The sequence below is a fragment of the Sphingobacterium paludis genome (genome assembly GCF_004364125.1).
Taxonomy (GTDB): domain Bacteria; phylum Bacteroidota; class Bacteroidia; order Sphingobacteriales; family Sphingobacteriaceae; genus Sphingobacterium; species Sphingobacterium paludis.
Map to the genome: position 1 here is coordinate 461370 of NZ_SNZV01000001.1, position 57671 is coordinate 519040.

Here is a 57671-nt window from a genome sequence, read left to right on the forward strand (position 1 = left end):
ATTGCTGTTCTAGCCTAGCAAGCAGTTCTTTCACCTCTTCGCAAAGTTCGAGTGCATGTTCAACTGTAAGTAAGCCAGCCTGGAAAAAATAGACGATCTGCTGTAATGTGCTGTTGATGGTCGTGTCGTTCCAAATTTCATGTTTGGTAGTGTTCTCGTAGAATGCGCACAGGTTTCTACTGTTTTCCACGACGGGTGCCGCTATCTTAAAAGCACTAAATGCTGAGGCCTCTTGCTCGTTTGTGAGCAGGTTTAGCCAGACAAATGACTTAAACTTGGACAGTAATCCAGGATGGATGGTATAAAATAACGGAATATCCTTTGCCGAGTAGTAGATCTGTGTGCTGGTTGCTGCTTCGTGTTCGCTTAGGGAACCGTAAGCGCTTGCTAAATAACGCGATAAACCCGCAAAACCGTTGATCTCTTTCGTCTTTTTGACCAGTACATGGTCTTCCCCTTGAAATAAATTGTCAAGCGATAGTCCGTAATATTTCGAAAGTAATACGGCCTCGTCAATGGAGAATTTACTTTTCATGGAGATTCTGCGGTGTGCAGCATCATAACTGATGGCAAGTACATCGGCCAAATCAGCGATGAGTGAACTCGATAATCTTTTCTTTTTGTAAAGCGCTGCAATAAGTTTTTCTTGAAACATGGTCAATCAACTGGATTTTTTGTGAATATCGCAAATTTCCAATTCAATTTTATTGTTTTACACAAATTTCTACTCGAAAACTGCGATAGATTTGACTTGAATTAATTATTGCATGTATGAAAAAGATCACCATTATTAGTTTGCTTTGCCTTTGCGTACTGTATGTACACGCGCAGCGAACAAAAATTTTTAGTTTGTCGCCAATGACCAGAGAGACTGCAAAGGTAAACGGTGTAGTCGTTGGTTTGGGGCATTTAGACTATGATAGCCTCCAACGACAAATCAATGGCGTCAACATTGATTTGTTTATTCTTTCACCACTTGTGGTTTTATATGGAGATCCTACTCGGTTGGAAGAAGAGCCTACGCGATTGATCTCGAATGGGGTTAACTTGGGCTTAGGTGGGTTTTTACACCGCGGCACCGTGCATAGGGGGTTAAGTGTTGCGATGTACAGCGTTGCGAAGAAATTGGATGGTGTGAGCGTGCAGGCAACATATACCAGTGTCCAGAAGCTAAACGGTCTGCATCTTTCGGTTATCGGCAATTTTTCAGAAGAGCTTCATGGTGTTGGTGTGGGGATATACAATAGTAACCACCGCACGCAAGGTATACAATTGGGCATTTTCAACAAATCGAAGCGTACTGTGGGGTTGCAAATAGGTCTAATAAACGTGTCTAAAAGCGTTAGTGGGCTCCAATTAGGGATTTGGAATGAAAATGCACGTCGATCGCTTCCATTCATTAATTTTTAACGGTGATGATGAGGATATTGATCAGCATGCTTGCATTATATGCTGCACAGCCACTGTTTTCCCAAGAACAGCAGCAGGACACCATTGCTACAAATGCATATACCGAGCGGTTTGAAAGTGTGGCTGTGGAGGGGGGCGTGACGATCCCGCTGGGATCTCTGCACAACGTGATGAACACCGCCCCCAATGTTGCCTTTTGGATACGTCAAAAACGATCGGAGTCGACGGTTTTCAATTACGGCGCGTCTGTGAATTTCCCGGCACAACGCCGATTCCCTTATGCTGGAACGGATGAGACAGCACGAACGCGATCTTTCTCTGGCTTCGTGGGTATACAAGCAGATAAAATTCTTTCCATCAGTAGCCGATCGTTGATCGATGTAGAATGGGGAACGTCCGGTGGTTATGCGTTTTATTTCTATGATGATCTGCGTGCGCGGCGGGAGTATGCATCAAATCCGAAACGTGCGAAGGATAAAGATGAAGCGCCTACTTTTGTGAAGCCGCTGAGCAGTTTTTTCATCGGGCAATCGCTTAAGTTGCGCATAGGCGAATTTGGTCTGCATGCGCGCTACAATTTTACACCATACTCGCTGTTCAATGATATTGTCGACAGGAGTTTTGGTGCACATAGCGTTACAGTAGGTTTGTTTTACAGGCAATAGATGTTTGGCAACATTAGAAAAAAATTTACGGATCGGCGCATAGGTTAGGAGGAAAAGCGAGCTCCGTTTGTGTTGACAAGCAGCGCAATTGCACATCGGAGCCATTAAATAGGCTTATAAAAGAAAATCCTGAAGCGGGGAACCTCAGGATTTTACCAAACCAATTATTAACCTAAATTATGAAATTATGAATATTTAAAAAACGTTGTCTATTCAACTATATTATGTAATGCTATGCATTTTAACATATCTTTAACATTTTTATTCCAAATCTCATGCGTCACTGACAGATCGTCGAAATTTGCAATTTGGCAGGTTGTTGATTTATAGTGAGTTAACATCATCGGCCTAATGTCCTATAAAAAAAATCCTGAAGCGGGGAGCTTCAGGATTTTTTTACTAACTAACCAATTATTAACCTAAATTATGAATTAGAACTATAACGCGCTTAATGTTTATATTGTTGTTGTATGTCGAGTTGTTTAACAAATTTTAACAAGTGCCCTCGGTTATAGGACAGCTTTAGCTAAAGATCTGAATTGAACCTTTTCTAAAGTGGTTCCTGGTATGTTGCAACATGCTGAAATAGCATTGGCTAATCATAAAATGGGGTGGATATAGCGTGTCATTATTTTTAGATGCTGGAGCGCCCGCCTACCTATATGGCAACCTAACAAATTAGGGATTTCCAGATTGGAAATCCCTAAGAAATATTCGATATGCTTTGAAAGGAGGTAGCTACTTATTTCTCCCTTGCCATAACTTCATCAATTGTTTTGGCAACGATGTTCATAATCACAACAGAGTTAGACACGTCCTGTCTGTTGTACCAAGGACCAATTCTTGGCTCACAATCAGGAGCGGCAGTCAGTAAAAACGGGTCTCTGGTAGAATTAGGTCCAGACTGGGGGTTGTACCTTTGCATTCCGCCATCTCCAAAATAGTAGAAGTTGCGGTCTTTCGCTTTCCAAACCATAGCGGCCGCTGTGTTACTTCCATGGGTTGCTAAGACATCCACCCTTGTGGTCGATAAGTTACCAATGGCTTGTCCAAATAAACCATCATCACCAAATGTAGTGCCCCGGGCGTCACCAAATGGCCCGTTCAACGTAGGGCTCTGATTAAACGTTGCTCCAAAAGAATTAAATGAATATACACTTGCTTGTGATCCGGTATATCTTGACCATACTGCTCTATCATTTAGGAATGATGACGTTTCTGTAAACCAGATTACGGTTCCGCCCCGGTCTACATACGTAGCTAATAGATTAACAGCTTCGCTAGAGGTTTCTGTTTTGTTACCGGCAAAAATCATTTTGTAGTTACCCGTTAAAATGTCGTCAAAGGAATTAGCGGTTGTTGTTCGCCAGGTGATATTCCAATTCAGGTTAGTGGTGGGGTAGGTGCCATTTGGACCAAAGTTTTTGCTACTATTCAATGCTTGCCAGATACCGGAAATATCTTGATTGCCTACACCAGAGCTTACTTCGCCGACGAAGAGAATCTTAAACTTCTCACTTGAAATATCTTGTACCGGTTGGATATTGACCTTCGTAATAATCCGCTCTCCAGCTGTCGGACTGACATTATCCCAGCTGTAGCGCACAGGCGAGCTTAAGGATTTAGTCACATTGGAATTGGTGCGTATAAGGAGATTATTTATGGTGATAAAGAAGTTGCTGATCGGAGCGAACTGCGCCGTGTAATAGTCAGCCAGCATGGTGGTATCTCTCGAAGCAGATCGGAAGCGTATTGCCGAGTTCATCTCGATCGCCGTAGCCTCATCGACAAACTCCCCGGTTCTGAGGTCTATGTTGTTGCTGTAGAAATAACGGCCACTTCCGAGGCTTGCGTTTATACCCATAATCCTTGCCGGATAGTTTTTCGCCGTGATCTGTACCGAGACATTGGCCAGTTTGTGCTGTAACCGTACATTGACCGGCACGGTATAGAGTTGTTGGTCTCCACTGACACCGGGTATAACCCCTGTTGTGCCCTTAGCGTACAACAAATCGCGGGAACCAGAGGTCACGATCTCGTGTGTGTCGCCAGGATCAGTCTCGTCGTTAAACGAGAACACAGCCCAATCGTAATCTTTTCCTTTGTCCACGTTAACGTATAACGGTGTGCCCACAGTTCCCAATGTGGTGGATACGAATGTAGCTGGAGAAGATGTTCTGTCATACAGGACGACGCGGTATTTGATATTTTTTCCCAGCAAAGAGCTAGAGGGGGCGTTTGGCGAGCTTGACATACGTGCGGCCTCCTTATTACCTAGTACGGCTCTATTTTGCGAAGCTGCGGAAGATTCTCTGATAATGGATGTGGTTACCCGAAATGCTCCATCTTCAATAAAATAATGTTGCCGGTTTTCTTCATGCCCATACCGTGCGACGCCTGTACCATTTGATGCCTTCAATTTTGCTAGATTGCTGCCCGGCTGCCCGGTTTGTTCTGCAATGGTGAAAACAAGCCGTGAATCGGCGTTCTGTTGTTCAAAGGGTTTGCCCGCATCCTTATTACAAGCCGCTAGTAACAGCAATAGTAAAAATGTAACTAAATAAAGTAATTTTGATGGTAAAGTAAACATGTTGATAATATTTAATTTTATTGATAGTTATTTTCTGCCTGACATGACTCGGTCAATTGTTTGGGCAACAACATTCATGAGCAAAACAGAATTTGATACATCTTGTTGCTTCCCCCAAGGACCTATGGTCGGTACATAATCAGGCCTACTGGTGAGCAAAAAAGGTGCGACACCTGCCGCAATTTCAGCAGCGTTTTGAGCATATTTTTGCATGCCATTGGTCGCAAAATAGAAGAAATTATAGTCTCTTGCTTTCCATACCACAGCGCTGCTCGTGGCGGGTCTCACCGGTATGCCTTCAGCTAATACGTCAACAGGTTTAGTGAAGTCACTCATACCGAGTCCGCCAGCAGCGTAATTTCCGAAAGTCTTCCCGCGCGCATCACCAAAGACTCCATTTAGTACGTCGTGCTGGCTTAGTTTTGATCCATCGGTAGTGAACACAGGGAGCGTTGTGCCTTGGCCTGCAAAATGCTCCCAAACAATTTTGTCAAATGCATGCAGCGGCGTTGCTGTGAACCAAATTAACGTCCCTCCCTGCTGTACGTAGTCGATCAACTTCTGTGCGTCTTCGCGCCTTGCAGGAGCACCTCCAACGGCAACGAAGATCATCTTATAGCTCGATAAGTCGCTGCTGTAGGCAGTCACAGGATTCGGGGTATAGTTTATGCTCCAGTTCAAGTTGGTTGTAGGGTAGGTGCCAGTTGGCCCAAAGTTTTTGTCGCTATGTAGTGCATGCCACGAACCAGAGTAATTTGAGTAGGGATCTAGGCTATGATGTGCGGATCCGACCGAAAGAATTCTGAACCTGTCACCGGAAATATCTTGCACGGGCTGGATATTAATCTTTGCGATAGTCCGCTGTCCGGCAACTGGACTGATATTGTTCCAGCGATATTGTACGGGAGAGCTTAATGTGCGAATGTCATTGGAAGGCGTGCGTAACGAGAGCGTGTTCAACTGGATAAAGAAATTGCTGATCGGGGAGGATGATGACGTGTAATAGTCTGCAACCCTATCTGTTTCTCCTGACACCGAGCTGAACGCCATGGTCGAGCTCATCGCAATGTGCGTATGTTGATCAACAAAGTTACCGGTCTTAATATCCAGTTTGTTCCTGAAGAAATAGCTGTTCCTTCCTAGGATACCGCTTATTCCGGTAATCCTTGCCGGATAGTTTTTCGCCGTGACCTGTACCGAAACATTGGCCAGTTTGTGCTGTAACTGCACATGGATCGGCACGGTATATAATTTTCTATCTCCACTGACGCCGGGTATAACGCCGGTTGTGCCCTTTGCATGCAATAAATCACGGGATCCTGTGTTTACCACATCTTGCATGTCGCCAGGGTCATTTTCATCGTTGAAGGAGAAAACGGCCCAGTCGTAATTCTTTCCTTTCTCTACGTTGATATACAAGGGGCTGCCTGCTGTCCCCAATGTTGTGGATACAAATGTTGATGGCGTAGTAGACCGGTCGTACAAGACCACACGGTATTTGATATTTCTTGCCAACAGGGAGCGAGAGGATGCTTTTTGTGGACCTGACATCCGTGCGTCAAGCTTATTTGTTTCCAATGGATCGTTCGCGCTTAATGTCGAGGGTTCGTTAACAATGGATGTTGTTACGCGGAACGCACCATCGTCAATAAAGTGAAATTCCTTATATTCTTCCTGACTTTCGGGCTGCACCTGCATGGCGCTGCTGGAGCTCGAAGCCTTAAGTTTCATCATGTTGCTGCCCGGCTCGCCCGTTTGTTCCGCAATGGTGAACATCAGCTGTGTGTCGCTGTTTGCTTTATCCAGCGTTCCATCGCCCTGTTTCCTACAGGAACTGACGCCAAGCAATAGTAAACATGCCCATACATGTAGTAACGTTGATTTTTGAGTAAACATATTCGTATAGATTAAAGAAATGATAAGTGTCTCAAAGTACTTTTGTTGGTCAATCAGCAGGAGGGACTCTAAGCGAAATCGCTTACTGACGATGTAGAGCATGAGGAACAATATGGGTTTCGTTTTACTTTCCCGTTGGTACTGCGATCATGTTCCTGTTACTACTTGCGATGCCTGCGTGTAAACAGGTGTTCGGAAAAAGGGGACTTCGCATTTAAAGTCCCCCCCCCCAAACAAACAACGAATCAATTTTTTAAATGGGTTCCTAGCTATTATTGTCTCCCCATAACCTTGTCAATAGTTTTAGCGATGATGTTCATGAAAACAACTGAATTGGAAACATTTTCCTGTTTGTACCAAGGTCCTATTCTTGGTACGTAATCAGGGGCTGCTGTTAATAAAAATGGATGATCACCAAACCCCGGCCCCGCAACTGGAATATATCGTTGAAAGCCGCCGTCCGCGAAATAATAAAAATCTTTATCTTTCGCCTTCCATGCAAGGATATTATTGGGATTTGTACCGTGAACCGCTAAAACTTCTGCATTGCTGGAGACATTGCTAATACCAGCTCCTAGTAATGCGTCCTCTCCGTAAGTCGTTCCTCTAGCGTCTCCAAAAGGGCCATTCAGAAGTGGGTTTTGGTTAAATGTTCCACCATAGCCACTATATGGAGTGCCAGATGCTTGGCTGCCCGTAAACCTTTCCCAAACTAATCGATCATTTGGATGAGTTGGAATTTGCGTAAACCATATGATTGTTCCCCCGCGATCGACGTAGGTGTTTATTAGGTCTGCGATCTGTGGACGATGGATTACAACGGCATAGGAAACAAAAACCATTTTATAGTTACCTGTCAAGATATCGTCAAAGGCGGTCAACGATGGAGTTCGATATGTGACGTCCCAGTTCAGGTTAGTCGTAGGATAGGTGCCTTGTGGACCAAAGTTTTTGCCACTATGCAAGGCTAGCCAGATACCGGAATTACGTTGGTTGTAAAAACCATATGTGGCTTCTCCAATCGACAGAATTTTAAACCTGTCACCCGAAATATCCTGTACGGGCTGAATATTAATCTTTGCGATAGTCCGCTGTCCGGCAACTGGACTGATATTGTTCCAGCGATATTGTACGGGAGAGCTCAATGTCCGAATGTCATTGGAAGGCGTGCGTAACGAAAGCGTATTCAACTGGATAAAAAAATCGCTTATCGCGGTGAGTGATGATGTGTAATAGTCTGCAACCCTATCTGTATCTCCCGAAGCAGTTTTGAACGCCATGGCTGAGCCCATCGCAATCTGCGTATGTTGATCAGCAAAGTTACCGCTCTTAATATCCAGTTTGTTCCTGAAGAAATAGTTGTTCCTTCCCAAGACGCCGCTGATGCCCGTAATCCTTGCTGGATAGTTCTTCGCGGTGACCTGTACCGAAACATTGGCCAATTTGTGCTGTAACCGCACATGGATCGGTACGGTATACAGTTGTTTATCTCCACTGACGCCGGGTATAGTGCCGGTTGTACCCCTTGCATGCAATAAATCACGGGATCCTGTGTTTACCACATCTTGCATGTCGCCAGGGTCATTTTCATCGTTGAAAGAGAAAACGGCCCAGTCGTAATTCTTTCCTTTCTCCACGTTGATATACAAGGGACTGCCTGCTGTTCCCAATGTTGTGGATACAAATGTTGACGGCGACGTAGACCGGTCGTACAACACCACGCGGTATTTGATATTTCTCGCCAACAGGGAGCGAGAGGATGCTTTTTGTGGGCCTGACATCCGTGCGTCAAGCTTATTTGTTTCCAGTGGCTCGTTTGGGCTTAATGCCGCGGGTTCTCTAACAATGGATGTTGTTACGCGGAACGCACCACCGTCAATAAAGTGATATTCCTTATTTTCTTCCTGACTTAGCTCCTGAATATCCTTGGCGCTGTTGGAGCTTGAGTTGGAACCTTTAAGTTTTATCATGGTGTTGCTGGGTTCGCCCGTTTGTTCCGCAATGGTAAACATCAGCTGGGTATCGCTGTTTACTTTCTCCAGCGTTGCATCGCCGCCTTTCCTACAAGAAGTAATGGCGAATGATAGTAAACATGTAAATAAAAGTATTGATTTCGAATTTCTAATAAACATACTGTTAATAGTTCTTGATATATTAAAGAAATAGCTGTTGTTCAGATTCTGTGACTTGCCAATCTTGAACCTCTGGTGTAAATTCATCTTGACCGCTACCTATTTGTATTCGCGCTCCTGAAGTTGCAGCGATTCCGCCCTCCATTTCAATCACATCTACCTGTACGAGGGGTGGGGTGTATTTTAATTTGGTCTTAACGGGAAGATGATTCTCCACCATGTTCATTTCTTTCTCTTGATGATTGACTGTGTTAATTTTTGATTGCATTATTCTTATAGTTTAAACGTTTATTATTAATCTATAAATGAGCTTCTGTCAAGCTCCATCTAGTCCGAGGAATATTGTAAGGTTTTTTATTTACCAACGCTATTCCTTTATTTCTGATGCAAAAATTCAATTTTTATCTGATTAAAAGATGGATTTTATTTTCTTTAAAAATAAATGTAGCGTGTTGTTTACAATGTTAGTTTTTCATTTTAGGAACGTATGGACTGTTTTATCTCTCTAAACGGCGTATTTTGTTTCAATAAAATAGGTGTTTATAATTTTTAGGATAATTATTAGTAAATAAGCGGTTTGACTGCTGTTTTTCGTATGTTTTAAGTGTATAAATGCTAAACTAATTTTTGAAGAATAGAAGAGGTATACTTGTATTAGTCAGCGGTGCAACAGTCGAAATTGACAAGTGAAAATTAAAAAGTCAAACTTGACAAGTGAAAAGTCAAAAGTCAAAAGTCAAAATTCAAAAGTTGGAAGTCAAAATTGACAAGTGAAAAGTCAAAAGTCAAAATTCAAAAGTTGGAAGTCAAAATTGACAAGTGAAAAGTCAAAATTCGAAATTGACAAGTGAAAATTCAGAAGTCAAAATTGACAAGTGAAAAGTCAAAAGTTAGAAGCTCCAACAAGCTTTCCGCCGCATGCTGCGGCAGGGCTAATACTTTTGTAAGAGTTTGTTTTTTACTCGGTTTGTCCAACCCACACCCCATCCGCCGCATGCCGCGGCAAGGCATTACTTTTGTAGGCCAAAAGTAACAAAAGCCCGTCGCTTGAAACCTTTGCAGGGAAGGCTTGTGCGGGGGCAAATGTCTACATATTGCAAAGCTTTCGATGCGACATTTTGCTTAATACTGGTTAGTGCAATTGAAATTATCTTCGATGAGCTCGCTACGCTCGGTTAAAAAGTTAAAAATTTAAAAGTAAAAAACCCTACACAGTACCATTTCTACCTACTACGTCTTATCCACTAAAATCTATACTATCTCATTACGCCATACCCATTACTCACTACGCACTACCCAATACCAAAAAAGTACTACAAACTCCACGCTAAAATTTATCCAGCATACCCAGCAACCCCGTTAGTCCGCCGGTGTGCAGGATCAAGATTTTGGTATGTGCTGGAATCTCATTTTTCTTGAGCAAGTCGTGGACGGCAAACAGCAGTTTGCCCGTGTAGGTGGGCTCCAGCAATATGCCGGTTTGCTGCGTAAATTCGTTGATGAACTGGATAAGTGCAGGCGTGGTTTTTGCATAGCCGCCGGCATGATAGGTGCTGTGTAATTGTAGGTTATCATCAGCTCGTTTGGTTAATTTGTTGATTTCTTCGCGTAGAAATTCCCCGCCCTTCAACACGGGTACGGCATGTAAGGTGGTTTGTAATCCTCGTTGGTGAATCCCTTCCAAGAGGCCGGCCGCGGTTGTTCCGGTTCCACAAGCGCAAAAGATATGATCATAGTGATCTGCTAGCTCGTCGATGATTTCGCTACAGCCAATGAGGGCCTGTTTGCCGTATCCGCCTTCGTCAATGAAATAGGCGTGCTGATCGTTTCCAAAACGCTCGTGGAAAAGGTCTTCCTTGTTTTTATAGCGCTGGCGATCGACAAATTCCAGCTGCATGCCGAAGATTTGGCAAAGCTTCAAGACTGGGTTGTCTATCCTCTCGCCACGAACGAAAGCATACGTTTGAAACCCGAACTTTGCGCCTGCACAGGCGGTGGCGAGCAAGTGGTTAGACCAAGCGCCACCAAAGGTAACCAGAAGGGTTCGCTGCTCCTGTTTCGCTTGGTTAAGTGTGTATTTCAATTTTCGCCACTTGTTGCCTGATATGTAGGGGTGTATCAGGTCATCTCGCTTCATGAAAACGCGTACCTGCTTTTCGGCATATAGCGGGAGGGAGATTTCCTCCACGGGGCTATGAAAATCAAATGTTAACATAATACAGCGTCAAAGTTAGTAGATTTTAAAGGATTTCAATACTTTTGCGTGATGGCAGAAGAATTCGATTTTCAAGAGCAGGAAGAGCAGGAACTTTTTGAACACCTACGTATAGAAGCGGATAAAGGTCAAGCTTTGTTACGCTTGGATAAATTCCTGATGAACAGGGTGGAAAACACCTCCAGAAACCGTATTCAAAATGCGATAGCGGCAGACTCGGTATTGGTCAATGGCAAAATTGTCAAAGCCAATTACAAAGTGAAGCCGCTGGATGTCATCACCGTGCTTTTGCCCGATCCGCCTCGCGATACCGAAGTTTATCCGGAAAATATTCCCTTGACCATTGTCCATGAGGATGATGATGTCCTGTTGGTCAATAAGGAGGCGGGTATGGTGGTGCATCCGGGATATAACAATTACACCGGCACCTTGGTCAATGCGCTCACGTATCATTTGAATCAGCTGCCTACTATGCCGGGAAACACCGGCCGTCCGGGCTTGGTGCACCGCATTGATAAAGATACCTCCGGCTTGTTGGTGATCGCGAAGAATGAATGGGCAATGACGTATTTGGCTAAACAGTTTTTCGAACACTCTATTGAAAGGAAGTATGTGGCATTAGTATGGGGTGATCTGCCCGAAGATGGAACGGTAACAGGCTTCATCGGTCGCAACTTGAAAGATCGCCGCATCATGGATATGTATGATAGCGAGGACAAAGGAAAATGGTCCGTTACACATTATCGCGTATTGGAGCGTCTAGGCTATGTAACATTAATTGAATGCGAGCTTGAAACCGGGCGTACACACCAGATCCGTACGCATATGAAATCCATCGGTCACCCACTCTTTTCCGACGAATTGTATGGTGGTAGTAAGATTGTAAAGGGTACTGTTTTCAATAAATATAAGCAGTTTGTTCACAATTGTTTCGAGATCTTACCTCGGCAAGCTCTTCATGCGAGGTCACTTGGTTTTCTGCATCCGCGTACCAAAGAAATGGTTAACTTTGAGGTACCATTACCCGAGGACTTCCAGCAGGCATTAGATAAATGGCGTTCTTACTCGACGACCATGGATCAACAATCTTAACAAGGAAACATTTATGTCAATACATTATATGAATTTCGATGGTCAAATCATCGATGAAAGCCAGCCTATAGCCGCTATTGATAGCCGGGCGATGCGCTACGGCGATGGTCTTTTTGAAACCATGCTATGGAAAGATGGTGATATTCGGTTTTTGGACCTGCATGTCGATCGTTTGCAGCGTGCCATGCACACGATACAATTGGAGGAAGCTACGAAGTTTGATGTTTTTTTTATACGGTCAAAGACGGAGGAGCTTATTCGCAAGAACAATATGCTTGGGCAGCAGCCCCGGGTGCGCTTAATTGTCTATCGCGCTGGTGGTGGTCTGTATTCCCCCGATACGAACCGGCCAGTTTATTGTCTGCAAGTGCTGCGTATGCAGCCCTCTCTACGCGATAAGAAACTAGGGCTGATCGTTGACTTGTATACCGAGTTTAAAAAGCCCTATAGCGACCTCTCGCACCTTAAATCAAACAATGCATTGATTTATGTTATGGCGGGCCTTTATAAAAAGAAATTCGCGTATGATGAGGTTTTTCTCCTTAATCAGGAAGGCTTTCTCTGCGAAGGCTTAACATCGAATATCTTCGTGTATTACGAAAAAGTGTTGTATACCCCTGCATTGACCGAGGGCTGCGTAGCCGGTGTGATGCGGAAAGTAGTGATGGATATGGCTGCACAGGAAGATATTCCGGTTGTCGAAGCGCAGATAAGTCCCGAGATTATGAAGCAGGCCGATGAAATTTTCTGTACCAACGCAACTCAGGGTGTGCAGTGGGTAATGGGATACAAGCAGAAACGGTATTTTAATAAGATATCGCGGATATTACAAGATAAGTTGCAGACTTGGGCTTATGAAGAGGAGTAAGGTTGTTTTGCCGCGTGCCGCGGCAAAACACTAAGCATTACCCGTTATCTAGTACCAAAAAAGTCCATCCCACAACCTTTCCGTCCTTGCCAGGACAGGGCCTTCCTTTTTTTTCTAAAAAAAGGAAGCAAAAAAATCGTCGCTGAATTTTTGTTGCATCCCTGTGAGGAAGTGCGAAGGCAAGTGACTACATACGCAACAAAAATAAGGCGACATTTCGTTTAATAATGGGAGGTGCTTTTCAAAGTAAAAAGTGAAAGTTTAAAAGTAAAAACTTAAAAGTGAGAAGTGAAAAAATGAAAAGTAATAAACTTTGCAACCCTATTATTTCTATATACTAAGTACTATCTGCTTAAATCTAACTCGCACTACGCATTACCGATTACCAACAAAGTCCATCCCACAAGCTTTCCGTCCTTGCCAGGACAGGGCCTTCCTTTTTTTTCTAAAAAAAGGAAGCAAAAAAATCGTCGCTGAATTTTTGTTGCATCCCTGTGAGGAAGTGCGAAGGCAAGTGACTACATACGCAACAAAAATAAGGCGACATTTCGTTTATTAATGGGAGGTGCTTTTCAAAGTAAAAAGGGAAGAATAAGAAGTAATGGGATTTGTAGATAGGACCATTTCTATATACTAAGTACTAGGTACTATCTGCTTAAATCTAACTCACACTACGCATTACCCATAACCAAAAAAGTCCATCCCACAAGTTTTCCGTCCTTGCCAGGACAGGGCCTTCCTTTTTTTTCTAAAAAAAGGAAGCAAAAAAATCGTCGCTGAATTTTTGTTGCATCCGTGTGAGGAAGTGCGAAGGCAAGTGACTACATACGCAACAAAAATAAGGCGACATTTCGTTTATTAATGGGAGGTGCTTTTCAAAGTAAAAAGGGGAAATTTAAAAGTAAAAACTTAAAAGTGAGAAGTGAAAAAATGAAAAGTAATAAACTTTGCAACCCTATTATTTCTATATACTAAGTACTATCTACTTAAATCTAACTCGTATTACGCTGTACTCATTACGCTGTACGCACCACATACTACCCGTTACCCACTGCCAAAAAGTACTACAATCTAAGTACTAAGTACTATCTACTAAAGTCTAACTCGCATTACGCTGTACTCATTACGCTGTACGCACCACATACTACCCATTACCCACTGCCAAAAAGTACTACAATCTAAGTACTAAGTACTATCTACTAAAGTCTAACTCACACTACGCTCTTCTGTTTCGCTGCACCAACAGGTAACTGATGTAAAGCAGAACCAGCCAGATAGGTATAAGCTCCACGGAGATTTTCAAGCCCGTAAACCACATCATAACGAGTACACCGGAAAGAAAAAGCAAACAGATATAGTTTGTGATGGGGTAGAGCAGCGTAGGAAACAACGAGCGTTCCTTTCTTTCGCTCAATTTGTTTTTAAAGAAAATATGGGTAAGCGAGATCATGATCCAGTTGATCACCAGGGAGGAAACCACCAAGCTCATCAATACCTCCAACGCTTTCTCGGGCATGATTTTATTGATCACAATGCATATGGCCACGAGGCCTGCCGAAACCAATATCGCATTAATAGGCGAGTGGTTGCTGTTTAGCTTGGTGAGAAATTTGGGCGCATTGCCCTGCTCGGCAAGCCCAAAGAGCATGCGCGAATTGCTATAGACACAACTGTTGTAAACCGATAGGGCTGCAGTCAGTACGATTAGATTCAGCGCATTTGCAATGATGTTGGTGAAGAAATAAGTCGATCCGAAAAGCTCAAACTGCATGCCTTTCAGGCTCGCAAATACTTCGACGAAGGGGCTGGTTTCCGACGTGATATGGCGCCAAGGCATCAGCGAAAATAAGATAACCAAAGAACCGATGTAAAAAATTAATATCCGCCATAGCACCTGGTTTGTGGCCTTGGGAATGTTCTTTTCCGGATTTTCAGCTTCAGCAGCCGTGATACCTACTAGTTCCAAGCCACCAAAGGAAAACATGATCATGACCAGCGCGGCTAGCAGCCCTTGGTAGGACCCGTTTTCTGCCGTTGTAAGCCAACCTTTCGGAAAAAAACCGCCGTCGTTTGTTAAATTACTAACAGTGGCTTGCTCGCCCGCGTTGCCGCTGATAAGGAGATAAGCACCGAAGATAATCATGGCAATGATGGCCACTACTTTAATGATGGAAAACCAAAACTCCGTTTCTCCATACACTTTCACAGAGGCTAAGTTCAACGCATTTATCGCGAAAAAGAAGAATAGACTGGAAGCCCAAAGTGGAACCTCGGGCCACCAAAATTGTACGTAATGGCCAATGGCCGTTAGTTCGGCCATGCTGACCAGCAAATAGAGCACCCAATAGTTCCATCCAGAGGCGTAGCCGGCAAAGGATCCCCAATATTTGTTCGCAAAGAAACTGAAACTTCCCGAAACGGGCTCCTGCACCACCATTTCGCCCAGTTGGCGCATGATAAAGAAGGCGATGATTCCTGCTATCGCATAGCCGAGGATTACAGAGGGTCCGGCAAGCACAGCTGCCTGTCCAATGCCGAGAAAGAGGCCGGTTCCTATGGCACCGCCCAGCGCAATCAGTTGTATATGTCTATTGCTGAGGCCCCGCTTTAATTTTTTGTTGTCTGTTGAATTCGTTTCCAAGATCTATATTCGTGTAGTGTATGAATAGGGATGGGTTGTATTGTATGTTATGATTAATAATCGTATTATCCCTCCTTTAGTCCGCGCATCTCAGCGTCGAAAGTAGAGCCCACTAAGCTATTCATGCCGTAAATATAATAAAAGAATCAGACTAACCCATTAACTGCGCGGTGCGCTAGAGTCATTTACGGCACAGCCGCAGCCTTTTGCGCATCCACCCTTATTCTTCTTCGCAGGCATAAAGCGTTTCGCAATATAAACCAACGCTACGACAAAGACAACGGCTATAATAATGTACTGAATGATCAAATCCATATTGTTCTACTTCATGAGTTGATATACTACAAACGCAATGAGGTAGGCCACGCCTGTCATCATCAACGTTTGTATGACGGTCCATTTCCAAGAACCGGTCTCCCGTTTCATAATGGCGATCGTACTCATACACTGCATGGCAAACGCATAAAACAGCAATAAAGAGACGCCAGACGCGAGATTATATGCGGGCTGCCCCGTGTTTCTATTGATCTCTGATTTCATTTTACCCAGCAGCGTTTCCTTCTGCTGATCATCTTCAATATCCACATCTTCGCCCAGACTATATACGGTGGCCATTGTACCGACAAACACCTCGCGTGCGGCGAAGGACGATATCAAGCCTATGCCCATCTTCCAGTCATAGCCCAAAGGTGCCACGATCGGCTCGATACCCATACCTAGATAACCCAGAAAGGAGTGTTCTAGTTTGAACGATGCTATTTCTTCCCCAAGCTCCTCTTCTGCAACGCCGGGATTTGCCTCCGTAACGTATCGTTCCGCTTCGCTAAACCGATCGCCGGGACCGAAACTACCAAGTACCCAAAGGATAACCGCCATGGCCAAAATAATCTTTCCCGCGCCAAACACGAAGCCCGATGTTTTATCCCACACATTGGTGCCTACGTTTCGCCAATCCGGAGTTTTGTAAGAGGGGAGTTCAAATATCAGGAAGGATTTGTGGGTGGTCTTCACAATTTTACTAAGTACCCAAGCGGAAACCAGCGCTGCTACAACCCCTAAAATATACAATAAGTTCAGCACCAAGCCCTGAAGACCAAAGCCTAAAAAGGTGTCGTTGGGAATCACCAGCGCAATAAGCACCACATAGATGGGAAGTCGAGCCGCGCAGGTCATAAAAGGTGTCACCAACATCGTGATCAGTCGCTCCTTGCTATTCTCAATATTTCTGGCCGCCATAATTGCCGGAACGGCACAGCCCACGCCTGACATGAGCGGGATCACCGATTTTCCGTTCAAGCCATACGGGCGTAACCACCTATCCATCAGAAAGACGACCCGGCTCATATAACCTGTTTCTTCCATGAAGGAGACCAATAGGAAAAGAATGGCAATTTGGGGAACGAAAATAACAATTCCACCGATACCCGCTAAGATGCCCTGTGTGATGAGGTCGGAGATTGGGCCGGCCGGCAAGGCCGATGCCGTGAAATCCACGAAAGCCGCAAAGTTTTCGTCTATCCAGTCCATGATAGGAGCCGATAGGGTAAACACCAGCTGAAAAATCAGAAAAAGCAGGGCAAAAAATATCACGTAGCCCCAAAACGGATGAAGCAACGCTTTGTCGATCTTATTGGTGCTGCTCACATGCTTATTTTCTTTTGCAAATACAATGCTTTCGAGATCAGCAGCGACGGCGGCATTGCGCTTGATAGACTCCGATTTTTGTAGCTCGGCGCCGGTCATGTTATATTTCTTCCGTATTTCAATAAGGCGCTGCCGTTGTTCGTGCGAAACAAACGATATATGATCTTGCGCTAAAAATTGCCAGCTTTGGTATTCTGTCTGTAATGGAAATAGCTTTTTTGTCTCCGCAAGCGCCTCGCTGTAGGTGGCCTCCGTTTCGAAGCGGCTGAAATAGTGTCCCGGGCGTTCGTCAAAAGATTGAATAAGCGTTTGTATACCTTTGCCATTTCGCGCATCTGTGGTGAGCACTTTCGTACCCAGATAGGCTTCCAATTGTGGATAATCAATTTCCAGACCTTTGCTTTTAACCTCGTCAATCATGTTGATAACAAAGATGGCCGGAACGCCGATTTCACGTGCCTGCTGATACAGCACGATGGAACGCTTAATATTATTGGGTTCAGCAACCACGACAACAAGATCGGGGTACGATGGGTTTTGCTTGTCAGCAAGTGAATTGAAGACAATTTCCTCGTCCAATGAGGTTGGGAATAGCGTGTATGTTCCTGGCAAATCGATAACGGTATAGGTTTTTCCGTTTGCTTTTACGGTACCTTCCCGTTTTTCGACGGTGATACCGGGATAATTGCCGACGTGCTGGTTTAATTTGGTGATGCGGTTGAATAAAGAGGTCTTTCCCACATTTGGGTTTCCCAAAAGGGCAATGATCGTTTTTTTCATAAGATTATTTTTCAACGAAGATGTGTACGGCTTCAGATTTACGGATAGCAATTAAATTATTCGTGCTGAGAAGGTGTAGGCCGATAGGGCCATTGAAAGGTGCTTTATGCATAACTTCTACCATACAGCCGGGAAGTAAACCCATCTCGAAAAATTTCGAAGGTAACTCCATGGAATTTAAATCACTTATCTTCGCCACATCCCCCACATTTAAACCGTCTAGACTGAAACTTTTTTGCATTTTCTATGTTAAAATAATAATATAATTTATATTCGTTTTCGAAAATATTTCGCTGTGCGACCAAAGATAACTATTTAGATTGATTCTAGGGAATTTAAGTTGTCACACTTTTGTATTACTAACTTACATCAATGAAGATCGAGAAAGAGCTTAAAGTGAAAAAATTCACTAATGATTGGCAACGCGCTACTGTTAATATTTTGTTCACAGCCAGCTGGCTCACACTGATATTAGAAAAACGTGCGGCGAAGCGAATGATTACCCTGCAGCAATTTAATGCCTTACGTATACTTCGCGGTCAATATCCCGCACCGACCACGAACAATGTCATACGATCTCGGATGATCAGCAATACCCCAGATATCTCGCGTTTAGTCGATAGGATTGTCACCAAAGGACTGGCTTCACGCGCGAAAAACAAGGAAGACAAACGCGCCGTCGATCTCTTTATCACGCAGAAGGGATTGGATCTGCTTGACGAGATCGAAGAAGACATGATGCTGACGGACCTTTTGCCCGATAATATTTCTGAACGTGATGCGGTCAAATTAAGTGCGCTGTTAGATACGCTTCGCGGCGATCTAAGCGAGGAAGACTAGTGCGTATGATCATCATGATCATGGTTACCATGATCATGACCGTCATGCTGTTCATGCCCATCCGGGCCGCCACCGTGACTATGGTCGTGACCCTCAAATAGAAAGTTTGCCAAGGATACTAAAACGCCGATGATCACCGCTATCATTTTCTTTCTATTGAATTTATGATGGTCTGCCGATCCAGACTCGAACAAGATGGTGGTCGATATGTGTAGAAAGATACCGATCACGATGGCCATAATTTTGTCGAAGTATTTCGAAATGCTCCCGATCTCCCCTTCGCTAATGCCTTTGCTGGTTAGGAAACCGAGCGGCGTCATGGCTGCAAATAGTAAAATAAAGAACCCTATTTTGGTTTTCGATAGCCGCGTGCTCAATAACAAACTTCCCAAGGCAAAAGCGGCAGGGATGTGGTGAATGGCAATACCGAAAACCAGTTCAGATTGATGGCCAGCAGCCAAAGGCATACCCTCTAAAAATGCGTGTAAACAAAGACTCACCATGATGCCCAATGGGAAAATATTGTGGTCATGCTGGTGGATATGCCCATGCTCAATACCTTGCGAAAATTGCTCCAGTAAAAGCTGAAACAAGAAGCCTCCCAAGATGTATAAACCGATGATTTCAGGGCGTGTAGTGTTGGTCAGGTAAACGTGTGGTATAAGATGCAACACGGTAATGCTGAATAGATAGGCACCACTAAAGGAAAGGACAAGTTTCAATAGATTGGTGTTATCTCTTTTTACAAAGAAGACAGCAAGACCGCTGATAAAAGCGGAAATGAATAGGACACTGATAATTAAGAATGAACTCATGTAGTTACTGTTTCAGGAAGTTGGTTTGTTTGGAAGAAATCTGGAAAAAATCGTCGAAACAGGTATCCTACACCTATTCCTATTAAGATGCCCAGAACCGCTCCACAGACGATATCGACGGGGTAGTGCACACCAACGTAGATCTGTGAAAAGCTTATGAGTGAAGCCCAAGTAATCCCCAGCCAAAGCGTATGTTTCCAGCGACGTCTAAATAGCGCGATCCAGAAAAATGCCATCGCGAAATGATTCGTTGCATGGGAAGAGGTAAAGCTGAAGCCCGAGCCACAACGAACGCGTATGTTGACCTCGTTTTTAAACACCATGTCGTTGCATGGACGGATGCGCTTTACATTCTTTTTGATCAGATGAGACGATATAGCATCCGAAACGCCGAAATTTGCCAGCGTAAAGGCAACAATCAATATGCCCATCTTGCCATAGTGCTTAATAAAGAAAATGATCAAAAATAGATAAAGGGGCGCCCATGTATAGGGATTACGTAGAATAGGGAGCAGCCAATCAAAAAAAGGATTGCTTAATCCTTGGTTGATGGCCAGAAATACTTCCTGGTCAAAATGAATGAGTTGATTCAACATGTTTTCCGTTGCTATTTAAAATACCCCCAAAAGTAAATAATAAATATATACATCGTCGTGTTTTAACAAAACGACACAATGTTGCAACAAAAGTATGCTTTTCCGTTCAAATGTGAAACTTTTATATGATAATTTGTGATATAAAGCTATTTTTACGATTTAAAGAATTGTATATGACACTTATTAAATCTATATCGGGTATTCGCGGTACGATAGGCGGAAGACAGGGGGAAGCACTAACGCCGATCGACGTGGTCAAGTTTACGGCGGCTTTTGGAAAAATTCTATTGCGTAATGCAGGGAATAAGAAAATTGTTGTTGGGCGCGATGCACGCCTCTCGGGTGAGATGGTCAGCAACCTGGTGGTGGGCACTTTGCAAAGCATCGGGGCTGATGTGGTAAACCTTGGACTTTCTACAACGCCTACGGTCGAGATCGCCGTGCCGATGGAAGGCGCAGCGGGCGGCATCATTTTAACAGCGTCGCATAACCCGGGACAGTGGAATGCGTTGAAACTATTGAACAGTAAAGGTGAATTTATCAATGATGCGGAGGGCAAAGAGGTACTAGCGCTCGGCGAGCAGCTTGATTTTGATTTTGCCGAAGTGGGTGATTTGGGCACGGAAATCAAAGACAACAGTTATTTACAAAAACATATTGACGCGGTTTTAGCGTTGCCATTAGTTGATGTGGATGCTATCCGAGCGGCCAACTTCAGCGTAGCGGTTGACGCCGTAAACAGTACGGGAGGCGTATTTATACCCGCACTTTTGAAAGCTCTTGGCGTGCAGACCATCTATCCGATCCATTGCGAGCCAAATGGCCATTTTCCCCATAACCCCGAGCCGTTAAAAGAGCATTTGACAGATCTTTCTGCTGCTGTATTAGCCAACAAAGCCGACATAGGCATTGCCGTCGATCCAGATGTCGATCGGCTGGTATTTATGATGGAAGATGGCGAGCTATTTGGCGAGGAATATACGCTGGTCGCCGTTGCAGACTATATCTTGGAAAAAACCAAAGGAAATACGGTATCTAATTTAAGTTCAACCCGCGCTTTGCGTGACGTGACACAAAAGCATGGTGGTGAATACTTTGCGGCAGCAGTAGGTGAGGTAAATGTGGTGACCAAGATGAAAGAAGTTAACGCGGTAATAGGTGGTGAGGGTAACGGTGGCGTGATCTATCCGGATTCACACTATGGTCGCGACGCGCTCGTTGGTGTAGCATTATTCTTAAGCCATTTAGCGAAATTGGGTAAGAAGGCTTCGGTATACCGCGCGGAGCTACCACAATACTATATGTCCAAAAACAAGATTACGTTGACGCCATCGTTGGATATCGACAATCTGTTGGCGAAGATGGAAGAGAAATACAAGCACGAAACGTATACGAACATCGACGGTCTAAAAATCGATTTCGAAAAGGAATGGGTGCACTTGCGAAAATCAAATACAGAACCCATCATCCGTATCTATTCGGAGGGCCCAAGTCCGGAAGCCGCAGACGCCATTGCACAACGAATAATTCGCGAAATCGAAGCGATCATAGCATAAAAAAAACCGGCATCGCCGGTTTTTTTTATGCTATGCATTCCATTTCCAAGCCAGGATGCGAATGCGTTTGTTGCCCTGTGCCATGGGGATAATCTCGAGCTTGGGTACCTTATGGTATTCCAAGATAGCAATTAAGGGCTTTACGTTATCCTTATCCGACACGAGCGTCGTGATCCAACCCAACTGATCTTTGTAGTTCATGCTCTCGTAGATCATGTTGCGGATAAATTGTTTCTCGCCACCCTCGCACCACAACTCATTGGGGTGCCCACCAAAATTCTGGACGGGTAATTTTTCTGCATCTTTGTGCAGGTTGTTGAATTTCTTGGTACTCTTTTGCCAATTATCTTCCCGTGATTTAAAGAAGGGCGGGTTACACATCACGCCGTCAAAGCGGTCATTCTTTTCGATGATACCGTCAAAGATATGCGCTCGATCTTCCTGTAAGCGCAAAACGATATCTCGTTTTAAACCCGTATTGGATTTGAGTGTTGCCTGCGCATGGTTCAATGCACCGGCTTCTATATCGGTTGCTACAAAACTCCATTGATAAGCACGTTGGCCAAGAATAGGATAAATGCAGGATGATCCGGTGCCGATATCCAAAATCTTTACACCAGCACCTTTGGGAATCTCGCCCGCATGGTCTTGTGCCAGCAAGTCGGCCAGATAGTGAACATAATCCACCCGACCTGGAATCGGCGGGCAAAGACTATTTCGCAATATCGACCACTGGTCAATCTGATAGTATTTCATGAGCAACGATTTATTCAACTCAAATACCGCCTCAGGCGATGAAAAATTGATCGACTCCTTTCCAGCGACAGTCGTGATGACATGTGCTTTTAATGCAGGGTTTTTTGCTGTTAATTTTTTTATATCGTAACCCGCAGCATGTAAATTGCGGGGGTGCATACTCTTTTGTTGTGTTTGGCCTGCCATGAACGTCTTGTTTGCTTGCAAAGGTACATAAATATTGCTGTCTTTGCGGAAACTGGTTATATTTACTGTTTAAATACGATCACTCATATTACTAATTATTCCATGATTGAATCCAATGTATTACTGGTTATGGTGTTGTTTTTCTTCATGGCCATGCTTTTTGTTCTCAGCCAGCGACTGAAGATCTCCTATCCCATATTGCTGGTTATCGGTGGATTGTTGATTTCGCTGATACCCGGTACGCCGCGAATAAGTTTGGATCCGAACATTATCTTTCTGGTCTTTCTACCGCCGTTACTTTTCGAGGCCGCTTGGTATACGTCTTGGGATAACTTTCTGAAATGGCGTCGATCTATTCTGGTTATGGGTTTTGGTTTGGTGTTTGTCACCTCGCTAGCTGTCGCCTATTTTTCCGTGGCTATTATTCCATCCTTCACGTTGGCCTTCGGTTTCTTATTGGGTGGCATCATTTCCCCGCCGGACGCGGTGGCCGCGACATCGGTCTTAAAAGGTGTGAGCATCCCGAAGCGAGGCGTCACCATTTTAGAAGGCGAGAGTCTGGTCAATGACGCGGCTTCGCTCACCGTGTTCCGTTTCGCACTCGGCGCCATTATTTCGGGCACCTTTGTGTTGCAAGAGGCGGCAACGGAGTTTTTGATTTTAGCCGTCATGGGCGTAATAGTCGGCTTGGTCATTGGGCATGTGTTGTACGTCTTTTTACGTTATGTGGCGAAGTCGTCGAGCATCACCACACCCATCACCTTGATCGCTCCCTATATGATGTATATTGTGGCTGAACATTTTGAATGGTCTGGTGTCTTGGCTGTGGTTAGCGGAGGGCTCTTTCTTTCCTACCGCTCAAAAGACTACATGAACCACCATACGCGCATACAAACCAAGGAAGTTTGGGCAACCGTGGGCTTCTTATTGAATGGCTTTGTTTTTATCCTGATCGGCTTAGAGCTTCCCATCATCGTGAGTGGTTTGGAAGACTATTCCATCGAAGAGAGTATACACTATGCGCTGCTGATCAGCGTCATCGTTATCGTATTACGCGTGTTGATGGTCTATTTGTCGGCTTTCGTTCCGCGTTTGTTATCCAAGCGCATACGCCAACGTGAGGTAAGTCCGGGTTGGAAGCTTCCCTTGGTGGTTGGCTGGGCTGGAATGCGCGGTGTGGTATCTTTGGCATCAGCATTGGCGATACCCTTAGCGCTGGACGATGGTTCAGCCTTTCCACATCGTAATCTTATTCTGTTTATCACATTTGTCGTCATCCTTACCACATTGGTCTTTCAGGGCCTCACGTTGCCCTTGCTTATACGTTGGGTGAATTTGGAAGAGGTGGATCAGGAAGTACCAGAGAAGGTACAGATTGAACGAATTCGTTTGGCTCTCGCAAAACAGGCCATTGCCCATTTGGACGAAAATTATAACGAAGAAATGAAGAAGTATGAAACCATAGCTCGAGTGAAAGAACAGTACCAACGCAGTATTCGCGCTACGGAAGATGCGCTTGATGATGAGGCCAAAATCCACTTAAGTGGTGTCCGGGCATTATATAAGGGTGTAGCGCTAGATTTGGTACAGGTGCGTAGACAAGGCTTAGAAAGTTTTAGAAAGGATAAAGCGTTTGACAATGAGGTTATCCGACAAATGGAACATCAACTAGACTTGGAGGAATCTCGTTTAATACAAGGCTAATGGCAGATTTTGATATCAAAGAATTTTTAGATGCTAAGGTAAAAGCGTTTAATAGGCCGGCGTTTATTGAACATGATCCCATCTGTATTCCGCATTTGTTCAGCAATCAGCAAGACATTGAAATCATGGGTTTCTTTGCCGCGATACTAGCCTGGGGACAGCGCAAAACCATCATCAACAAATGCCGAGAACTGATTGAGCGTTTTGATGGCGCACCGGCGCAATTTATTCGCGGGCACAGCGAAGACGATCTAAAGAATTTGTTGGGTTTCAAGCACCGTACCTTCAACGATACGGATTTACTATACTTCGTCGCTTTTCTGCATAGGCATTATCAAGAATTCACCTCACTGGAAGATGCCTTTCTTATCGGTAGCCAGTACGGGGAACAATTTCATATCGAGCGTAGCCTAAATGAATTTAAGGCCTACTTTTTTTCGTTGCCGGATCATCCCATCCGCACGAAAAAGCATATCAGTTCGCCGCTTCAAAAATCGAGCTGTAAGCGCCTGAATATGTTTTTACGGTGGATGGTGCGTCAGGACAATTGCGGGGTAGACTTCGGTATTTGGAAGCGCATTCCAGCAAGCGAGTTAATCTGTCCCTGCGATATCCATGTGGAGCGTGTTGCCCGACGGTTTGGATTGATAACCGCTGACAAGATCAACTGGAAAACGGCGCTGGAGCTCACGGCGAGCTTGAAAACTTTCGACCCGATGGATCCGGTAAAATATGATTTTGCGCTTTTTGGTATCGGCGTGGAAGGAGAGGTATAGCAAGCGCGGACAATTGCCCGCGCTGTTTTTATCGATTCGAAATTTTAACAAGCAAATCCACCATTCTATTGGAGTAGCCAAATTCATTATCATACCAACCGACCACTTTCACCAAGCCACCAACGATCGAGGTCAACTGGGCATCAAAAACACAGGAATAGGGGTTATTGATGATGTCTACCGATACGATCGGGTCTTCGGTATAATACAGTATGTTTTGCAAGCTGCCCGTGGCAGCTTCCTTAAATTTCCGGTTGATTTCCTCAACCGACGTCTGTCTCTGCAACGTACAGGTAAAATCGGTTAACGATCCATTGAGTACGGGTACGCGGATGCCCGCACCCCCAAGCCGGCCTTCCAAATGCGGAAAGACATTGGTTATGGCTTTGGCCGCGCCGGTAGTCGTAGGAATGATCGAGGAGGAGGCCGCTCGGGCACGCCGTAAATCCCGGTGTGGAGCATCGTGCAAATTTTGATCGCCCGTCATCGAGTGTACTGTCGTAATATAGCCATCGTTTATACCCCAGTTTTCATCCAATATCTTGACCAGGGGCGCAACATTGTTTGTCGTGCAGGAAGCATTGGAGAACAGCGGAGTTTGCCAATCGAAGTCCTGGTCGTTTATACCAAGCACCACGGTGGGCACATCCCTGTCGGCGGAGGGAGCGGATATGATGGTTTGCCGAGCACCTGCCTGCAGGTGCAAGCTAGCCTGCTCGCGACGGGTAAAAAAGCCGGTAGACTCGACGACGACATCTATTCCCAGCGCGTTCCAAGGCAACTGCGCCGGGTTTTTCTCGCTAAAGACGTTGATAGCGATACCGTCTACAAAAATATGATCTTGATCGGCGCCCACCTCATGGGTGAACGGACCATGCACAGAATCATACTTTAACAGATGCGCTAAAGTAGCCGTGTCAGTCAGATCATTAATGGCTACAATCTCGATATCATGCTGTAGCCAACGTCGGTATATATTGCGAAGCGTATTACGTCCTATCCGTCCGAATCCGTTGATGGCTACCCTCATTATTTTGTGAATTCAGCAAGTACGTATCCGATTTCCTTTTCGCCGTCCCAGCTGTTTTTCAATTGCCCGTCAGCACCATACACATAGTTCGCGGGAAACTGTTGCGGCACATGAAATTTCTGTATAAATTCTTGATTCCGATCATATAAAACTTCGACGTTCGGCTTATCCACCAATTCTTTCCCAAAGGTTTCGAGGAAGGAAGCCATAAGGGCCGGATCGTTCATGGAGATGAAGTACAGGTTTACATCCTTGATCTTGGCGTAGTTTTTGGCAAGTAGCCCCGCTTCGTGCTGGCAATGCCCACAGCTCGGGTCAAACAAGATAAAGGCCGTGTTTTTGCCTGCCGGAATATCAGCCTTAGAGAAACCAATACCCGATTTTACTTTGTAAAACTTGAAATCTGGAATGCTGGAAGCGGCTTCTTTAGCCATCGGGGGGGCGGGCGCCTGTTGCGCGGCGGCTTGAGATGCCGTAGCTGGATGTTCATTTTCCTGCATACGTTCCTGTGTCGTTTGTTCTTGTGTCTTATCGCCATTGCCCGATTGGCAAGCACTCATACACACTATGGTACTTAGCGCTAGGCTACTGAAAAAGTACTTCATTCTTCGTTTTTTTTATGATACCCAAAACTAGGAAAATTTGCTGCAAGGAGCCGTATAAAATGTTATGAAATCACTATAAAATGAAACCAGCATGATGATTTCGGACACCCACGTTCGGAACGACACGCGCAGCTGCACAAGCGACGTCTCAGTGTCTGTAAACAAACAAAGGCTTCTGAGAAATCAGAAGCCTTTGTTTGTTTAAGCATATAGCAGACTACGGCGTGATAACTTTGGCAGCAGGTGCTTTTTCATCCGTAATGTGTTTGCCTTTTCCTAAATCATAAACCGCTGGAGCAGCTAAGATAATCGAAGAATATGTACCTACTACGATACCGATCAAGATAGCGAAAGAGAATCCACGGATTACCTCGCCACCAAAGATAAACAACACGACCAATACGAAGATAATCGTTAAGGAAGTAATGATGGTACGGCTTAATGTTGTATTGATCGCGTGGTTAATGACTTCACCAAAGTTTTTGCTATGCGCCCCCGGTTTGGCAAGGTCTTCACGAATACGGTCAAATACAACAACCGTATCATTCACTGAATAACCCAGTACGGTTAGTATGGCAGCAACAAAATGCTGGTCGATGTCTAACGAGAAGGGTACAAGACCATCCAAGATGGAGAACAGACCCAACAAGATAACGCCATCGTGTATGGTTGCCACAGCGGCACCGACCGAGTATTGCCATTTCTGGAAACGTACGAGAATATAACCGGCAATAATCAAAATAGAAAATACAGCAGACCAAATTGCCCGGTCTTTAATATCGGTAGCGATACTTGGACCTACCTTCTGCGAAGACAGGATCTCATGCTTACTTCCAGCGATCTTACCTAAGCCTTCGTTTAGCTTCGCTAATACTTCTTTATCTGCTTCGTCGCTGGTTTCCTCGATATGGTAGGTAGTCGTGACACGAACCTGGTTCTCGCTACCAAATGTTTTTACCTCGGTAGTAGAAGCAAAGGTCTCGTCTAGGTTTTTACGAACCTCTTCCAAATTTACAGGCTGGTCGTAGCGTACAGTATAGGTTCGTCCGCCTTTGAAGTCAACACCCAAGGAGAATCCTTTGGTGAAGATAGACGCCACACTGATCAGCACGGCAACCACAGAGATTGCATAAAATACCTTCCGCTTCTTGATAAATTGGAAGTTTGCGTTTTGAAGCGTTTTTGCTGACCAAGGGTAAGACACGGAGATCTTCATGTCTTTGTTCAACATATATTCAAAGATCAAACGTGAGATGAAGATCGATGTGAACAACGAGGTGATAATACCGATCATCAAGGTTGTAGCAAAACCTAAGATTGGCCCGCTACCGAAGAAGAATAATACCAAACCAACCAAGAACGTGGTAATCTGCGAGTCTAAGATAGATGGCATCGCATGCTTATAGCCATCCGCGATAGCTTGGCGAATGCTTTTGCCGCCTCTCAATTCCTCGCGGATACGCTCGTAGATCAGTACGTTGGCATCCACGGCTGTACCCATCGTTAGGACGATACCCGCTATACCGGGTAAGGTAAGCACCGCATTTAACGAGGCCAAAATTCCCATCAAGAAAAATACGTTAAACAATACAGCGATGTTTGCCGCAATACCAGCGCGGTTGTAGTACGCGATCATAAAGATCATCACCACGACGATACCAATTACCGCAGAGTTCACACCCGCATCGATAGCTGCCTGGCCAAGGGACGGGCCCACGATAGCTTCTTCAACGATTTTTGCTGTAGCTGGCAAACGACCTGCTTTCAATACGTTGGCTAAATCTTTGGTATCTTCTATGGTGAAGCTTCCCGAGATTTGCGAGCTACCATTTGGAATTTCTTCGTTCACAGAAGGGGCAGAGTATACCACACCGTCCAATACGATTGCAATAGCTTCTCTGTTCTGCGCAGCTTGTGCTGTTACTTTACGCCATTGACGAGCACCTTCCGTATTCATTTGCATGGATACGACCGGTCTGTTTTGTTGATCGAAGTTGTCTGTAGCGTCTGTGATCACATCGCCACTCATTACCGCGCCGCTTTCCACACCCGTGGTTTTTATCGCATACAAGGATAAGAAGTTTGGCGACTTAGGTTCAGGCTTAACGGCCCATAGTAATTTTAAGTTGCCCGGTATGGTTGCTTTTACCTCCGGTCTGTTCAAATAAGCATTAACGCGAGCCGTGTCTTTTAAGTTGGCTATGCCCACCATCGGACCAGGCATTAAACTCGGTTGACCATTCTCACCTGTGTAGGTAGCCGGGTTTAAAATCGCAAATAACGGATTACTTGCGGCTAATTCTGTGGATACAGCAGATGAATCTGTGCTGTCTTTCTTTCCCGCACCTAAATTTGCAAGGAGGTTGTCGTCATTACCTGTCGTATCTGCCGCTGTTTTCGTCGAATCAGCCGTTGCAGCGGGTTTTGCTGCAGGCGCAGCTGCTTTCATGGTTGAAGCAAGAATGCCGTTGATATTTTCCAATAGCGGATACACCTGAAAGTTATCATGCGTAGAGAAAAATTCCAATTTTGCGGATCCTTGAAGAAGTTTACGCACGCGAGCCTCATCATTCACACCCGGTAGCTCGATTAAGATACGGTTGGTTCCTTGCTGAATTTGGATGTTTGGCGATGCAACGCCAAATTTGTCAATACGGGTGCGTAAAACTTTGTAGGAGTTCTGGATAGCGTTTTCCGACTCTCTATTCAAGAAACTACGTACCTCATTATCCGAGCTGCTGCCCTTTATTAATGCGGAATTGTCTTTAGTTGCGAAAAAGCTGGCCAAAGGTATTGCTGCGCCCGTCGCTTTGTATTCTTCTACAAAAAGCTCGACAACGCCTTTGTTTACAGACTTGCTTTTTTCTACGGCAGTTTCTAATGCTGTATTGAATTTTTCATCTTTTGGATTGTTTGCTAGGTTTTTGATAAGCTCGTCCAAGGAAATTTCCATGGTCACGTTCATCCCACCTTTAAGGTCTAGTCCAAGAGCTAGCTCGTGTGCTTTAGCCTCTCTGTAGGTGAACTTTGCAAGTCCCAAATTATAAACTTCTTCACCTGCCATGGAGTCTAAATACGCTTTTTCTTTGGCCATATCGCCTTTCGCGTAGTCAGCAGCATCTCGTTCTACTTTCCGTGTAACAAATGTGAATGATAAGGAATAGAGGCATGCTATTGACACCACTATTACCAAAAATTTAATCAGCCCTTTACTCTGCATTGTCTGTAATCCTGTATTGTTTGATATAGTTTATATTACTCTTTTTACTCTACGATTTAGCTTAATAATACTTAGCCAAGATTCGCAAAGGTATAAAAATTTTGTATAAAGAATACATTATTGGGGAGATATGCAAACAAAAATCAAATTTAAGTGTAGGTGCCTACAAAACCAATACGTTAGGGGGTTTCACAGGTCCGAAAAACGACGCTGGGCAACCTTTTGAGGGTTGCCCAGCGTAGCCAGTTTGATGTTTGCTTTTTTATTTAAGCGTAAATTTGAAGCCTAAAGTAAAACGTGCAGGTTCGAAGTTAGAGTTGTGGGTAAGATTCCACCACGGTTTCCAGTCAAAGTGGAATCCGATCGGTGCGGTAGGAATTTTATACTCCAGGCCTAATGCTGGTCTGATGGCAACATACGTTTCGTTATCGCCACCGTACCAACCGCGACCGTCAACAAAGCTTAATTGCGGACCCACACCTACGTACCAGCCTAGGCCGTTGGTGCCAGAAATTTGTTGGTTGTACGAGTAGTCAACACCTAACGTAATTACATCGTCTCCAAATAATACTTGTGCATTACCCGCATTGGCCCCGCCAAACGAATGTTTTATTTGCGGACCGACCAATGTTGGGCCATCACCAACATCGATCGCTAGTCCAATGGCTGTTTTATAAGGTGTTTGTGCGCTAACCTCGGTTACGCCAAGAGCCAACAATGCAGCGGCTGATAACGATAATAGTACTTTTTTCATGGTTGTTTGTATGTATAATTTCATAGGGGGGCGATTTTCGACCCCGATATTTCGCTGTATTTGCAAATAGTTTGCCAAACTACCGCCGTGGTCAGAAAAAATGTTTTTTTAGATCTATTTTAATCTGAATGTCAAGCTTTGCTAAAAGGATATTATTTTTTGATAATTTCGTAGAAATTCGTAATTTTGCCTTGCAAATAGAAACCCCAAAGATATTTGCCATATGCAGTTAGATCCACAAAAATTTGTAGCGGAAGGTTTAACATACGACGACGTTCTGCTTATCCCAGCTTATTCAGAAATTTTGCCACGAGACGTTAACACAAGCACGCGTCTTACCAGAAAGATAAAGCTCAATATACCCTTGGTATCCGCAGCGATGGATACGGTGACGGGAGCAGAGCTTGCGATCGCGATTGCGCAAGCAGGGGGTATCGGCATGTTGCATAAGAATATGTCTATCGACGAGCAAGCGGCAGAAGTACGTCGTGTGAAACGCTCGGAGAGCGGCATGATTCAGGATCCTGTCACCCTGTTGGAAGGGTCTACCGTTGGTGATGCCTTTAAAATTATGAAAGATCATAAGATTGGGGGTATTCCGGTGGTGAACGAAAACAGAAAGCTGGTGGGTATTGTTACCAATCGCGACTTGCGCTTTCAAAAAGATATGGCCAAGCCGATTAACGAGCTCATGACAAAGACCAACCTGGTGGTGGCACCAGAAGGTACCGACCTTATACAGGCCGAAGAAATTCTGCAAAATGAAAAAATCGAGAAGCTTCCTGTGGTCGATGCGGAAGGCAATCTGAAAGGATTGATCACCTTTAAAGATATTCAAAAGTATAAACATTACCCCAACGCAGCGAAAGATAGCCACGGCCGTTTACTCGTAGGGGCTGCCGTCGGTGTTACTGCGGATACTATTGAGCGTGTTTCGGCACTGGTTAAGGCTGGCGTCGATGTGGTTACGATCGATACTGCACATGGACATTCCAAAGGTGTTGTCGATAAGCTGAAAGAGGTCAAGCGTATATTTCCAGAACTGCAGGTTATTGTCGGTAATATTGCGACGGGTGCCGCAGCAACTGCGCTAGCCGAGGCAGGTGCCGACGCTGTGAAAGTAGGGATTGGTCCAGGCTCCATCTGTACAACACGTATTGTTGCTGGTGTGGGTGTGCCGCAATTATATGCGGTGTATGAGGTGGCCAAAGCCTTAAAAGGAACTGGCGTTCCGCTTATTGCAGACGGCGGTATTAAACAAACGGGTGATATTGCCAAGGCTATTGCAGCAGGTGCAGATACCATCATGGCCGGATCGTTATTTGCTGGTGTAGAAGAGGCTCCTGGCGAAACCATTATTTACGAAGGTCGAAAGTTTAAATCGTATCGCGGAATGGGCTCGCTGGAGGCCATGGAAAAAGGATCCAAAGATCGTTATTTCCAAGATGTGGAAGATGATATCAAAAAGTTGGTTCCGGAGGGCATTGTAGGTCGTGTGCCTTACAAAGGCACACTCGCGGAGGTGGTTTACCAATATATTGGTGGTTTACGTGCATCAATGGGTTACTGTGGTGCCGCGACCATCGAGCGACTGAAAGAGGCACAATTTGTCCGTATCACGGGCGCAGGGCTTCGCGAATCACACCCTCATAATATCTCTATTACGAAAGAAGCACCTAACTACAACAGCAGGGGCTAAGCGTTGTTAAATGTCAATTTACCCTTGGTCGTTTTAAATTTTATTGGTACATTGCTGTTAAGCAATCATAAAATTTTAAACTTTAATCAGTAATAGTATGGGAAAAGGTGATAAAAAGACACGTAAAGGGAAAATAATCATGGGTTCTTTTGGGAAAAAAAGACCAAAGAACGGTCCACGGGTAACCCCTAAAAAACAAAAAGAAGAAGCATAAGCTTCTTCTTTTTGTTTCGTCTTGTTTGTTGCTAAAGCTATTTCAAATTGTTGATAGCTTGCTGTTCGCGTAGTTTATCTACATTGTTCTTTTCTCCAAATTCTTCGGTTTTTTCTTGGAAGGAATCGAGAATAGTTTTGATCGCTTCAGCATTGTCTGCCGTACGTTGGTAGATGTCGGGCATTTTCGACTCTATAGTTTTGTCCCCAAGTTCTATATTATCGACTTCAATTTTACCGATTTTCTCTAAAACAGCCTGTTGGCTATTTCTTACGTCTTCAAGCTCTCTGGTGATCTTTTCCATGAGATCAAATTTCTTCAGTTTGTCCATAGTCTTCAATTTGTTTTAGTACTCTTAATAAAACGAACGAAGAAAGAAATTGTTTTAAAAAAAGCGATAAAGAAATCCTCTATCGCTTTTTTTAAACGGCGCAAAGGAATGCATGGTTTGCTATTCCTGTGTGCGGCCGGGATATTGTTTTAAGCCTTCCTCGATACAAGTGAGTGCGCCAAGGAGATCTTCGTTTTTAAGCACATAGGCCAAACGCACTTCATTTTGTCCGGCACCCTCCGTGCTATAAAATCCGGTTGCAGGAGCCATCATCACCGTCTCGCCATGATAAGAAAACTCTTCCAGCATCCATTGGCAAAAGCGATCCGCATTGTCAATAGGGAGCTTCGCAACAACATAAAAGGCTCCACCGGGATTTGGGCAAAATACACCGTCGATTTTATTCAGGCCGTTGACCAAAACATCTCGACGGGCCGTATACTCTTTGGAAACAGATTGAAAATATGCATCAGGCGTATCGACTGCGGCTTCACCTGCAATTTGCCCCTCCAAGGACGGACTTAAGCGTGCCTGCGCAAATTTTAGCGCAGTTTGATAGAGCTCGCGGTTCTTGGTTATTAAACAGCCTATACGCGCACCACAAGCAGAATAACGCTTGGACACGGTGTCAAATACCACGACATGGTCCTCTAAGCCTTCCAAGTGCATTGGTGATACAAATTCACGGCCATCGTAGCAAAACTCACGATAGGCTTCGTCGGAAAAAAGGTAAAGATCATGTTTGATACACAAATCGCGCAAGGCCTCAAGTTCCTGTCTGGAATAGAGGTATCCCGTCGGATTATTAGGATTGCAAATTGCTATCGCCTTCGTTTTGCTGGTAATTAGTTTTTCAAATTCTGCGATGGCTGGCAGAGCAAAGCCGGTCTCGATATAAGACATGATCGGTTTTACCACAATGTCGGCCGAGCAAGCAAAGCCATTATAGTTGGCGTAGAAGGGTTCGGGAATGATGATCTCCTCTCCAGGATTTAAGCAGGCTTGCATCGCAATGGTAATCGCTTCCGATCCGCCATTGGTCACTAAAATATCAACCGGCGTAATGTTGTAATTTAATTTGTTGTAATAGGATGCCAGCTTAGCGCGGTAGGAGGCAGTGCCTTCAGATGCCGTGTAGGCCCAAACCTTGAAATCTATATTTTTCAGCGCATCAAGCATGCCCGCTGGCGTTTCAATATCGGGCTGACCAATGTTAAGATGATAGATTTTCTTTCCGTCTTTCTTTGCTTGGTCGGCAAAGGGCGTAAGCTTTCTTATTGGCGAAGCAGGCATGTCAATGCCCTTATTCGATATTTTTGGCATGGTAAAATTGTTTTTGTTTGTGTGACACAAAAATAGAAAAAAGAATAGGTGAACGCATACGTTAGCTACACAAACTTTTCTAGTAACGAGGCCATAAAAAAGCCATCGATCCTAGGATGCGATGGCTTTTTGGTATACCGTGTTTATTATACTATTCGACAGAACCTTTTACAGTTAAAGTCTTAACAGGCGTTTTCGTGTTTGATTTCACCGTGAACTGTTTGGTAAACGGCCCTTTGGCAGCCGCGTTATACGTTACGGTAATGGTTCCGGCTTCACCTGGTTTAATAGGCGTTTTTGTAAATTCCGCTACGGAACAACCGCAAGAAGGTTTCACCTCTGCAATAATAATCGGAGCATCACCAGAATTCGTAAATTTAAAATCATAAGATGCCGGCTTATTCTGCGGAATGGTTCCGTAATCGTGGGTTTCTTTTTCAAAACTAAATTCACCGATAGCAAGTGTCATCGATGTAAATCCGATTACAGCAACAAATACGGCTAATATACTTAATGTCTTCTTCATCTTCTTATTCCTTTAATACTATCCAAACTAATCAAAATACAAGCCAAAAGTAGTGATTAACATAGCTTTTTATGATTCTTTGCCGGAAATAAACAAAAATATTACATAACATCCTAAATGATACCTTCTTTCAATAAATCTTGGAGATGGACAATTCCCTGGTAGGTGTTGTTTTCCACCACGAGCAGTTGCGATATATTATTTTGTCGCATGTGTTGTAGTGCTTCGACAGCAAGTTCCTCGCGATTGATTGTCTTGGGGGATTTTGTCATAATGTCCAGCGCTGTCAAGCCCGTTAAGTCCTCGTATTTTTCCAACATGCGCCGAATATCACCATCCGTTACAATACCGATGATGTTGCCCTGATCGATGACCGCAGTAGCACCCAGCCTGAATTTTGTGATCGTGACAATCACTTCTCGGATATTTGCCTCAGGGGCGAGGAAGGGCTTTCCGTTATGGTCAGAAAGGTCTGCAACCCGCAGATAAAGCTGCTTGCCCAGTGCGCCGCCGGGGTGGTATTTAGCAAAGTCGCGATCTGAAAACTGCCTGCAGGTTTGTAAGCAAACGGCCAATGCATCGCCCATGGCAAGTTGAGCCGTGGTACTGGTTGTTGGCGCTAAGTTATTGGGGCAAGCTTCCCGCTCGACGGAAGTGTCAAGTATGTAGTCGGCTTTTTGTGCAAGGAACGAATTCAAGTTGCCTACCATGGCTACCAAGGTGTTGCCCGTTTGCTTTAAGAAGGGAACCAGCACTTTAATTTCTGGCGTATTGCCACTTTTGGAGAGGGCAATAATCAAGTCGTTTTTTTGAATAATTCCAAGATCACCGTGGATGGCATCCGCGGCATGCATAAAGATGGAGGGGGTGCCCGTTGAATTAAACGTTGCAACCATTTTTTGCGCTATAATAGCACTTTTTCCGATGCCGGTCACGATGACTCTGCCCTGCATATGGAGGATGGTATTCGTCACATCAACGAAGTCTTGATCGATCGTATCTATTAGTTTTTGAATAGCTGTGGCCTCTAAGGCAAGCGTGTCCACAGCCGTCTTTTTGATGTCTATGTTGTGTATCACAGAAAAAATATCTAATTTTATATTACGAAACTACAAAAGTAAGTTATTTAAGACGCATTAAAGTCACAGGTCCATCTAATTTTTTGTGCTACAGTCAATGGAAATAGAAAAATCACTATTTGACAATTTACAGGAATTTTTCGGCTTCGATACATTCAAAGGGGATCAGGAAGCTATTATAACGAATATCCTGAATAAGAAAGATACGTTCGTTATTATGCCTACGGGGGGAGGAAAGTCAATCTGTTATCAACTGCCTGCTCTGATGAGCGAGGGGACAGCGGTTGTCATTTCCCCACTGATTGCTTTGATGAAAAATCAGGTCGATCAGATGCGGGCGTTCGGCGGCAATGAAAGTATTGCCCATTTTTTGAATTCCTCATTGAATAAGAGTGAAATTTCGAAAGTGAGACAAGACGTGACTGATGGAAAAACCAAGTTACTTTATGTGGCACCAGAGTCGTTGGCGAAAGAAGAAAATACGCAGTTCCTCCGACAAATCAAAGTGTCATTTGTAGCGGTAGATGAAGCACATTGTATCTCCGAATGGGGGCATGACTTCCGCCCGGAGTACCGAAAAATAAGACAGGTTATCAACGGTATTGGCGATGGTATTCCAATCATTGCACTAACTGCTACAGCTACACCAAAGGTTCAATCTGATATTCGTAAGAACTTGCAGATGAACGACGCTACTCTCTTTAAATCATCGTTCAATCGCTCGAATTTGTATTACGAGGTTCGCACGAAGAAAAACGTCGTGAAAGAGATTGTGAAGTTTATCCGGCTGAATGTTGGAAAAACGGGTATCATCTATTGCTTAAGCCGAAAAAAGGTAGAAGAGATTGCCGAAGTTTTAAATATCAACGGAATAAAGGCTTTACCCTACCATGCGGGATTGGATGCCAAAACGCGTGCCGATACGCAGGATAAGTTCTTGATGGAAGATGTGCAGGTTATTGTAGCCACCATCGCTTTCGGTATGGGCATCGACAAGCCAGACGTACGCTATGTGATCCACCATGATATCCCGAAATCTATGGAAGGCTACTACCAGGAAACAGGTCGTGCAGGTAGAGATGGCGGCGAGGGCTATTGTCTAGCTTTTTATGCGGAGAAAGACGTCGAAAAGCTCACGAAGTTTATGAAGGATAAACCGGTGTCGGAGCGTGAGATCGGAACGCAAATCCTGAAAGAGGTCATCGACTATTCCGAATCTTCGGTATGTCGCCGGAAGCAGATTTTGCATTACTTCGGCGAACAGTTTGACGAGACCGGTTGTAACAATATGTGCGACAATTGCCGTACAGAAAAGACCTACTTCGATGCCGAAAAGTCCTTGCTGGAAGTTTTAGGCTTTTTGAAAGAACAGGGCGATAAGTTTGACGATCATCACATCATCAATGTGATGATTGGACAGAATAACCAGCCCATATCCTCCTATAAACACGATACCCACCCCTTATTCGGTAAAGGCAAAGAGCTGGGGATTACCTACTGGAAGTCGTTGATCCGGCAGGCCGAATTGAATGGTTTTATCAAAAAAGATATCGATCACTATGGCTTGCTTATCTTGACGGAAAGTGGTCGTAAATACTTGGCAAACCCATATGCTTTGAAATTTATCCTGAACCGTCCGATGGAAAAATCGGACGAAGATTTGGGCGATGATGTAGGAGGCGCTGCAGGAGCACTTGATCTGGAACTGCTTAACATGTTGAAGGAGTTGCGGAAAAAGCTGGCTAAGCAAAAATCACTGCCCCCGTTTGTCATCTTTCAGGACCCCTCCCTGGATGAGATGTGTACGCACTATCCGGTAAGCTTGGAAGAGCTGAAACAAATACAAGGCGTTGGCGCCGGTAAGGCCACTAAGTTTGGTGCTGCATTTGTCGAACTGATCAAGCAGTATGTGCAGGATAATGACATCGACCGGCCACAGGATTTGGTGGTAAAAAGCGCGGCAAATAAATCGGCACTAAAGGTTTCTATTATACAGAATATAGATCGAAAGATCGGACTCGAAGATATCGCATCCGCTAAAGGAATAAGCTATGAAGATCTGCTCAAAGAAGTGGAATCTATTGTGAATTCAGGTACAAAACTCAACATCGGGTATTTCGTCGATGAAATGATCGATCGGGATCGGCAAGATGAGGTGTACGATTATTTTCGTACGGCCGAAATCGATTCGATAAAAGAGGCGTTGGCAGAACTGGGCGAAGAAGATTACACGTTCGAGGATATACAGCTGATGCGTATAAAATTCATGTCGGAATTAGGAAATTAATCACCATTAAACACACTATGATTCAAGATTATTTACCAGGCATAAAAAATGGCGGCTCACTGCAATTTTTCTTGATGGCTGGTCCGTGCGCTATTGAAGGAGAGGATATTGCCTTGCGTATTGCAGAGCGCATTGTTACGATAACCGATAAGTACAGCATTCCATATATTTTCAAAGGCTCTTACCGTAAAGCCAATCGCTCGCGTGTTGATTCCTTTACCGGGATTGGCGATGAGAAAGCGCTGAAAGTATTGGAGAAGGTCGGAAAGACATTTGGCGTGCCTACCGTTACCGATATTCATGAGAGTCACGAGGCGGCAATGGCAGCAGCCTATGTCGACGTGTTGCAGATACCCGCCTTCCTTTGTCGGCAAACGGATCTTTTGGTGGCTGCGGCGCAAACTGGTAAAGTCGTCAATATCAAGAAAGGACAGTTCCTTTCGGCTGCTTCTATGCAGTTTGCCGTCGATAAAGTCAAGGATTCTGGTAACGATAAGGTTTGTTTAACAGATCGCGGTAATTCATTTGGTTATCAGGATCTTATCGTAGATTATCGTGGCATTCCGGAAATGCGTGCTTTCCAAGTGCCTACTATTATGGACTGCACGCACTCGCTGCAACAGCCTAATCAAACATCGGGCGTAACAGGTGGTAAGCCGGCCCTAATTGAAACTATTGCCAAAGCAGCTATCGCGGTCGGGGCAGATGGTTTATTTATCGAAACACATCCAGATCCCGCGCAAGCAAAATCAGATGGTGCTAATATGCTGCATTTGGATCTTTTAGAAGGTTTGATCGAAAAGTTGGTGCGCGTGCGCGAAGCCATATTATAGTATACAGGACAACGTGATGCTGTCTTGCTGACGCGCGCTATGTGCGCAGCAAGACAGCATGGATAGTGACAATACGTATCATTTCATTTTCGACGGAAAGCTATCCGTGCCCACGGTGGTTTTAATTTCCGTTCGCTTTCGCCAGCTAATGGCCCCCATACTCCACAGCGCCCATAAAATCAATACTGGCTGAAAAAAGAGCCTTAATAAGCGCGCAGCCTCTGTATTGAGCCCAAATCCATCCCGTTCGTTCACATACTGTGCGATATTGCCAGGAAACACAGCAATAAAAAACAGCGCAAGCAGCCAAGGGACAGCTTGATACCGATGTCCCCAAAGAATAACCAGCAGGCCTAAGCCGATCTCTACCACGCCGGAGAGAAGTACCACAAGATCTTTATCCAACGGAACCCAGTCAGGGACCTGCGCCTGGAACGTTGTGCGGGCAAAGCTAAGATGCCCAATACCGGCAAATAGCAGGAATAATCCGAGTATGATACGCGCAGTTTGCTGTGCGTTGCTTAGCTTGTTCTGATGGGATGAGTGATGCATAGTGCTGCTACTTTTTAGTAGAACGAAAGCGCTGCGTGTAAGTTTGTTTTTTTTGTTGGATAGCTTGCTCGCTCATCGTACTCTTGGCCTGAGCACTTCAATCTATTGACCATTATGGGCAGTCTAGGTAAGTCTTTTATGATAATTAAAAACTAAAATGAGGCTTGAACGTGTTATAGGGAAACATGTAAATCACTCTGTAAAACACTATGGCAATTATTGGAGAAATTATAAAGCGGGCAATTAACGTTAATGGTTTAATCAGCAAAGATCCATCGCCGGTGGAGGCGCAAGAGGCGGTGCTACTCGGCATGCTGGCCAACGCCAAGCACACCGCATTTGGCCGGCATTACCATTTCGAGCGCATGCTTGCTGCGGAGAATCCGATTACGGCGTTTCAGCATGGCGTGCCGATTTTCGATTACGATAAGTTGTATGAAGAGTGGTGGCACTATCTGGAGGATGGCCACGAGAACGTAACCTGGCCGGGCGGACAACGCTATTTCGCGATGAGCAGCGGTACGACCAGCAACAGCAAAGCTATACCTGTTACAGACGATATGTTGGATGCCATCAAAAAAGCCGGCATACAGCAAATTCTGAGTCTGAAAAATTTTGATCTGCCAGCTGACTTTTTTGAAAAAGATATCATGATGTTAGGAAGCAGTACGGAGCTAAAGGAACGAAAGGGTTTTCTAGCGGGCGAAATCAGCGGTATCTCAGCAGCTAACTTGCCCTTGTGGTTCCGGAAATTTTATAAGCCCGGCAAAAAAATCGCGGCCAGCAAAGATTGGGATGAGCGGGTGGCGCGCATTGCCAAGTCAGCGCATAAATGGGATGTAGGCAGTATGTCGGGCATTCCGTCTTGGTCCGAGTTGTTGCTCAAAGAGATTGTCAGGTTAAATAAGGTGGATACTATCCATGACCTTTGGCCAAACCTCCAGGTCTATACGACCGGTGGGGTCGCTTTCGGACCCTACAAGAAGAGCTTTGAGAAGCTCTTTGCTCGCCCCGTCACGTATATTGATACCTACTTGGCATCGGAGGGCTACTTGGCGACGCAAAAACGCCCCGACACGGATGCTATGGCCCTCATTGTAGACAACGGTATTTTCTTTGAATTTGTGCCATTTGAAGAAGCGAATATGGATGATTCGGGCCGGGTTAGGCAGGACGCTCGGGTTTTGACGCTCGCCGATGTGGAAGAACATGTGGAATATGTATTGCTGATCAGTACGGTATCCGGTGCGTGGCGATATATGATTGGCGATACCGTCATCGTCAAGGACAAGGAGCGAGCGGAAATCATTATCAGCGGGCGTACCAAGCATTTCCTAAATGTGGTCGGCGAACAGCTATCCGTGCATCAGATGAATGCGGCCATTCAAAAGATGCAGGATAAGTTTCAAGTGCAGATCAAGGAGTTTGTTGTTGCAACCGTTCAGCGTGAAGGGAAAAAGCTTAATACATGGTATATTGGCGCTGACCAGGACTGTCCGAATGCGGAGATGCGTGACTTCTTGGATCAGGAGCTGCAGGCGAGCAATAAAAATTTCAAAGTTGCCCGCAACCAGGCGCTCGATGGTATGGAGCTTCACGTCGTTCCGACCACGTATTTTCACGAATGGAGTAATCAACATAAGAAAATGGGCGGACAGGCTAAAATTCCTAGAGTGATGAATCAGGAAGATTTTGAGGCTTTTGAGGCGTATATTGCTGGTCTAAGATAGCCACGTAATTTGTTGGGGTGACATCGGTGGAAAAGGCGCAACATGGGGGAAATGCGTTTTGTAATGATACACGTTAAAATGATCCGCAGCTTCAAATTTCACAACAAAAATGGAAGCTGCGGAGTTTTAATGCGGCTAAAGCTCATCTTTGCCGGTTCGTCTGTCGACGACAATGGTCTCACCCGTCGGCTTTAAGTCCTGCTGATCTAATGTCGCTTCCGGGTCTTCGTCCTCTTGATGTAAGGGTTCATTATCCTCCAACTCCTCAACATCAGGATTCTCTCGCTCCAAAGGATCGACGTCCGGTTGCATAGGGGGGATGTTTTCCACCTCATCGCCTTCCTCGGGAAATTTATCAGCCTCATCAGGCTCCGGCGTGTTTCCGTGATCATCCTCATTGGGTTCGGGATGGGTAAATGCCGGCGGCGTATGGCCTACGTGAATTAGCGCAAGGCTAATGAACATATTGGATTCCTTTACGTTTCTCATTTTTTTCCTCCTGGTTTCTTTAAGAACCCGCGTATCCCGAATTCGTTCAATAACGCGTAACGGTGCCTGGCAGGGATACCTCAGGCTTATCCTTGGCCCTCAGCCATGGCGAATATGCAGGCCATAGCATTGCCCATATTTCTATCTCCAACTTTTTCACTTACTTTGTTAAAAAGACGAACGTTATGAAAAATGTAGAGCGTGTTTACAAAATGTCCTTTGCTAGTGTTTATCCCCATTACGTGCAAAAGGCAGAGAGAAAAGGACGAACGAAAGCGGAGGTAGATGAAATCATATTTTGGCTGACGGGGTATGATCATAAGGCCTTGCAAGGTATTCTCGATAATAAAACTGATTTTGAAAAATTCTTTACTGACGCCCCGGCAATGCATCCGAATGTACAGCAAATAACCGGTGTGATCTGTGGTTACCGTGTAGAAGATATCGAAGACCCAATTATGCAAAAAGTTCGCTATTTGGATAAGCTGATTGATGAATTGGCAAAGGGAAAGTCTATGGATAAAATACGTAGGAAATAGCCTAAATAATTCAAAAGTATCGTCCTTTTATCACAACTATACATAGGGATTAAAGTTTTTTTTTGTTGGTATTTGTAAATATTTTATTGATATTGAAAACCAATGCAATTATAGGCGAATTTTCTATGTTGGCAGTTTAATATTTTGTTAACAGCGAGTTGTGTAATGGATTATGTTAAAATAGACGATACTGAACTGATGGCTCTTCTGAAAAAAGGAGACCATACCGCTTATTTGGAGATTTACGACCGCTACAAAACCGCTCTTCAAAGCCACGCTTGGAAAAAACTTGGGCAAGCGCAAGACGTGCAAGATGTTATTCAGGAGCTCTTTACAGAGCTTTGGGTAAGGCGAGATGCGCTAACGCTTACTACGGGCTTGGCCAATTACCTGTACACCGCCGTCAGAAACAGATCCCTCAATCTTATCTACAAACGAAAAAAGGAGAATTCCTATTTATCCTCCTTAAATGAATTTATTCAAGAGGGGCATGACCTCATTGATTTACAGCTTCGTGAGAAGGAATTACGTGCCACCATACAACAAGAAGTAGATCGGCTTCCTCCGCGGATGAAGGAAGTGTTCACCCTATGTAGAGAGAAGGGGCTGTCGCATAAGGAAGTTGCCGCACATCTCGGTACTTCCGAGCATACCGTTGCCAAGCAGATGACTAATGTATTAAAGATTTTGCGTAAGAAATTGGGCTCTCTGTATTTCCTGCTATTTCTGCTCTATTAAAAAAAATAAGAATACAATACTTGTACCATGCGAGTTCCTTGTCTTAGGTATATAGGGGTGCATTACGCAAACCTCGTTAACCAATGGAGAAAGCAAAAAAATTACTTCGTCTTTATATAAAGGGAGGTGCCAGTCCCGAACAACGTGCTGCGGTTGAACAATGGTACAAGCATCTGCAGGTGCCAGACAGCTCGGGTTATGGCGAAGAAGCGCGAGCCCAGCAACTAGCGGAAATACGCAAGATGTTGCCTGGTGCACCCCGCTCCACCCTTAAGGAGTGGGTAATGATGGCCGTTGCGGCCTGCATTATTTTGACAATGGCTATTCATTTACTGCATGATGATGCTAATGACCAATTTCTACCGGCCTCGGAGGTGAGTCTAGGGAATGATATCGCGCCAGGCGATACAGCAGCAACCTTAACGATGGCAGATGGAACGAAAATAAACCTCAGCGCCGACCAGGACGGCGAAATCGTCAATATAAATGGTCTCCGAATTAATAAGACAGCTGATGGCCAACTTATTTACCAGATAGATCCAGTGGGAAATCGTCCGGCGCAGTGGAATACGCTATCGACCAGCAACGGTCAAACCTATACCATAACATTGCCCGATAAAAGCAAAGTGTGGCTCAATGCGGCTTCCAGCCTCACATACAACACGGCGTTTGCGGAAAATCAAGAGCGCCGGGTTGTCCTGCGAGGGGAGGCTTTTTTTGATGTCTCCCCCGATAAAAAGCACCCCTTTGTTGTGGTAACGGAAAAACAAGAAATTCGGGTGGTAGGCACACAATTTAATATTAACAGCTATACAAATGAACCGGCTGTAAGCACAACACTTGTGGAAGGCGCTATCCAAGTTTTAGCGAAAGGAAACCAGTATCAGCTGCGTCCTGGTGAACAGTGTATCAATACCGGGAGCGAAATTCGGATCGAAAAGGCTGATATCGAAAGTGTAATAGATTGGAAAGCAGGTGACTTTAACTTCCATGAGGAGGATTTTAGGAAGGCCATGCAAAAAATAGCACGCTGGTACGATGTGGAGGTCATATATGATGCTTCTTTACCGGAGCATATCGAAGCAAGGGGATGGGTATCGCGAAACAGAAATTTATCATCTGTGTTGAAGTTAATCGAATCATCGGGCCTTGTTCGTTTTAAGATTGAAGGTCGAAAAGTCTTTGTGCGATAGCCCATCAAGCAGCATAAAAAAGAATAGTTATAAACCTATATATGTACATTATGAAACAAAGCAATTTATAACCCGAAGAAAAGTAGACCAGCAATGTATAGTACATCACTGGCCTGCGTTTGGAACTGATCGTTCGAAAACTAACTCATTCATTTGCAGTGACCCGTGCCGTGGAAAGTTGGGGTATACTGCTATAAACCAAACAGATCAAATGTATAAAAAATACTCCATTATAACGGGTGTAGGTGGGACGCTATGCCTGAAAATATTGCTTACTATGCGGATAACCATGGCCATGTTTATCCTGGCCATGATGCCCCTTGCAGCGAACAGCAAAGAGCAACAGATAACGATAAATCAACAGCATGTTTCTCTCGAATCTGTTTTGAAAGAAATAAGAAAACAGAGCGGATATGATCTTATCTATGATGGAAAAGCCATTCCGAAGCATAAAAAAATAAACGTTGCCTTCACCAATGCTACCGTGAACGAGGCTTTGGAAAAAACGTTGAAGCAGTTACCGATCCACTATGATATCAACGACCATAGTATCACCATTCGTTACAAAAAAGGTAAGGAGCAGGTGGCTGACGTGCTCATTCGCATTCGAGGTACCGTGACAGATACACTCGGACAAGCTATTATGGGGGTGTCTATCGTTAATAAGGAGAGTAATGTAAGCACCTCCAGTAACGCACAAGGTGCATTTGAACTGGATGCAGATGAAGGCGACATTCTGCTGTTCACGTCCATTGGCTATCAACGCCAGGAAGTTCGCGTAGGAAGGGAGCAGCAATTACGTATCGTTCTTAAACAAGAAGAAACAGCAATGGAGCAGGTGGTTGTTACCGCTCTGGGAATTCGTCAATCCGTGAGAGCATTGACCTATAACGTGCAAGGATTTAAAGCAGAAGAGGTGACGCGGAATAAAGATGCCAACTTTGTCAATGCATTGACCGGAAAAATTGCGGGGGTGACCATCAATGCCAGTTCATCCGGAGTAGGCGGTGCAACGCGTGTCGTTATGCGAGGTACAAAGTCTATAGCCGGCAACAATAATGCGCTCTATGTGATTGATGGTATCCCTATTCCCAATAACAATGGTGGACAATCTGAAGGCCCCTTTGCCGGCCCGGTGAGTGGGGAAGGTATTGCTAGCTTTAATCCCGAAGACATTGAAACGATTACCGCACTGACTGGCCCTTCAGCAACGGCTCTTTACGGAAATCAAGGTGCTAACGGCGTGCTTCTCGTTACGACAAAGAAAGGAAAAGTCGGTAAGATTCGGATAAATCTTTCGCACAGTTCCGATTTTTTTTCACCTTTCGTGATGCCGCGTTTTCAGAATACCTACGGGCAGGCTAATCGCGATGAATATGCAAGTTGGGGACCGAAGTTGGCTGAGCCATCAAGCTATCGCCCACGGGATTTTTTTCAGACCGGCTTCAACGTGTTTAATTCGGTAAGCGTAAGCGGAGGGACGGAAAAAAGCCAGACGTTATTTTCTGCTGGATCAAACAATGCGGAAGGCATTATTCGAAACAATACGTTTAACCGATATAATTTTGCGCTGCGGCACAATACACAGCTTACCGAACGCCTAACTGCGGACTTCAGCGCGATGTATGTGAAATTAAACGACAATAATATGGTCGCACAAGGCCAATACCACAACCCCATCGTGCCGATCTATCTTTTCCCACCAGGGGATAATTTCAACACATATAAAGTGTATTCCCGCTATAACCCCGGCCGCCTGCTCAACACGCAATTTTGGCCCTATCGCGATCAGGGGCTCTCGATGCAAAACCCCTATTGGATTACGGATGCACAGCAGGCAGGCAATAATATCGATCGCTACATGATGAGTGTAACGACCAACTATAAGGTGTTTGACTGGTTGGATGTAACAGGTCGTGTACGAATAGACAATAGTCTGACGCAAAGCGAAACGATCAGACCTGCCAGTACAAGCGGCTTGTTTGCATCAGATTTTGGGTTTTACAGCACCAACAAGACCTCCAATAAAAATACGTACCTAGACCTAATCGCCAACATTCGAAAAAATATCAGTGACCGGATCAGCTTTCGCGCAAATGTGGGTGGTAGTTACCAGCACGATGCGATGGATGGTTTAGGAGCTGGAGGGAATCTTACTACGTTAGCTAACTATTATTCCGTTCAGGAAAATACAAGTAATCCGCCTACACAGACTTATCTCCGTACAGAATTGCAATCGGTATTTGCAACCGCACATTTCGGCTATGATAATTGGCTCTTTATGGATTTGACGGGTCGCTACGAATGGCCATCGCAACTGCCCCCCGGCGTGGCAACCACTTCCTCTTATTTTTACCCATCGGTAGGTGTGTCCGGCGTATTGAGTGATAAATGGAACGTATCACCAGATGTCATTTCTTTTGCTAAAGTGCGGTTCTCTTATGCCGAAGTTGGTAATCCGCCGCGCTTTGGCATAGCCAATGCAGTGTATCAAACGATAGACACTAGATTTCGGCCAGCACCTTTCCCAGACTACCTACCTGAGCGCACACGCTCTTATGAAGCTGGTATAGAGCTTCGCTTCCTACGCGACCGCTTATCGTTAAATGCTACGGTATACCAATCGAACACTACGGATCAACTGCTTCAACAGCCTACGATAGCGAGTGGAATCTTTACAGATTTTTTTTACAACGCTGGGGATATACGAAATCGAGGAGTTGAGGCAACGTTATCACATCAGGGTGAATTTGGAAAACTGAACTGGACGTCTGGGCTTGTCTTCTCTTTGAACAGAAACCGTATTATGCGCCTTTCCGATGGCTTTTTAAATCCGGCAACCGGAGAGCCGTATGTGAATGAACAACGTTTGGTGAGCGGTTTAGGCGATTTTCAAAACGTATTAACAGTTGGCGGCACCATGGCTGATTTTTATATTTCACGTGTGCTGCGCGAGGATAATCAAGGCAATCTCTGGATTAACCCAGTTGATGGGTCGATCGGACAGACAACGCTCCTAGATCGACGGTACATCGGCCGGGGCATTCCTGATTTTACATTCGGTTGGAACAACCAGTTCTCGTATAAAGGAATCGACTTGTCGTTCCTAATTGATGCACGTGTTGGCGGCGTTGGTGTATCCTACACCCAAGCCATTATGGATGGATTTGGTGTTTCCGAACAATCAGCTATCGATCGGGATAACGGCGGCGTTATGGTTTATGGTACGCGCTACCCGAATGTTCAGGGCTATTACAATTTACTGGGAATGGGGGCAGATGGTATGGCTGGGTATTATATTTACAGCGCGACGAATGTACGCTTACGTGAGGCTGCAATTGGCTATACTATTCCCCGTAAATGGCTTAACGACAAGGGCCCAGAATTGCGGGTATCCGTAACAGGACGAAATCTATTTATGTTTTACAATAAATCTCCTTTTGATCCGGAAACGACGGCATCCACCGGGACCTACGGACAAGGTATCGACTATTTTAGGCAGCCCAGCTACCGAACTTTCGGATTTAGTATAAGAGCGCAATTTTAAAATTTTGACATGAGCATCATGAGATATTATCAAAAATACCATAACGTTATACGAGCTTCTTTAGCTTGCCTGTTAGGCATCGCGACACTTGCTTCCTGCACGAAGAGATACGAGGGCTACAATACAAACCCGTATTTGGCGACGCTTGAACAGCAGCTGGCCGACGGTTTCTTAGTAGGGCGGAATTTTCCAGATATGGTTAACGCAGTAATGCCCGCCGGCGATCCCGCTGGTCAAACCAATTTTATCAATAGCTATCAGCTAGCATACAGCTTGGCTGCAGACTGCTATTCGGGTTATATGGCGCAAGCGAATAACTGGAACGGCAATACAAATAACCTGACCTATGGATTTAACTTGGGTTGGGTTAACGAACAATTCAGGCTAACCGGTGTCCTTATGGCGGGCTGGACGCGGATTAGAGATGCGACGGAATTGTCTGGAGATTCGCTCCAATATTCCGTTGCCCAACTTATCAAAATTACGGGCATGCTGCGTGTCACGGATAGTTACGGCCCCGTGCCTTACTCTCAAATTCCGACAGGTACTTTCACGCCGGCATTTGACAGTCAAGAAAGTATATATAGGACATCCATCGCTGAATTGGGACGTGCTGCGGATATCTTGCATGCGTTGGGTGCGAATGCCGGAACGCCTTTGGCGGCTTACGACCAAATATATTTGGGCAATTACGTACAATGGGCCAAGTATGCCAACTCGTTAAAGCTAAGGCTGGCTATGCGGATGGCCTATGTGGATCCTTCAAACGCACAGCGCTTTGCCGAAGAAGCGGTAAGCCATCCGGCTGGCCTGTTAATGACTACAACTGATGCTGCCCTGCAAAAGGCAATTCCAGGACGAAATTTTAGAAATCCAATGTTTCACTTATCGCACGGTTATAACGAATTGCGGATGGGAGCTACTATGGATTCCTATTTAAGAGGCTATAACGATCCGCGCATTGCCAGATTCTTTCAGACCTCTGCTATCCGCCCCGGGGTTTATGTAGGCCTGCGAAGTGGCATTGAAGTCGTACCAGCTGTTTACCAACCGTTTTCAACGTTGAATGTGGCTGATGATACAGCGTTACCCTGGATGTACGCTTCTGAAGTATCCTTTCTACGTGCCGAAGGAGTACTACGCGGCTGGAATATGGGGGGGAGTACGGCACAAAGTTTTTATGAAGAAGGTATACGACTGGCTTTTGCTGAACAAGGCGTCACGATGCCGGCCGATTATTTAACCAATTCTACTGCCAGACCCATTAATTATGTGGATCACTCGGTGGGAAATCGGTACAGTATGGCTGCCCGTACTGATGTCACTATTCCATGGGAGAATGCGGGAAGTTTTGAGCGAAATCTGGAGCGCATCATTACGCAAAAGTGGATCGCTATGTATCCTAATGGTGCAGAGGCCTGGGCGGAGTTTAGGCGCACTGGCTATCCTAGGATTTTTCCCGTTGGTCTAAACAGAAGCAATGGAACAGTCAATACGGAGATTCAGGTTCGAAGATTACCTTATCCGCTACAGCAATATCAGGAAAATGCGGCTAATGTCGCAAATGCGCTAACGCTTTTGGGCGGCCCGGATAATGGCGGTACGCGGCTGTGGTGGGATGCGAAGCCTTAACAATCCGTAGTGTCAAAGATCCAAGGTGGACATTATTAGAACGATTACGAAAAAAATGACAAAATGAAAGATATAAGGATAATAGTATATGCATTTGTACTTGCAGGCGCACTGCTACTGGGAGCCTGCCAAAAGCAAAATTTACCAGAAGCGGAGCCTGTAGCTCGTTTGTTTCTCGAAAAAAGCGAAGAATACTATGCGAATCTACGCGCATACAAGAAAAGTGATCACCAGATTTATTTTGGCTGGTGGGGAGGCATAGGAGCGCCGGGCAATGCGGAAGCCGTTAATATCATTGATCATATACCGGATTCTGTAGACATCGTCAGTCTTTGGGGCGGGCCGCCCCAGATGGGTTCCTACAATCATGAAACCATGCAGCGTATTCGTCGACAGAAAGGGACGCGCTTTGTGATGGTGGAATTTGACGATACAGCCTTTCTGAATCGGATGGGCGACACCTCAAGCACCGCTACGAGTTCATATTCATTCGCGAACCAGTCTGATCGTGGAGATGAGCAGCTTCTTATCGGGTTCGAACTTGTGGCAACCAAATTACGTGATTTCGTGGACGAAAACCAATTGGATGGCATTGACCTAGATCATGAGCCGACTGTCTGCGGTTGTAATTGGGGATTGCTGACCGATCAACGGAAATACGCCATGTTCATCAAAACGCTGTCGAAGTACTTCGGTCCACTTTCCGGAACGGATAGATTGCTGATTGTAGATGGGGAGTGGTATCGTATATCTGCCGAGGCAGGGGCAGGTCTTAGCTACGCGGTATCGCAGGCTTATGGAACGACTGGCCCCACCAGCCTGCAAAGCCGTTACAATCGTGGCGTCGCTTGGTTGCCAACGCATAAATATATCGTGACCGAAAATTTTGAGGAGCGTGTGGGTTGGGAAAATGGAGGGCCTAATTACACCGATCCGGTACGAGGAGTTATGCCTTCGCTATTCGGTATGGCGTATTGGAATCCGGTGCAGGGAAGAAAAGGAGGTATTGGCACCTACCATGCCGAATATGAATATTCCAATAATCCAGATTATAGATGGACAAGGGCCGCTATTCAAATTTTGAATCCCGCTGTCCGCTAGCTTGGTGTATATCCTGATGAAATTAATAGGGATAATCTTGTAAATGGGGCATCCCTGTATCATTTGACAAATTGTAAACAGTACGATCATGAAACTGAACATAGTTTATTTCCTTATAAACATCTTCCTAATTGGAAGTATGTTGTCCGGCTGTAAAAGGGAAAATCCGAATACACCGTCTATTTACTTAACGATGGCCGAAACGAATCCGGTCGCCCGTTTAGCTGTAGATTCTTCAGGCGCTGCACAGGCCATTTCGATAACATCTTCCAGTCTTGTAGACCGTGAAGTATCTGCGGAGATTCGTGTGGATACCCTTTTAATTCAGGCCTACAACGCTAAAAACGGTACGGCCTATAAAGCACTTCCGGAGGCGGCGTATTCGCTATCAGCAAATCGGGTGCGAATAACCCCAGGCACGAACGTGTCCGATGCTATTGCGTTTCAGGTACACGGAACGGAACACTTTCGAGTGGGCGAGGCCTATATGATGCCTATCACGATTCGCAGTGCCGCGGGCATGCCCGTTATCGAAGCGTCAAGAACGGTTTATCTGATCCTAAACCAAGTGATTATAACGCGTGCTGCATCGCTAACAAACAGAAACTATTTTCGAGTAGATTTTTCAACCAATAACGATGCCTTGCGGGCGATGCAAAACATCACCATGGAAACGCGTGTGATGGTAAACAGTTTTGCAACCAGTACGCCATTTATAAGTTCGGTGATGGGGCTTGAGGAGATGTTTTTGATGCGTTTCGGCGACGTAACCGTTCCTCCCAATGTGATGCAGGTAGGCGGTATCAATGTAAATTACTCGTTTACTACAAATACTTGGTACCATCTGGCAGCAGTTTACGACGGAAGCCAGATGCGGGTGTATGTGGATGGACAACTGGCGGGAAGCCTTGCCGTAAGCCGCACCATCGATTTAACCAGCATGTGGGCCGGTGGATTCCACTTTGGTTATTCTGCAGGAGGGCGCTATTTGGACGGTGCTATTAGCGAAGCAAGGATATGGTCAAGGGCGCTATCACAGGCCGAGATTAACAACGGGCGCTGCGGCGTAGATCCAGCCAGCGCCGGTTTAATAGGGTATTGGAAATTTAATGATGCGGAAGGGCGTACAGTCCGCGATATCAGTGGAAACAACCGTGATGCGGTTGCCATGCGCGATATTGTGTGGGTGCCGGGCGTGCGCTGTGAATAGAAAGAACGAATATACTAACCGAGCCAACTGGGCTCATGTAATGATGATGTACATATGAAAAGATATATAAAACAATGCTGTGCCAGTAGGGCGCATTGCTTGGCTCTATTGCTATCGATCGCGCTGCTGAGCAGTTGCCGACAGCATGATCTGGCCTTGCCGCAAGATTTAATTATCTATATGCCGACCGGATCAACGGCGAATAGCATGGATGCGACCTTTGTTACGGCTCGTCGCCAGGTGTTGGCCGGATCGGGAACAGCCTTTCCCGTATTGCTTACCCGGGCGTATGATCGGGATGTGCAGGTGACGGCAAGTATCGATACGTCGCTGCTTGCCGATTATGACCGGCAAAATAATACCCAGTCGCCGCGCTTTCCGGACGGTAGTTTTGCACTGGAAGGCAACGGCCAGGTGCGCATTCCCGGCGGGCAGGAGCGCTCTGTCGATTCGTTGCGCGTCACACTGGGATCGCAGGCCGCAGGCTTAGACCTGACGAAGCAGTATGTGCTACCCGTACGTTTATTGGGTACAGACTCCAACCTGCCGTTGAGCAGTAACCGCGCAGTTATGTATCTGCGTATCAGGTTCGCGCCGATCACAATGCAGCTGAATGGCATGCCGGAAAATAGGGTGATGGCCATTCGCATCAACAGGACACCGGCGGGTGACGTGGTAAACGGCAACCTTCAACTTACGGCAGCACTAAGTACCGTATTTGCACAGCCGTTATCCGTTGGTCTTGCAGCTCGGCAAGATTGGTTGGCCGATTATAACCAAGTCAATCAAACCCGTTATGAAGCATTCCCCGCGGGAACCTTTACCCTTAACCCGAGCACTGTTTCTATTGGCGCTGGAGCATTGGAAGCAGCAACAGCATTTAGCCTTGCGTTGAGCAATACGACTGCTTTTGAGCCGGGTCGTGATTACATGCTTCCAGTAGGTGTTGTTGATGAAGGGCCGATACCTCCACATGAAACGCAGGGCGCTGCTTATTTTACGGTGAGCGTAGCCCTTCAAAATATTGATCCGGCGAATCCTGCACCGTCGGGCAGTCGCGTGGATCGTAGCGGCTGGACAGCGACGGCCAGTTCGACAGATACGCAGTATGCCCCCGGAGGAATACCGGCGATGGCTTTCGATAATAATCCGGCCACCGGATGGCATTCGGCATTTGGCGCCGCAAATGTCATTTTCACGGTAGACATGCAAACCTTAAAAAACATCCGGGGGTTTAGTTTCACGCCGAGGTATTGGAATTATTTTAGTTCGGTATTCGTCTCTGCCGTGACCGCTATGGAGGTTTCCTCGAGTAATGATGGTGTTAATTGGCTAGTACAAGGTTCCTATTCCGGCAGCATGCCGGGCGGTACAGCTAGCAATCCTCAGCTCCGGAATTTGAGTTTCTATACAGCGGTACAGGCGCGCTACTTCCGGTTTAGGATTACGCAATACGGACAGTATATGCCTGGATTTGGCGAATTATATGCTTTCGAATAAGATGTAAAGCCGATCGGCTGTCTATTTGTTTAGGTAGCCGTTTGTTGAAAAGCGTCCGGTAGGCTGCCGGCGCTTTTTCTCAGCGCAAAAGAAACAAGGGAGGTACGGCCGACCAGATACAAGGCGATCTGCGCATTGAAGCAGCGTGTACAGAAAAGCTTTTTCCATGATTTACGCTTCTACGTTTCGTTTTAAGACGATACCAATGTAGAAAAACGTGCTCGCCCGGGCTTCTTGTGGCTTCGGACGAGCCTTTTAAAAAAGCGATAACAGTGATTCGTCTGAGACGATTTCGCCGCCTATGGTCACGGCATCATCTCCATTCGGTATGGCGGACAATGTTGCCATGAACCTCGCTCGCTGCAATCTACGGAGAGCTGCTGTCATCCAGTTAGCAGGCCAATTTACCATGTTTAAACGAAGCATAAACATATATGGATTTTGCTCATAATGGAGGGGCTGGGGACTACCTTCTTGTGTAGTGAGCATGACCGCGTCCGCCTCGCGATAGCGATGAAGCGTGTAAAAAAACTGATCAGGGAGCTGCTTATCAAGATCTGCACCTCCTTTCCACAGGCTTTCGATGCGTGGTACCTCCAGGGTTTGTACGGTTGTTGTCTCGATAGGATTGAAATCATCATCGTATTCATAGGTCACTATGGAATCTCGCTGAAGGACAAGTTCCTTGCTCACGAGGAGGTCTACATAGTTTGGCGGGGTTTGGAACAAACCTGTGGTAAGTCCATCCGCAAAACGAGCTATGGTCGCTTCGATTATCGGAGTAGCCTGTATGGGCAGTCTGCTCCAAAATGCGATGGCCGTTTTCTCACTATTCATTTTCCGAACGCTATAAGGACCGGATTGTATTTTTTTTCCGAGGCGCCCATGCCCATCGATAGTGAGTTTTTGGTCTGCAAGCTCTGCCGTAACCGCAAGTTGACCATCGGATTGCCAATAAGTCATATGACCTTTTTTCGCTACATGACGATACGATTCAAGTTGGGTAAGCGCTACCAGATTTTCCGATGGATCTAGCAAGGCGTACGCTTCGTCGGTCCAGTCTGCATCTGTTGCCCCAAATCGAAACACAACCCGGTCGCCTTTTGTCGCCACCTGTATGTATCGGTGCAGCCGACGAAATGTATTGCTGTCTGTACTTTGCTGCGGCGGGCCCGATTCTGAATAGTTGTTCACAAAGCGGCTCCAATCCTCTATATCCTTAATTTGATGGATGCTGTAAAAAATGCCTGGATCCTTTGGTAAACTAAACAGCAACAACTTTGCGGGGATAGCCAAACCGGTATGCCACACATCTTTCAGAAATTGTGATTTGGCTCTACCCGTATTCAGGGTATCGTTGGATGCGGTGCGCAGCAGCGGGACTATATTATCGATGAGTAGTTCATCTATGGACAGGATGAGGAATGATGTGCTATGTTTATGTACCAGTTGACGTTTAGCCTGATAATCTCGTATATAATAAATGGATATTGCCGCGACGATGATCGCGGCAATAACGCCCAGTACAATTCCGGCAACTTTTTTCATGGAGCTGATAGCTAGTTCAAGGGAGGGGTATCGATAATGCTTTGAAGAAGATATTGCAGCGCATTGTTTTCTTTTTGGGGAAAAGCCACAGAAATCTCGCCTTCTAATCTATTCTTTTTTAATCCGTTTGCCCGTATGCTAATGTCGCCGTAGTCGGCAAGTGAAGCGACGGTCTTTGTGCCGTTGCCCATGATCGGAATACCTAGTTTATTGATAACCTCCGGTAGTTGCGCCGTGTGGACCGTAGCGGTCATGTTGTTGGCGAAAATTTGTTTTTTAACGGAGGCATCCTTACTGGTTTTAAATTGATTGTTTTTAATAGCCACTAGCTGTTCCTCATCGTTTCCGACAAAAACGAGGTCATCTTTAAAGAAGATGTATATAGGCATTGATTTTTCATGTTCAGATATCCTAAAAACTCCTTCGGATTGGCTTGCCTGATTCTTTTTCTCGGCAAATAGCAGTAGGCGTTTATAGATCCGCTGATCTTCGGAGGTGAACATCCAAAGGAAATTCGGAATCTCTTCCTCCTTGGTCTTTTTAACCTCCTTATAGTTGTATTCTTCGTCGTATTCGTAGTCTATATAGTCTGTTGTTACTTTTTTAAGATCATTGATAAAGACGATATGATCACCTCGCATGACCTTTGCTATTGCTTTTTCATCCAACGCAATCTGTATGCCCACTCCAGCGATGTTGATTAAATCTTCATAGGATGGCAGCACGGGGGCATACCAGCGTTCAAACAGCTTCGGGATGCCATTGAGGTAAGCTTCTGTACTTACATTCAGGGACAAATAACCCAGATGCTTTTCGGGGATATACTTCGCAAATTTTCGATTCGCTTTGCTTGTATACATCTTAGCGAATAGCTGCCGAATATCCTTATCCAGGCCCACGGAACCCTTAACCTTCAGTACGTTTTTTTCTTGAACAAGGTCCAGCACAGCATCTTGATAACCATAATTCAGGTTCTGCATATTGATGCCAAAACCTCCGCTAAGATCACCATAGGGCAGCGCGTCGCGGTAAACTTCATTGAGGTCTTTCACCCACACATGCAGTAGCGTGTTGTTCCTATCGTACTTGCCAATTTGCTTATGGACGATTGACGCTTTTGTTAGGTGTAAGTGCTGTTCCACCTCTGTTGTTATCCATACTTGAAAAAGGGAATTCTTTATAGAATCGTTTTTTGCATTACGGATCATTTCTTCTTGGTAGCTATCATCATTATAGCTATCATATTGGGTGTCGTAATAATCATCGTAAGCGACCGCGGTGTCGGCATAGGCATAGTCATCCCAGTCCGCGGGCGGGGCAATACTATCATACGACGTTTCTGTCGTTATTTGCATGGCTGTGTCCGCGGCGGCAAGGGTATCCCCGTCGGCGAGACTATATGCTAAGTCTCCAATGCTGTCGATAAGCGTATCCGGGATTTTAGTGCCGAAATCTCCCATACCGTCAATAGCCGGATCGAAAGCGGTAGCAACGCTATCATACAGATTGTTTGCATAAGCTGGCAATTCGATACCATAAGCCGCCGCAACGCTATCGTTTCTAAAATAATGACTTTTGTAATTGCCCGTGAGGATCAGCAGGCTATTATTATCCCACGCAAGCTGCGTTTTTCCGTCCTTGGCCGTGGCCTGTCTAAGGCCAGTAGGCAGGGTGCTGGGCGTGAGCTCGGAAAACATACTTTTTTCGATTTCGTGTCCAGCCTTTAGCGGGATTAATATCCCCACATAATACGCGCTATCGGTGTTTGTTCGGTACACGTAGGCATTACGATCATAATCCAGGTCAACGTCCTCTAGGGTATTGACGCGGCGCTGCTGCCCATCCTGTAGGGCATCAAAAGCACCGAGCGTGGTCAAGACTTCATTCAGTTTTTCCAAAGAGCTGTGTTTCACGATGGCTTGATTGTTCAGCACAGCAACCATATCGGCCTGGGAGGGGATACGTTGCATTAAATCTTGCCCATATGTTAAGCTGGAAAAACCCAAGCCAAGGAGGCCAATGAGGTATTTTTTTAAGGCGATCATGTTATTTTGTTAAAGTAATGGTATTCGCTAAAGTTGTCGACCCGTTGATCAGGTTGGTGGCTGGAATTTTTAATAATACGGCTTTGTTGTTGCTTGATACCTTCGCCGATTTATTGACCTGCGATTGGATAGCATGCTCGAATCTGATAATGTTTGTGTAGTACGCATCTTTGAACAGTTGTCGATCTTCGCTTGGTATTTTGGCAAATTGTTTGGCGATATCTGGTGCGTAGGTGTAGCTCCGTGAGAAGACGCGCGTTGCGCGGTTGTATGCATAACTATTGTAGCTTATGAGTTTGGTGTTAAACTGTTTGGACAAGGTGTTGCTAAACTCGTTTAAGGCCTGGATAGACGTGAAGTTACAGGATAAGGTGGCGATAAAGTTTGTGAAGTCCAAGCTGTATTGAACGTTGCTGATGCCCTTAGTCGCCTTCAGTTTTTTGACGGCATTTTCGACTTCGCTTGTCACAGTGGCTTGCGAGGGTATCTTGATGCCGTTCACCGACTTCATTTGCATTAAAGAGGCCACCTTCGTTTTGCTTTTGCTGAGGTTCAGCGTAGCTTTTATCGTTCCTGATCCATCTTGTTTCATATCGATCTGTTCCACCAAATCGAAGCAGCCGGTAAGAAGGCAGCAACTTAAAGTAGCAAGCAATAAGGGGAAAAGTCCTTTCATTCCGTTCATATTATGTTGTGTTGCTGGTATGTGTAACCATTTTCTCTCTGCTTAGCCGCTAATACGTATACATCAGTCTGTGTAGAAGATGGCTAATAATGTATGCAG

The 57671-nt window shown here is 45.2% G+C and carries 47 protein-coding genes (1 of these 47 only partly in view); 21 read left to right on the forward strand and 26 right to left on the reverse strand.

Annotation, left to right across the window (positions count from 1 at the left end; genetic code table 11):
* Positions 1 to 655: the 5' portion of a hypothetical protein gene (locus B0I21_RS01905; RefSeq protein ID WP_133638643.1), read on the reverse strand. It extends 308 nt beyond the left edge of the window; 655 of the gene's 963 nt are visible here — the first part of the coding sequence; it begins with the start codon at positions 653 to 655; the stop codon falls past the left edge of the window.
* 116 nt (positions 656 to 771) lie between these two features.
* On the opposite strand from B0I21_RS01905, the gene B0I21_RS01910 reads away from it, so the two are divergent.
* Together B0I21_RS01910 and B0I21_RS01915 are read left to right on the forward strand one after the other, a co-directional pair.
* A complete protein-coding gene (locus tag B0I21_RS01910; RefSeq protein ID WP_133638644.1) occupies positions 772 to 1410 on the forward strand; it encodes an LA_2272 family surface repeat-containing protein in 639 nt (212 codons plus the stop codon).
* Between the two features lie 5 nt (positions 1411 to 1415).
* On the forward strand, positions 1416 to 2075 hold the full coding sequence (locus B0I21_RS01915; protein ID WP_133638645.1) for a hypothetical protein: 660 nt from the start codon (positions 1416 to 1418) through the stop codon (positions 2073 to 2075).
* Positions 2076 to 2817: 742 nt separating this feature from the next.
* Here the strand turns inward: B0I21_RS01915 and B0I21_RS01920 are convergent.
* The 5 genes from B0I21_RS01920 to B0I21_RS01940 form a co-directional block, all read right to left on the reverse strand.
* Entirely contained in the window at positions 2818 to 4665 is a 1848-nt protein-coding gene (locus B0I21_RS01920) for a hypothetical protein (RefSeq protein ID WP_133638646.1), read from the reverse strand.
* 27 nt (positions 4666 to 4692) lie between these two features.
* Positions 4693 to 6561, reverse strand: coding sequence for a type 1 glutamine amidotransferase family protein (locus B0I21_RS01925; RefSeq protein ID WP_133638647.1), 1869 nt, complete (start codon positions 6559 to 6561; stop codon positions 4693 to 4695).
* 272 nt (positions 6562 to 6833) lie between these two features.
* A complete protein-coding gene (locus B0I21_RS01930; RefSeq protein WP_133638648.1) occupies positions 6834 to 8693 on the reverse strand; it encodes a hypothetical protein in 1860 nt (619 codons plus the stop codon).
* A gap of 22 nt (positions 8694 to 8715) precedes the next feature.
* Entirely contained in the window at positions 8716 to 8961 is a 246-nt protein-coding gene (locus tag B0I21_RS01935; RefSeq protein WP_208292241.1) for a hypothetical protein, read from the reverse strand.
* A gap of 1059 nt (positions 8962 to 10020) precedes the next feature.
* The gene (locus B0I21_RS01940) at positions 10021 to 10908 is read right to left on the reverse strand and encodes a 1-aminocyclopropane-1-carboxylate deaminase/D-cysteine desulfhydrase (RefSeq protein WP_208292242.1); all 888 of its coding nucleotides are present in this window, start codon (positions 10906 to 10908) and stop codon (positions 10021 to 10023) included.
* 51 nt (positions 10909 to 10959) lie between these two features.
* Between B0I21_RS01940 and B0I21_RS01945 the strand changes: the two genes are divergently transcribed.
* Positions 10960 to 12000 (forward strand): RluA family pseudouridine synthase, encoded by a 1041-nt coding sequence (locus tag B0I21_RS01945; RefSeq protein WP_133638650.1) that lies wholly within the window; start codon positions 10960 to 10962, stop codon positions 11998 to 12000.
* 13 nt (positions 12001 to 12013) lie between these two features.
* A complete protein-coding gene (locus tag B0I21_RS01950) occupies positions 12014 to 12868 on the forward strand; it encodes an aminotransferase class IV (protein WP_133638651.1) in 855 nt (284 codons plus the stop codon).
* 1216 nt (positions 12869 to 14084) lie between these two features.
* Here B0I21_RS01950 and B0I21_RS01955 read toward each other — a convergent pair.
* The 4 genes from B0I21_RS01955 to B0I21_RS01970 form a co-directional block, all read right to left on the reverse strand.
* The gene (locus B0I21_RS01955) at positions 14085 to 15509 is read right to left on the reverse strand and encodes an amino acid permease (protein WP_243835915.1); all 1425 of its coding nucleotides are present in this window, start codon (positions 15507 to 15509) and stop codon (positions 14085 to 14087) included.
* A 159-nt stretch (positions 15510 to 15668) separates the two neighbouring features.
* The gene (locus B0I21_RS20525; protein ID WP_208292243.1) at positions 15669 to 15824 is read right to left on the reverse strand and encodes a FeoB-associated Cys-rich membrane protein; all 156 of its coding nucleotides are present in this window, start codon (positions 15822 to 15824) and stop codon (positions 15669 to 15671) included.
* 6 nt (positions 15825 to 15830) lie between these two features.
* Positions 15831 to 17933 carry a ferrous iron transport protein B gene (gene feoB / locus B0I21_RS01965; protein ID WP_133638653.1) on the reverse strand — a complete coding sequence of 701 codons (2103 nt, stop codon included), beginning with the start codon at positions 17931 to 17933 and terminating at the stop codon, positions 15831 to 15833.
* A 4-nt stretch (positions 17934 to 17937) separates the two neighbouring features.
* Positions 17938 to 18174, reverse strand: a complete 237-nt coding sequence (locus B0I21_RS01970) for a FeoA family protein (RefSeq protein ID WP_133638654.1) — start codon at positions 18172 to 18174, stop codon at positions 17938 to 17940.
* Positions 18175 to 18305: 131 nt separating this feature from the next.
* On the opposite strand from B0I21_RS01970, the gene B0I21_RS01975 reads away from it, so the two are divergent.
* Positions 18306 to 18773 (forward strand): MarR family winged helix-turn-helix transcriptional regulator, encoded by a 468-nt coding sequence (locus tag B0I21_RS01975; protein WP_133638655.1) that lies wholly within the window; start codon positions 18306 to 18308, stop codon positions 18771 to 18773.
* On the opposite strand, the gene B0I21_RS01980 is transcribed toward B0I21_RS01975, so the two are convergent.
* Positions 18770 to 19588, reverse strand: a complete 819-nt coding sequence (locus B0I21_RS01980; RefSeq protein ID WP_133638656.1) for a ZIP family metal transporter — start codon at positions 19586 to 19588, stop codon at positions 18770 to 18772. The two genes, B0I21_RS01975 and B0I21_RS01980, sit on opposite strands and share 4 nt — an antisense overlap.
* Entirely contained in the window at positions 19585 to 20184 is a 600-nt protein-coding gene (locus B0I21_RS01985) for a phosphatase PAP2 family protein (protein ID WP_133638657.1), read from the reverse strand. The genes B0I21_RS01980 and B0I21_RS01985 overlap by 4 nt, the downstream gene beginning before the upstream one ends.
* 173 nt (positions 20185 to 20357) lie before the next feature.
* On the opposite strand from B0I21_RS01985, the gene glmM reads away from it, so the two are divergent.
* Positions 20358 to 21740 (forward strand): phosphoglucosamine mutase, encoded by a 1383-nt coding sequence (gene glmM / locus B0I21_RS01990; protein ID WP_133638658.1) that lies wholly within the window; start codon positions 20358 to 20360, stop codon positions 21738 to 21740.
* Positions 21741 to 21770: 30 nt separating this feature from the next.
* Here the strand turns inward: glmM and rlmF are convergent, their stop codons facing one another.
* Positions 21771 to 22682 carry a 23S rRNA (adenine(1618)-N(6))-methyltransferase RlmF gene (gene rlmF / locus B0I21_RS01995; protein WP_133638659.1) on the reverse strand — a complete coding sequence of 304 codons (912 nt, stop codon included), beginning with the start codon at positions 22680 to 22682 and terminating at the stop codon, positions 21771 to 21773.
* Between the two features lie 102 nt (positions 22683 to 22784).
* Between rlmF and B0I21_RS02000 the strand changes: the two genes are divergently transcribed.
* Positions 22785 to 24386 (forward strand): Na+/H+ antiporter, encoded by a 1602-nt coding sequence (locus tag B0I21_RS02000; RefSeq protein WP_133638660.1) that lies wholly within the window; start codon positions 22785 to 22787, stop codon positions 24384 to 24386.
* Entirely contained in the window at positions 24386 to 25162 is a 777-nt protein-coding gene (locus B0I21_RS02005) for a TIGR02757 family protein (RefSeq protein ID WP_133638661.1), read from the forward strand. Before B0I21_RS02000 ends, B0I21_RS02005 begins: the two co-directional genes overlap by 1 nt.
* A gap of 28 nt (positions 25163 to 25190) precedes the next feature.
* Here B0I21_RS02005 and gap read toward each other — a convergent pair whose 3' ends face one another.
* From gap to B0I21_RS02025, 4 genes are all read right to left on the reverse strand, one after another.
* A complete protein-coding gene (gene gap, locus B0I21_RS02010; RefSeq protein WP_208292244.1) occupies positions 25191 to 26192 on the reverse strand; it encodes a type I glyceraldehyde-3-phosphate dehydrogenase in 1002 nt (333 codons plus the stop codon).
* Complete coding sequence (locus B0I21_RS02015) at positions 26192 to 26797, reverse strand: peroxiredoxin family protein (protein ID WP_133638663.1); 606 nt, start codon at positions 26795 to 26797, stop codon at positions 26192 to 26194. Before B0I21_RS02015 ends, gap begins: the two co-directional genes overlap by 1 nt.
* A gap of 217 nt (positions 26798 to 27014) precedes the next feature.
* Entirely contained in the window at positions 27015 to 30017 is a 3003-nt protein-coding gene (secDF, locus tag B0I21_RS02020) for a protein translocase subunit SecDF (RefSeq protein WP_133638664.1), read from the reverse strand.
* A gap of 262 nt (positions 30018 to 30279) precedes the next feature.
* Positions 30280 to 30795, reverse strand: coding sequence for a hypothetical protein (locus B0I21_RS02025; protein ID WP_243835916.1), 516 nt, complete (start codon positions 30793 to 30795; stop codon positions 30280 to 30282).
* A gap of 199 nt (positions 30796 to 30994) precedes the next feature.
* On the opposite strand from B0I21_RS02025, the gene guaB reads away from it, so the two are divergent.
* Together guaB and B0I21_RS02035 are read left to right on the forward strand one after the other, a co-directional pair.
* The gene (gene guaB / locus B0I21_RS02030) at positions 30995 to 32470 is read left to right on the forward strand and encodes an IMP dehydrogenase (RefSeq protein WP_133638665.1); all 1476 of its coding nucleotides are present in this window, start codon (positions 30995 to 30997) and stop codon (positions 32468 to 32470) included.
* A gap of 97 nt (positions 32471 to 32567) precedes the next feature.
* Positions 32568 to 32684, forward strand: coding sequence for a 30S ribosomal protein THX (locus B0I21_RS02035; RefSeq protein ID WP_133638666.1), 117 nt, complete (start codon positions 32568 to 32570; stop codon positions 32682 to 32684).
* 37 nt (positions 32685 to 32721) lie between these two features.
* Here the strand turns inward: B0I21_RS02035 and B0I21_RS02040 are convergent, their stop codons facing one another.
* The 4 genes from B0I21_RS02040 to B0I21_RS02055 all read right to left on the reverse strand — a co-directional run bounded on the left by B0I21_RS02040 (position 32722) and on the right by B0I21_RS02055 (position 35940).
* On the reverse strand, positions 32722 to 33015 hold the full coding sequence (locus tag B0I21_RS02040; RefSeq protein ID WP_037501808.1) for a hypothetical protein: 294 nt from the start codon (positions 33013 to 33015) through the stop codon (positions 32722 to 32724).
* 120 nt (positions 33016 to 33135) lie between these two features.
* Positions 33136 to 34338, reverse strand: coding sequence for a pyridoxal phosphate-dependent aminotransferase (locus B0I21_RS02045; protein ID WP_133638667.1), 1203 nt, complete (start codon positions 34336 to 34338; stop codon positions 33136 to 33138).
* Positions 34339 to 34489: 151 nt separating this feature from the next.
* Positions 34490 to 34864 carry a DUF1573 domain-containing protein gene (locus tag B0I21_RS02050; RefSeq protein WP_133638668.1) on the reverse strand — a complete coding sequence of 125 codons (375 nt, stop codon included), beginning with the start codon at positions 34862 to 34864 and terminating at the stop codon, positions 34490 to 34492.
* Positions 34865 to 34977: 113 nt separating this feature from the next.
* The gene (locus B0I21_RS02055) at positions 34978 to 35940 is read right to left on the reverse strand and encodes a KpsF/GutQ family sugar-phosphate isomerase (RefSeq protein WP_394346340.1); all 963 of its coding nucleotides are present in this window, start codon (positions 35938 to 35940) and stop codon (positions 34978 to 34980) included.
* A 100-nt stretch (positions 35941 to 36040) separates the two neighbouring features.
* Here B0I21_RS02055 and recQ point away from each other — a divergent pair, with 100 nt between their 5' ends.
* Positions 36041 to 38230: a DNA helicase RecQ gene (recQ, locus tag B0I21_RS02060; protein WP_133638670.1), complete on the forward strand. Its 2190-nt coding sequence runs from the start codon at positions 36041 to 36043 to the stop codon at positions 38228 to 38230.
* Positions 38231 to 38247: 17 nt separating this feature from the next.
* A complete protein-coding gene (gene kdsA / locus B0I21_RS02065; protein ID WP_133638671.1) occupies positions 38248 to 39063 on the forward strand; it encodes a 3-deoxy-8-phosphooctulonate synthase in 816 nt (271 codons plus the stop codon).
* 78 nt (positions 39064 to 39141) lie between these two features.
* Here the strand turns inward: kdsA and B0I21_RS02070 are convergent, their stop codons facing one another.
* A complete protein-coding gene (locus tag B0I21_RS02070) occupies positions 39142 to 39615 on the reverse strand; it encodes a DoxX family protein (RefSeq protein WP_133638672.1) in 474 nt (157 codons plus the stop codon).
* Positions 39616 to 39824: 209 nt separating this feature from the next.
* On the opposite strand from B0I21_RS02070, the gene B0I21_RS02075 reads away from it, so the two are divergent.
* On the forward strand, positions 39825 to 41345 hold the full coding sequence (locus B0I21_RS02075) for a GH3 family domain-containing protein (RefSeq protein ID WP_133638673.1): 1521 nt from the start codon (positions 39825 to 39827) through the stop codon (positions 41343 to 41345).
* Between the two features lie 135 nt (positions 41346 to 41480).
* On the opposite strand, the gene B0I21_RS02080 is transcribed toward B0I21_RS02075, so the two are convergent.
* Positions 41481 to 41834, reverse strand: coding sequence for a hypothetical protein (locus tag B0I21_RS02080; protein WP_133638674.1), 354 nt, complete (start codon positions 41832 to 41834; stop codon positions 41481 to 41483).
* A 185-nt stretch (positions 41835 to 42019) separates the two neighbouring features.
* Here B0I21_RS02080 and B0I21_RS02085 point away from each other — a divergent pair, with 185 nt between their 5' ends.
* The 8 genes from B0I21_RS02085 to B0I21_RS02120 all read left to right on the forward strand — a co-directional run bounded on the left by B0I21_RS02085 (position 42020) and on the right by B0I21_RS02120 (position 53294).
* Entirely contained in the window at positions 42020 to 42373 is a 354-nt protein-coding gene (locus tag B0I21_RS02085) for a DUF2200 domain-containing protein (RefSeq protein WP_133638675.1), read from the forward strand.
* 165 nt (positions 42374 to 42538) lie between these two features.
* Positions 42539 to 43111 carry an RNA polymerase sigma factor gene (locus tag B0I21_RS02090; RefSeq protein ID WP_133638676.1) on the forward strand — a complete coding sequence of 191 codons (573 nt, stop codon included), beginning with the start codon at positions 42539 to 42541 and terminating at the stop codon, positions 43109 to 43111.
* An 83-nt stretch (positions 43112 to 43194) separates the two neighbouring features.
* Positions 43195 to 44304 (forward strand): FecR family protein, encoded by a 1110-nt coding sequence (locus B0I21_RS02095; RefSeq protein WP_133638677.1) that lies wholly within the window; start codon positions 43195 to 43197, stop codon positions 44302 to 44304.
* 211 nt (positions 44305 to 44515) lie between these two features.
* On the forward strand, positions 44516 to 47851 hold the full coding sequence (locus tag B0I21_RS02100; RefSeq protein WP_133638678.1) for a SusC/RagA family TonB-linked outer membrane protein: 3336 nt from the start codon (positions 44516 to 44518) through the stop codon (positions 47849 to 47851).
* A 9-nt stretch (positions 47852 to 47860) separates the two neighbouring features.
* Complete coding sequence (locus B0I21_RS02105) at positions 47861 to 49483, forward strand: SusD/RagB family nutrient-binding outer membrane lipoprotein (protein WP_243835917.1); 1623 nt, start codon at positions 47861 to 47863, stop codon at positions 49481 to 49483.
* 63 nt (positions 49484 to 49546) lie between these two features.
* A complete protein-coding gene (locus tag B0I21_RS02110; protein ID WP_133638679.1) occupies positions 49547 to 50584 on the forward strand; it encodes a glycoside hydrolase family 18 in 1038 nt (345 codons plus the stop codon).
* Positions 50585 to 50672: 88 nt separating this feature from the next.
* Positions 50673 to 51794: a DUF1735 and LamG domain-containing protein gene (locus B0I21_RS02115; protein ID WP_133638680.1), complete on the forward strand. Its 1122-nt coding sequence runs from the start codon at positions 50673 to 50675 to the stop codon at positions 51792 to 51794.
* A gap of 54 nt (positions 51795 to 51848) precedes the next feature.
* Complete coding sequence (locus B0I21_RS02120; protein ID WP_133638681.1) at positions 51849 to 53294, forward strand: BT_3987 domain-containing protein; 1446 nt, start codon at positions 51849 to 51851, stop codon at positions 53292 to 53294.
* A 255-nt stretch (positions 53295 to 53549) separates the two neighbouring features.
* Here B0I21_RS02120 and B0I21_RS02125 read toward each other — a convergent pair whose 3' ends face one another.
* From B0I21_RS02125 to B0I21_RS02135, 3 genes are read right to left on the reverse strand one after another with little or no spacing between them, the layout of a single operon-like run.
* The gene (locus tag B0I21_RS02125) at positions 53550 to 54842 is read right to left on the reverse strand and encodes a hypothetical protein (protein ID WP_133638682.1); all 1293 of its coding nucleotides are present in this window, start codon (positions 54840 to 54842) and stop codon (positions 53550 to 53552) included.
* A gap of 11 nt (positions 54843 to 54853) precedes the next feature.
* Entirely contained in the window at positions 54854 to 56887 is a 2034-nt protein-coding gene (locus tag B0I21_RS02130) for a DUF4836 family protein (protein ID WP_133638683.1), read from the reverse strand.
* Position 56888: 1 nt separating this feature from the next.
* The gene (locus tag B0I21_RS02135; RefSeq protein ID WP_243835918.1) at positions 56889 to 57572 is read right to left on the reverse strand and encodes a hypothetical protein; all 684 of its coding nucleotides are present in this window, start codon (positions 57570 to 57572) and stop codon (positions 56889 to 56891) included.
* Positions 57573 to 57671 lie beyond the last annotated feature (99 nt).

Excerpts from the sequence above, each read along its gene's own strand:
- B0I21_RS01910 (WP_133638644.1), top strand. The coding sequence starts at position 772 with ATGAAAAAGATCACCATTATTAGTTTGCTTTGCCTTTGCGTACTGTAT.
- B0I21_RS01915 (WP_133638645.1), top strand. The coding sequence starts at position 1,416 with ATGATGAGGATATTGATCAGCATGCTTGCATTATATGCTGCACAGCCA.
- B0I21_RS01920 (WP_133638646.1), bottom strand. The coding sequence starts at position 4,665 with ATGTTTACTTTACCATCAAAATTACTTTATTTAGTTACATTTTTACTA.
- B0I21_RS01925 (WP_133638647.1), bottom strand. The coding sequence starts at position 6,561 with ATGTTTACTCAAAAATCAACGTTACTACATGTATGGGCATGTTTACTA.
- B0I21_RS01930 (WP_133638648.1), bottom strand. The coding sequence starts at position 8,693 with ATGTTTATTAGAAATTCGAAATCAATACTTTTATTTACATGTTTACTA.
- B0I21_RS01935 (WP_208292241.1), bottom strand. The coding sequence starts at position 8,961 with ATGCAATCAAAAATTAACACAGTCAATCATCAAGAGAAAGAAATGAAC.
- B0I21_RS01940 (WP_208292242.1), bottom strand. The coding sequence starts at position 10,908 with ATGTTAACATTTGATTTTCATAGCCCCGTGGAGGAAATCTCCCTCCCG.
- B0I21_RS01945 (WP_133638650.1), top strand. The coding sequence starts at position 10,960 with ATGGCAGAAGAATTCGATTTTCAAGAGCAGGAAGAGCAGGAACTTTTT.
- B0I21_RS01950 (WP_133638651.1), top strand. The coding sequence starts at position 12,014 with ATGTCAATACATTATATGAATTTCGATGGTCAAATCATCGATGAAAGC.
- B0I21_RS20525 (WP_208292243.1), bottom strand. The coding sequence starts at position 15,824 with ATGGATTTGATCATTCAGTACATTATTATAGCCGTTGTCTTTGTCGTA.
- feoB (WP_133638653.1), bottom strand. The coding sequence starts at position 17,933 with ATGAAAAAAACGATCATTGCCCTTTTGGGAAACCCAAATGTGGGAAAG.
- B0I21_RS01970 (WP_133638654.1), bottom strand. The coding sequence starts at position 18,174 with ATGCAAAAAAGTTTCAGTCTAGACGGTTTAAATGTGGGGGATGTGGCG.
- B0I21_RS01975 (WP_133638655.1), top strand. The coding sequence starts at position 18,306 with ATGAAGATCGAGAAAGAGCTTAAAGTGAAAAAATTCACTAATGATTGG.
- B0I21_RS01980 (WP_133638656.1), bottom strand. The coding sequence starts at position 19,588 with ATGAGTTCATTCTTAATTATCAGTGTCCTATTCATTTCCGCTTTTATC.
- B0I21_RS01985 (WP_133638657.1), bottom strand. The coding sequence starts at position 20,184 with ATGTTGAATCAACTCATTCATTTTGACCAGGAAGTATTTCTGGCCATC.
- glmM (WP_133638658.1), top strand. The coding sequence starts at position 20,358 with ATGACACTTATTAAATCTATATCGGGTATTCGCGGTACGATAGGCGGA.
- rlmF (WP_133638659.1), bottom strand. The coding sequence starts at position 22,682 with ATGGCAGGCCAAACACAACAAAAGAGTATGCACCCCCGCAATTTACAT.
- B0I21_RS02000 (WP_133638660.1), top strand. The coding sequence starts at position 22,785 with ATGATTGAATCCAATGTATTACTGGTTATGGTGTTGTTTTTCTTCATG.
- B0I21_RS02005 (WP_133638661.1), top strand. The coding sequence starts at position 24,386 with ATGGCAGATTTTGATATCAAAGAATTTTTAGATGCTAAGGTAAAAGCG.
- gap (WP_208292244.1), bottom strand. The coding sequence starts at position 26,192 with ATGAGGGTAGCCATCAACGGATTCGGACGGATAGGACGTAATACGCTT.
- B0I21_RS02015 (WP_133638663.1), bottom strand. The coding sequence starts at position 26,797 with ATGAAGTACTTTTTCAGTAGCCTAGCGCTAAGTACCATAGTGTGTATG.
- secDF (WP_133638664.1), bottom strand. The coding sequence starts at position 30,017 with ATGCAGAGTAAAGGGCTGATTAAATTTTTGGTAATAGTGGTGTCAATA.
- B0I21_RS02025 (WP_243835916.1), bottom strand. The coding sequence starts at position 30,795 with ATGAAATTATACATACAAACAACCATGAAAAAAGTACTATTATCGTTA.
- guaB (WP_133638665.1), top strand. The coding sequence starts at position 30,995 with ATGCAGTTAGATCCACAAAAATTTGTAGCGGAAGGTTTAACATACGAC.
- B0I21_RS02035 (WP_133638666.1), top strand. The coding sequence starts at position 32,568 with ATGGGAAAAGGTGATAAAAAGACACGTAAAGGGAAAATAATCATGGGT.
- B0I21_RS02040 (WP_037501808.1), bottom strand. The coding sequence starts at position 33,015 with ATGGACAAACTGAAGAAATTTGATCTCATGGAAAAGATCACCAGAGAG.
- B0I21_RS02045 (WP_133638667.1), bottom strand. The coding sequence starts at position 34,338 with ATGCCAAAAATATCGAATAAGGGCATTGACATGCCTGCTTCGCCAATA.
- B0I21_RS02050 (WP_133638668.1), bottom strand. The coding sequence starts at position 34,864 with ATGAAGAAGACATTAAGTATATTAGCCGTATTTGTTGCTGTAATCGGA.
- recQ (WP_133638670.1), top strand. The coding sequence starts at position 36,041 with ATGGAAATAGAAAAATCACTATTTGACAATTTACAGGAATTTTTCGGC.
- kdsA (WP_133638671.1), top strand. The coding sequence starts at position 38,248 with ATGATTCAAGATTATTTACCAGGCATAAAAAATGGCGGCTCACTGCAA.
- B0I21_RS02070 (WP_133638672.1), bottom strand. The coding sequence starts at position 39,615 with ATGCATCACTCATCCCATCAGAACAAGCTAAGCAACGCACAGCAAACT.
- B0I21_RS02075 (WP_133638673.1), top strand. The coding sequence starts at position 39,825 with ATGGCAATTATTGGAGAAATTATAAAGCGGGCAATTAACGTTAATGGT.
- B0I21_RS02080 (WP_133638674.1), bottom strand. The coding sequence starts at position 41,834 with ATGAGAAACGTAAAGGAATCCAATATGTTCATTAGCCTTGCGCTAATT.
- B0I21_RS02085 (WP_133638675.1), top strand. The coding sequence starts at position 42,020 with ATGAAAAATGTAGAGCGTGTTTACAAAATGTCCTTTGCTAGTGTTTAT.
- B0I21_RS02090 (WP_133638676.1), top strand. The coding sequence starts at position 42,539 with ATGGATTATGTTAAAATAGACGATACTGAACTGATGGCTCTTCTGAAA.
- B0I21_RS02095 (WP_133638677.1), top strand. The coding sequence starts at position 43,195 with ATGGAGAAAGCAAAAAAATTACTTCGTCTTTATATAAAGGGAGGTGCC.
- B0I21_RS02100 (WP_133638678.1), top strand. The coding sequence starts at position 44,516 with ATGTATAAAAAATACTCCATTATAACGGGTGTAGGTGGGACGCTATGC.
- B0I21_RS02105 (WP_243835917.1), top strand. The coding sequence starts at position 47,861 with ATGAGCATCATGAGATATTATCAAAAATACCATAACGTTATACGAGCT.
- B0I21_RS02110 (WP_133638679.1), top strand. The coding sequence starts at position 49,547 with ATGAAAGATATAAGGATAATAGTATATGCATTTGTACTTGCAGGCGCA.
- B0I21_RS02115 (WP_133638680.1), top strand. The coding sequence starts at position 50,673 with ATGAAACTGAACATAGTTTATTTCCTTATAAACATCTTCCTAATTGGA.
- B0I21_RS02120 (WP_133638681.1), top strand. The coding sequence starts at position 51,849 with ATGAAAAGATATATAAAACAATGCTGTGCCAGTAGGGCGCATTGCTTG.
- B0I21_RS02125 (WP_133638682.1), bottom strand. The coding sequence starts at position 54,842 with ATGAAAAAAGTTGCCGGAATTGTACTGGGCGTTATTGCCGCGATCATC.
- B0I21_RS02130 (WP_133638683.1), bottom strand. The coding sequence starts at position 56,887 with ATGATCGCCTTAAAAAAATACCTCATTGGCCTCCTTGGCTTGGGTTTT.
- B0I21_RS02135 (WP_243835918.1), bottom strand. The coding sequence starts at position 57,572 with ATGAACGGAATGAAAGGACTTTTCCCCTTATTGCTTGCTACTTTAAGT.